This is a genomic window from Solirubrobacter ginsenosidimutans (genome assembly GCF_027587205.1).
Map to the genome: position 1 here is coordinate 451,936 of NZ_JAPDOD010000002.1, position 56,531 is coordinate 508,466.

General features: G+C 70.7%; 51 protein-coding genes, 1 tRNA gene, 1 other RNA gene, 2 pseudogenes and 1 riboswitch. Of the genes and pseudogenes, 30 read left to right on the forward strand and 25 right to left on the reverse strand.

Annotated elements, in window-relative coordinates; translation table 11 throughout:
- The first annotated feature begins 109 nt into the window (after positions 1-109).
- Both OM076_RS04645 and OM076_RS04650 read left to right on the forward strand, forming a co-directional pair.
- On the forward strand, positions 110-1,063 hold the full coding sequence (locus tag OM076_RS04645; RefSeq protein WP_270038288.1) for an ABC transporter permease: 954 nt from the start codon (positions 110-112) through the stop codon (positions 1,061-1,063).
- Between the two features lie 149 nt (positions 1,064-1,212).
- Positions 1,213-2,139 (forward strand): alpha/beta fold hydrolase, encoded by a 927-nt coding sequence (locus tag OM076_RS04650; protein ID WP_270038289.1) that lies wholly within the window; start codon positions 1,213-1,215, stop codon positions 2,137-2,139.
- Positions 2,140-2,434: 295 nt separating this feature from the next.
- Here OM076_RS04650 and OM076_RS04655 read toward each other — a convergent pair whose 3' ends face one another.
- The 3 genes from OM076_RS04655 to OM076_RS04665 are packed head-to-tail and all read right to left on the reverse strand — an operon-like array spanning position 2,435 to position 4,885.
- Entirely contained in the window at positions 2,435-3,043 is a 609-nt protein-coding gene (locus OM076_RS04655) for an Hcp family type VI secretion system effector (protein WP_270038290.1), read from the reverse strand.
- Positions 3,044-3,098: 55 nt separating this feature from the next.
- Positions 3,099-3,761: a response regulator gene (locus tag OM076_RS04660; protein WP_270038291.1), complete on the reverse strand. Its 663-nt coding sequence runs from the start codon at positions 3,759-3,761 to the stop codon at positions 3,099-3,101.
- Complete coding sequence (locus OM076_RS04665; RefSeq protein WP_270038292.1) at positions 3,758-4,885, reverse strand: sensor histidine kinase; 1,128 nt, start codon at positions 4,883-4,885, stop codon at positions 3,758-3,760. The genes OM076_RS04660 and OM076_RS04665 overlap by 4 nt, the downstream gene beginning before the upstream one ends.
- A gap of 129 nt (positions 4,886-5,014) precedes the next feature.
- Between OM076_RS04665 and OM076_RS04670 the strand changes: the two genes are divergently transcribed.
- Complete coding sequence (locus tag OM076_RS04670) at positions 5,015-7,168, forward strand: MMPL family transporter (protein ID WP_270038293.1); 2,154 nt, start codon at positions 5,015-5,017, stop codon at positions 7,166-7,168.
- On the opposite strand, the gene OM076_RS04675 is transcribed toward OM076_RS04670, so the two are convergent.
- A complete protein-coding gene (locus tag OM076_RS04675; protein ID WP_270038294.1) occupies positions 7,165-7,509 on the reverse strand; it encodes a hypothetical protein in 345 nt (114 codons plus the stop codon). The two genes, OM076_RS04670 and OM076_RS04675, sit on opposite strands and share 4 nt — an antisense overlap.
- Before the next feature lie 272 nt (positions 7,510-7,781).
- Here OM076_RS04675 and OM076_RS04680 point away from each other — a divergent pair, with 272 nt between their 5' ends.
- From OM076_RS04680 to OM076_RS04690, 3 genes are all read left to right on the forward strand, one after another.
- Complete coding sequence (locus OM076_RS04680) at positions 7,782-8,087, forward strand: tyrosine-type recombinase/integrase (protein ID WP_270038355.1); 306 nt, start codon at positions 7,782-7,784, stop codon at positions 8,085-8,087.
- A gap of 319 nt (positions 8,088-8,406) precedes the next feature.
- On the forward strand, positions 8,407-10,314 hold the full coding sequence (locus OM076_RS04685; RefSeq protein ID WP_270038295.1) for an FG-GAP-like repeat-containing protein: 1,908 nt from the start codon (positions 8,407-8,409) through the stop codon (positions 10,312-10,314).
- A 66-nt stretch (positions 10,315-10,380) separates the two neighbouring features.
- Positions 10,381-12,279 (forward strand): Ig-like domain-containing protein, encoded by a 1,899-nt coding sequence (locus tag OM076_RS04690; RefSeq protein ID WP_270038296.1) that lies wholly within the window; start codon positions 10,381-10,383, stop codon positions 12,277-12,279.
- 423 nt (positions 12,280-12,702) lie between these two features.
- Here OM076_RS04690 and OM076_RS45850 read toward each other — a convergent pair whose 3' ends face one another.
- Positions 12,703-13,578: a S1C family serine protease gene (locus OM076_RS45850; RefSeq protein ID WP_270038297.1), complete on the reverse strand. Its 876-nt coding sequence runs from the start codon at positions 13,576-13,578 to the stop codon at positions 12,703-12,705.
- Positions 13,579-13,639: 61 nt separating this feature from the next.
- Between OM076_RS45850 and OM076_RS04700 the strand changes: the two genes are divergently transcribed.
- From OM076_RS04700 to OM076_RS04705, 3 genes and pseudogenes are all read left to right on the forward strand, one after another.
- Positions 13,640-14,092 carry a winged helix-turn-helix transcriptional regulator gene (locus OM076_RS04700; protein WP_270038298.1) on the forward strand — a complete coding sequence of 151 codons (453 nt, stop codon included), beginning with the start codon at positions 13,640-13,642 and terminating at the stop codon, positions 14,090-14,092.
- Between the two features lie 57 nt (positions 14,093-14,149).
- Positions 14,150-14,323: pseudogene (locus OM076_RS46745) on the forward strand (mycofactocin-coupled SDR family oxidoreductase); the annotation flags it as partial.
- A 34-nt stretch (positions 14,324-14,357) separates the two neighbouring features.
- Positions 14,358-14,573, forward strand: coding sequence for a hypothetical protein (locus OM076_RS04705; RefSeq protein ID WP_270038299.1), 216 nt, complete (start codon positions 14,358-14,360; stop codon positions 14,571-14,573).
- Between the two features lie 24 nt (positions 14,574-14,597).
- Here OM076_RS04705 and OM076_RS04710 read toward each other — a convergent pair.
- The 3 genes and pseudogenes from OM076_RS04710 to OM076_RS04720 all read right to left on the reverse strand — a co-directional run.
- A pseudogene (locus OM076_RS04710) lies at positions 14,598-14,771 on the reverse strand (LysR family transcriptional regulator); the annotation flags it as partial.
- A 412-nt stretch (positions 14,772-15,183) separates the two neighbouring features.
- Positions 15,184-15,534, reverse strand: coding sequence for a hypothetical protein (locus OM076_RS04715; protein ID WP_270038301.1), 351 nt, complete (start codon positions 15,532-15,534; stop codon positions 15,184-15,186).
- Positions 15,535-15,791: 257 nt separating this feature from the next.
- Positions 15,792-16,733: a LysR family transcriptional regulator gene (locus tag OM076_RS04720; RefSeq protein WP_270038302.1), complete on the reverse strand. Its 942-nt coding sequence runs from the start codon at positions 16,731-16,733 to the stop codon at positions 15,792-15,794.
- Positions 16,734-16,803: 70 nt separating this feature from the next.
- On the opposite strand from OM076_RS04720, the gene OM076_RS04725 reads away from it, so the two are divergent.
- Complete coding sequence (locus tag OM076_RS04725; RefSeq protein WP_270038303.1) at positions 16,804-17,658, forward strand: aldo/keto reductase; 855 nt, start codon at positions 16,804-16,806, stop codon at positions 17,656-17,658.
- Positions 17,659-18,448: 790 nt separating this feature from the next.
- On the opposite strand, the gene OM076_RS04730 is transcribed toward OM076_RS04725, so the two are convergent.
- Positions 18,449-18,709 (reverse strand): hypothetical protein, encoded by a 261-nt coding sequence (locus OM076_RS04730; RefSeq protein ID WP_270038304.1) that lies wholly within the window; start codon positions 18,707-18,709, stop codon positions 18,449-18,451.
- 271 nt (positions 18,710-18,980) lie between these two features.
- Here OM076_RS04730 and ade point away from each other — a divergent pair, with 271 nt between their 5' ends.
- Positions 18,981-20,684 (forward strand): adenine deaminase, encoded by a 1,704-nt coding sequence (gene ade / locus OM076_RS04735; protein ID WP_270038305.1) that lies wholly within the window; start codon positions 18,981-18,983, stop codon positions 20,682-20,684.
- A gap of 20 nt (positions 20,685-20,704) precedes the next feature.
- On the opposite strand, the gene OM076_RS04740 is transcribed toward ade, so the two are convergent.
- The 3 genes from OM076_RS04740 to OM076_RS04750 form a co-directional block, all read right to left on the reverse strand.
- A complete protein-coding gene (locus tag OM076_RS04740; RefSeq protein ID WP_270038306.1) occupies positions 20,705-21,214 on the reverse strand; it encodes a sensor histidine kinase in 510 nt (169 codons plus the stop codon).
- The gene (locus OM076_RS04745; protein WP_270038307.1) at positions 21,169-21,708 is read right to left on the reverse strand and encodes a histidine kinase; all 540 of its coding nucleotides are present in this window, start codon (positions 21,706-21,708) and stop codon (positions 21,169-21,171) included. The genes OM076_RS04740 and OM076_RS04745 overlap by 46 nt, the downstream gene beginning before the upstream one ends.
- Before the next feature lie 257 nt (positions 21,709-21,965).
- Positions 21,966-22,202: an LLM class flavin-dependent oxidoreductase gene (locus OM076_RS04750; protein ID WP_270038308.1), complete on the reverse strand. Its 237-nt coding sequence runs from the start codon at positions 22,200-22,202 to the stop codon at positions 21,966-21,968.
- Between the two features lie 142 nt (positions 22,203-22,344).
- On the opposite strand from OM076_RS04750, the gene OM076_RS04755 reads away from it, so the two are divergent.
- Entirely contained in the window at positions 22,345-23,820 is a 1,476-nt protein-coding gene (locus tag OM076_RS04755; protein WP_270038309.1) for a response regulator, read from the forward strand.
- A gap of 126 nt (positions 23,821-23,946) precedes the next feature.
- On the opposite strand, the gene OM076_RS04760 is transcribed toward OM076_RS04755, so the two are convergent.
- A complete protein-coding gene (locus OM076_RS04760; protein ID WP_270038310.1) occupies positions 23,947-24,915 on the reverse strand; it encodes an alpha/beta hydrolase in 969 nt (322 codons plus the stop codon).
- Between the two features lie 924 nt (positions 24,916-25,839).
- On the opposite strand from OM076_RS04760, the gene OM076_RS04765 reads away from it, so the two are divergent.
- The 3 genes from OM076_RS04765 (at position 25,840) to OM076_RS04775 (ending at position 27,868) form a co-directional block, all read left to right on the forward strand.
- Positions 25,840-26,694 (forward strand): TIGR04255 family protein, encoded by an 855-nt coding sequence (locus OM076_RS04765; protein ID WP_270038311.1) that lies wholly within the window; start codon positions 25,840-25,842, stop codon positions 26,692-26,694.
- 83 nt (positions 26,695-26,777) lie between these two features.
- Positions 26,778-27,404, forward strand: a complete 627-nt coding sequence (locus OM076_RS04770; RefSeq protein WP_270038312.1) for a hypothetical protein — start codon at positions 26,778-26,780, stop codon at positions 27,402-27,404.
- Positions 27,401-27,868: a hypothetical protein gene (locus OM076_RS04775; protein WP_270038313.1), complete on the forward strand. Its 468-nt coding sequence runs from the start codon at positions 27,401-27,403 to the stop codon at positions 27,866-27,868. Before OM076_RS04770 ends, OM076_RS04775 begins: the two co-directional genes overlap by 4 nt.
- Before the next feature lie 51 nt (positions 27,869-27,919).
- On the opposite strand, the gene OM076_RS04780 is transcribed toward OM076_RS04775, so the two are convergent.
- Positions 27,920-28,363, reverse strand: coding sequence for an NUDIX hydrolase (locus tag OM076_RS04780; RefSeq protein WP_270038314.1), 444 nt, complete (start codon positions 28,361-28,363; stop codon positions 27,920-27,922).
- Between the two features lie 38 nt (positions 28,364-28,401).
- On the opposite strand from OM076_RS04780, the gene OM076_RS04785 reads away from it, so the two are divergent.
- The 7 genes from OM076_RS04785 to OM076_RS04815 all read left to right on the forward strand — a co-directional run bounded on the left by OM076_RS04785 (position 28,402) and on the right by OM076_RS04815 (position 34,295).
- Positions 28,402-29,175, forward strand: coding sequence for a GntR family transcriptional regulator (locus OM076_RS04785; RefSeq protein WP_270038356.1), 774 nt, complete (start codon positions 28,402-28,404; stop codon positions 29,173-29,175).
- 101 nt (positions 29,176-29,276) lie between these two features.
- Positions 29,277-29,618 (forward strand): hypothetical protein, encoded by a 342-nt coding sequence (locus OM076_RS04790; protein WP_270038316.1) that lies wholly within the window; start codon positions 29,277-29,279, stop codon positions 29,616-29,618.
- Positions 29,618-30,970 carry an FtsK/SpoIIIE domain-containing protein gene (locus OM076_RS04795; protein WP_270038317.1) on the forward strand — a complete coding sequence of 451 codons (1,353 nt, stop codon included), beginning with the start codon at positions 29,618-29,620 and terminating at the stop codon, positions 30,968-30,970. Before OM076_RS04790 ends, OM076_RS04795 begins: the two co-directional genes overlap by 1 nt.
- The gene (locus tag OM076_RS04800) at positions 30,967-31,311 is read left to right on the forward strand and encodes a hypothetical protein (protein ID WP_270038318.1); all 345 of its coding nucleotides are present in this window, start codon (positions 30,967-30,969) and stop codon (positions 31,309-31,311) included. Before OM076_RS04795 ends, OM076_RS04800 begins: the two co-directional genes overlap by 4 nt.
- Before the next feature lie 217 nt (positions 31,312-31,528).
- A complete protein-coding gene (locus tag OM076_RS04805) occupies positions 31,529-32,989 on the forward strand; it encodes a replication initiator (protein WP_270038320.1) in 1,461 nt (486 codons plus the stop codon).
- The gene (locus OM076_RS04810; RefSeq protein WP_270038321.1) at positions 32,986-33,192 is read left to right on the forward strand and encodes a helix-turn-helix transcriptional regulator; all 207 of its coding nucleotides are present in this window, start codon (positions 32,986-32,988) and stop codon (positions 33,190-33,192) included. Before OM076_RS04805 ends, OM076_RS04810 begins: the two co-directional genes overlap by 4 nt.
- Positions 33,189-34,295 carry a site-specific integrase gene (locus tag OM076_RS04815; protein WP_270038322.1) on the forward strand — a complete coding sequence of 369 codons (1,107 nt, stop codon included), beginning with the start codon at positions 33,189-33,191 and terminating at the stop codon, positions 34,293-34,295. The genes OM076_RS04810 and OM076_RS04815 overlap by 4 nt, the downstream gene beginning before the upstream one ends.
- A 16-nt stretch (positions 34,296-34,311) precedes the next feature.
- Here OM076_RS04815 and OM076_RS04820 read toward each other — a convergent pair.
- The 4 genes from OM076_RS04820 to OM076_RS04835 form a co-directional block, all read right to left on the reverse strand.
- Positions 34,312-34,383 (reverse strand) — tRNA-Val (locus OM076_RS04820).
- A gap of 17 nt (positions 34,384-34,400) precedes the next feature.
- On the reverse strand, positions 34,401-35,156 hold the full coding sequence (locus tag OM076_RS04825) for a tyrosine-protein phosphatase (RefSeq protein ID WP_270038323.1): 756 nt from the start codon (positions 35,154-35,156) through the stop codon (positions 34,401-34,403).
- Positions 35,153-36,697, reverse strand: a complete 1,545-nt coding sequence (locus tag OM076_RS04830) for an oligosaccharide flippase family protein (protein ID WP_270038324.1) — start codon at positions 36,695-36,697, stop codon at positions 35,153-35,155. Before OM076_RS04830 ends, OM076_RS04825 begins: the two co-directional genes overlap by 4 nt.
- Complete coding sequence (locus tag OM076_RS04835) at positions 36,675-37,835, reverse strand: glycosyltransferase (RefSeq protein WP_270038325.1); 1,161 nt, start codon at positions 37,833-37,835, stop codon at positions 36,675-36,677. Before OM076_RS04835 ends, OM076_RS04830 begins: the two co-directional genes overlap by 23 nt.
- 18 nt (positions 37,836-37,853) lie before the next feature.
- Here OM076_RS04835 and OM076_RS04840 point away from each other — a divergent pair, with 18 nt between their 5' ends.
- Positions 37,854-39,017, forward strand: a complete 1,164-nt coding sequence (locus OM076_RS04840) for a glycosyltransferase family 4 protein (RefSeq protein ID WP_270038326.1) — start codon at positions 37,854-37,856, stop codon at positions 39,015-39,017.
- A 51-nt stretch (positions 39,018-39,068) separates the two neighbouring features.
- A riboswitch (cyclic di-GMP riboswitch) is annotated at positions 39,069-39,149 on the forward strand.
- A gap of 13 nt (positions 39,150-39,162) precedes the next feature.
- On the forward strand, positions 39,163-40,920 hold the full coding sequence (locus tag OM076_RS04845) for a putative glycoside hydrolase (RefSeq protein ID WP_270038327.1): 1,758 nt from the start codon (positions 39,163-39,165) through the stop codon (positions 40,918-40,920).
- Here OM076_RS04845 and OM076_RS04850 read toward each other — a convergent pair.
- Genes OM076_RS04850 through OM076_RS04865 form a run of 4 tightly spaced genes read right to left on the reverse strand, consistent with a single transcriptional unit; the run spans position 40,898 to position 45,587 of the window.
- Positions 40,898-41,950 (reverse strand): glycosyltransferase family 4 protein, encoded by a 1,053-nt coding sequence (locus tag OM076_RS04850; protein ID WP_270038328.1) that lies wholly within the window; start codon positions 41,948-41,950, stop codon positions 40,898-40,900. The two genes, OM076_RS04845 and OM076_RS04850, sit on opposite strands and share 23 nt — an antisense overlap.
- Entirely contained in the window at positions 41,947-43,272 is a 1,326-nt protein-coding gene (locus tag OM076_RS04855; RefSeq protein WP_270038329.1) for an O-antigen ligase family protein, read from the reverse strand. Before OM076_RS04855 ends, OM076_RS04850 begins: the two co-directional genes overlap by 4 nt.
- Positions 43,272-44,582, reverse strand: a complete 1,311-nt coding sequence (locus tag OM076_RS45855) for a tyrosine-protein kinase domain-containing protein (protein WP_270038330.1) — start codon at positions 44,580-44,582, stop codon at positions 43,272-43,274. The genes OM076_RS04855 and OM076_RS45855 overlap by 1 nt, the downstream gene beginning before the upstream one ends.
- A gap of 3 nt (positions 44,583-44,585) precedes the next feature.
- The gene (locus OM076_RS04865; RefSeq protein ID WP_270038331.1) at positions 44,586-45,587 is read right to left on the reverse strand and encodes a glycosyltransferase family 4 protein; all 1,002 of its coding nucleotides are present in this window, start codon (positions 45,585-45,587) and stop codon (positions 44,586-44,588) included.
- A gap of 51 nt (positions 45,588-45,638) precedes the next feature.
- Between OM076_RS04865 and OM076_RS04870 the strand changes: the two genes are divergently transcribed.
- Positions 45,639-47,093 carry a putative glycoside hydrolase gene (locus OM076_RS04870; RefSeq protein ID WP_270038332.1) on the forward strand — a complete coding sequence of 485 codons (1,455 nt, stop codon included), beginning with the start codon at positions 45,639-45,641 and terminating at the stop codon, positions 47,091-47,093.
- 12 nt (positions 47,094-47,105) lie between these two features.
- Complete coding sequence (locus OM076_RS04875; protein ID WP_270038333.1) at positions 47,106-48,182, forward strand: glycosyltransferase; 1,077 nt, start codon at positions 47,106-47,108, stop codon at positions 48,180-48,182.
- Here the strand turns inward: OM076_RS04875 and OM076_RS04880 are convergent.
- Positions 48,157-49,482, reverse strand: a complete 1,326-nt coding sequence (locus OM076_RS04880; protein ID WP_270038334.1) for a sugar transferase — start codon at positions 49,480-49,482, stop codon at positions 48,157-48,159. The genes OM076_RS04875 and OM076_RS04880 overlap by 26 nt on opposite strands.
- Positions 49,483-50,128: 646 nt before the next feature.
- Between OM076_RS04880 and OM076_RS04885 the strand changes: the two genes are divergently transcribed.
- The gene (locus OM076_RS04885; RefSeq protein WP_270038335.1) at positions 50,129-51,727 is read left to right on the forward strand and encodes an O-antigen ligase family protein; all 1,599 of its coding nucleotides are present in this window, start codon (positions 50,129-50,131) and stop codon (positions 51,725-51,727) included.
- A gap of 470 nt (positions 51,728-52,197) precedes the next feature.
- Here OM076_RS04885 and OM076_RS04890 read toward each other — a convergent pair whose 3' ends face one another.
- Complete coding sequence (locus OM076_RS04890) at positions 52,198-52,752, reverse strand: hypothetical protein (protein ID WP_270038336.1); 555 nt, start codon at positions 52,750-52,752, stop codon at positions 52,198-52,200.
- Between the two features lie 178 nt (positions 52,753-52,930).
- Here OM076_RS04890 and OM076_RS04895 point away from each other — a divergent pair, with 178 nt between their 5' ends.
- On the forward strand, positions 52,931-53,404 hold the full coding sequence (locus OM076_RS04895) for an RNA polymerase sigma factor (RefSeq protein WP_270038338.1): 474 nt from the start codon (positions 52,931-52,933) through the stop codon (positions 53,402-53,404).
- Positions 53,405-53,412: 8 nt separating this feature from the next.
- Positions 53,413-53,676: signal recognition particle sRNA large type (ffs, locus tag OM076_RS04900), an RNA gene on the forward strand.
- A gap of 105 nt (positions 53,677-53,781) precedes the next feature.
- On the opposite strand, the gene OM076_RS04905 is transcribed toward ffs, so the two are convergent.
- Positions 53,782-55,119, reverse strand: a complete 1,338-nt coding sequence (locus tag OM076_RS04905) for a hypothetical protein (protein ID WP_270038340.1) — start codon at positions 55,117-55,119, stop codon at positions 53,782-53,784.
- Between the two features lie 54 nt (positions 55,120-55,173).
- On the opposite strand from OM076_RS04905, the gene dnaX reads away from it, so the two are divergent.
- Positions 55,174-56,531, forward strand: a 1,358-nt coding sequence (gene dnaX / locus OM076_RS04910; RefSeq protein WP_270038342.1) for a DNA polymerase III subunit gamma/tau, incomplete at its 3' end; no start/stop codon positions are given.

Consider the following 56,531-nt stretch of genomic DNA (forward strand, 5'->3'; position numbering starts at 1 on the left):
CAGTTCTGGCTGCGAACGCGAGCAGGGCGGAATTTGGTTCGATTAGAAGACAACGCCGCGCCGAAGTGGTTCGGAGACAGTACCACTCAGCTGGTCGACATGTCTAAGCATGTGGGCGCTGCGCCGGGTGGGGGTGCTGATCGCGACGGTCGTCGTCGCCGTGTCGCTCGGGCACGTCCTGATCGCGTCCTCCGGTGACGACGACACGCTCTCCACCGCGGTCACGACGACCCCTCGCCACCTGATCGACACGTTCCTGCACTTCGACCTCGGCGCGACCCCCGGCCGCCGCTGCGGCAAGCAGGACGACCTCCACCCGCACTTCCCGGGGTGCGCGTCCTACAGCCCGGGATCGATCGCGCAGATGCTGGTCGAACGCGTGCCGGTGGACCTCATGCTGCTGACGATCGGCGTGCTCCTGGGTCTGCTCATCGGCGTCGCAGGCGGACGCTTCTGCGCCACCCACCCGGGCTCCCACCGCTCCCGCGCCCTGCACGTCGCGACCGCGCTCCAGCTCTCCATGCCCGTCTTGTTTCAGGGGCTGCTGGTCATCGCCTTCTTCTCCTCGAACGTCAGCGACTTCGTCCGCCTGCCGTTCCTGTCGGGCGAGGGCGACTACGTGCCGCCGCTCCAGGACCCGATCCAGTTCTTGAAGGCGATGTGGATCCCGTGGCTGCTGGTCGCCTTCCCGCTGTCGGCGTTCGTCCTGCGTATCACCGAGGCCTCGCTGCGCGAGGACCTGCAGGAGGATTTCGTGCGCACCGCGCGCGCCAAGGGGGTGTCCGAGCGGCGCGTCGTCAACCACCACGCGCTCCCGGTCGCCGCGCCCGGGATCGCCGCCATCACCGGCGTGAACGTCTCCACGACGCTGATCAACGTGGCGTTGATCGAGTACGTCTACGGCATCCCCGGCATGTTCCGCGTGACCAGCAACGCGGTCCACGCGCCCGCCGACGTCGCCGTCCTGGAGGGCCTCGTGCTCGTGGGCGTCGTGCTGGTCGTTGTCGCCAACGCGCTCGCCGACGCGGTCCAACACCGGCTCGACCCGCGGGTGCGCGTGTGATCCGGCAGCTCCGAACTCATCCAGTCGCTGCACGCCGGCGTCCGAGGAGCCGCATCGCGTTGAGCGTGACGAGCAGCGACATGCCCATGTCCGCGGCGACGGCCATGGCGTAGTTGCGCGCGGAGCGACTGACCCGTCAGACTCGGCGGGTGGCGGCTCGCCTGCTTGTGCTGATCGTTGTCGCCGCGCACTTGATGGGCTGTGGCGGCGGCCGGAAGACGGACGAATCTCGCCCGCGGCCTGCGGTCACGCTCGTCGGCGTCGGTTCTGGCGAGCTGATCGATGTCGGCGGGCGCGACATCTATATGGAGTGCGTCGGGTCCGGCAGTCCGACGGTGCTGCTGGAGGCCGGTTTCGGCGGCTCGTCCCGCAACTGGAACTCGGTGCTCCCGCTGCTTGGCCGGACGACTCGAAGTTGCGCGTACGACCGGGCCGGCCTGGGCGAGAGCGACGCGATGCCCGGGGTCCACGATGCGGGCGACGAGATCAAGGATCTCGAGCGGCTGCTCGAGCGTGCACGTATCGAGCCGCCATTCGTGCTGGTCGGTCATTCATACGGCGGGCTGCTGGCTCGCCTCTTCGCGTTCACCCACCTGGACCAGACCGGCGCCGTGGTTCTGGTGGACGCCGAAGGCCGCGACGCGTGGAGGCGCGGACTTGCTGCGTGGCCGAGATCGCTCGAGCCCAAGCTGCGGCGCTCGATCGCCGAGCGGACCGTGCTCAACGGCGTCGACATGAAGGCGAGCGCTGCGCTCGCCGCCAGCATCCGGTCACTCGACGACAAACCCTTGGTGGTTATTACGCCTGCTCGGGAGCGCCTGTTGTTCAAAGGGCTCCCGGCCACGGTCTACCGTCGATGGGATCGCTTATGGCGTGTGACGCAGAACGAGTTGACGACGCTCTCGCCCGATCACGCCCATGTCCTCGCCCTGGGCAGCGACCACTTCATCCAGGACGATCAACCGATCGTCGTACTTCAAGCGATCCGCGCCGTCGTACGCGCGGTCCGAGACCACGCACCCCTCCCCCCGTGCGAGCGCGTGTTCACCGGCCCGGACGTGCGCTGCCTCGCCTAACCGCACCACCGCAGGAGTGGGCGTCTGCATAAGTCCCGTTCGAGGGCCCCTCCACCGCAATCGCCGCAACGTCACCTGGCTCAAGACTGGGGTGCCACGCACGACATTCTCAGAGCCAGCGCGCTTCGAGGTTGGGTCGGCGATCACGATCTTTCGCGTGAGGAGACATCTGCAGGCCACGCTCGCCCCGCCGGCCCACCGGGTCTCAAGCTGACCTGAGTCGACTTATGCGCGATATCAGGGTTCGCGCCGGATTGCGATCAGGTGCGCACGGCTCGAGATGGCGCGTACCGCCCTAGAGCGGCGCGTTCAGCCGCACGTCCCAGCCCGCGGTGACGAGCGGCGGACCCGCGACCGGCAGGTAGGAGACCTGGACCTTGGCGAAGTCCAGGACGACGTGCTCGAGCAGCGGTGAGACGCCGGTGTCGCCGCCCTGCTGGTACTCGCCGACGCCGAGGTCCTGGAACTTGTAGACGAGGAAGCCGTCGCCGTTGCGGCCGGAACGGCGGAAGCTGAACGTCGCCTGCGGGATGCGCTGGCCGGTGGCCACGTGCTGCAGCAGCAGCGGCGAGGACTTGTCGTAGGCCTTGGTGAAGCTGATCGAGGAGAAGGTCACCTTGCCGGGGCCGCCCTCGGTCGAGGAGTTCTTCGCGCCGAATGCGAAGGACTTCACGTCGATTTCGCCCGGGTGCGACGGGTCGGCGCTCTCGCCCGGGATGCCGTCGAGCTTGAGGAAGACGGGCGTCGTGCCGGCCTGGCCGGGGATCGTGGTCGTGTTCGAGTCGGCCTGGAGCGGCGGACCGGGGTCGGCGATCGCGTTCGTCGCGCCGATGGCGAGCATCAGGGGGACGGCGACGAGGGCCACGCGGCGCGCGAGGCGGCGCCGGGTCGAGAGCTGGGGCATGCGGCCGATGATGGGAGCACCAGCCGCCGCCGACAATCGGGAGGCGACCCCGGAGTTAGCGCGTCGGTCGGCCCGGGGCGATCAGGCCGGTCTCGTACGCGTAGATCACGGCCTGCACGCGGCTCGACAGCTCGAGCTTGGACAGCATGCGCCCGACGTGGCTCTTGACCGTGCTCTCCTCGAGTTGGAGATGGGCGGCGATCTCGGCGTTGGTGCGCCCAGCGGCGATGCCGAGCAGGACGTCGCGCTCGCGAGGGCTCAATGAGGCGAGCGCAGGGTCTCCGGAACGCGCGGGGACGGCGGAGACGAACTGGTCCAGCAGCCGGCGGGTGACCTCGGGCGCGATCAGCGCGTCGCCGCGCGCGACGGCACGGACGGCGTCGATGATCAGCTCGGGCGCGGAGTCCTTGACGAGAAAGCCGGCGGCGCCGGAGCGCAGCGCCTCGAACACGTACTCGTCGAGGTCGAAGGTCGTGATCACGATCACCTCGACGCCGGCGACGTCGCGCAGCCGGCGCGTCGCCTCCAGGCCGTCCATGCGCGGCATGCGAATGTCGATCAGCACCACGTCGGGCTGCCGACGCTCCACCTGGCCGAGTGCGTCCAGCCCGTCCACGGCCTCGCCCACGACCTCGATGTCGGGCTCGCTCTCGAGGATCATGCGCAGCCCCTGGCGGGCGATCGCCTGGTCGTCGGCGACGACGACGCGGATGCTCACGCCGCCGCCCCCAGGGGGAGCCGCGCCCGGACGGACCAGCCCCGCGGCTGGGCTGGGCCGGCGTCGAAGTTGCCGCCGACGATCGCCACCCGCTCGCGCATCCCCTCGATCCCGCCGCCGGCTCCGCGTCCCTGGGCGCCGACGCCGTCGTCGACCACGGCGATGCGCAGCTCCTCGTCGCCGTATTCGAGCTGGACGCGGACGACCGCCGCGGCGGCGTGGCGGACGACGTTGGTGAGCGACTCCTGGACGACGCGGTACGCGCAGACCTCGATCTCGTCCGAGAGCGGGCGCTCTTCGCCCTCGCGTCGCAGCTCGACCGCCAGCCCGGCGTCGCGCGCGGGCGTCAGCAGCTGCTCGACGTGCTCGAGACGCGGCGTAGGCGCGCGCGTCGCCGGCTCGGACTCCCGCAGCACGCCGAGGGCGCGCCGCGTCTGGCCCAGCGCCTCGACGGTCAGCGCGTGGATGCGCTCGAAGTGCACGCGCGCCGCGGGGTCGGTCGTCGTGCGCCCGGCTCCCGCGGCCTGCAGCGAGATCGCGCTCAGGTGGTGGCCCGTGATGTCGTGCATGTCGCGAGCGATCCGGAGGCGCTCCTCGGCGACGGCGCGTTCGACGTCGCGGTCGCGCAGCTCCTCGATCCGCAGCAGGTGCTCCCGCGCTTCGCGCGTCCGCGCCCGCTCGGTGCGGATCGCGTCCCCGATCACGGCGGGCAGCGCCCCGAAGGCGAAACCGCCGATCGCGCGCAGCGTCACGCCCGTGCCTTCGAGGTTCGCCGCCGCGGCGCCGATCATGTTGCCGCCGAGGACCGCGAGCACCACCGTCCTGCCGCGGCCGCTATGGATCGCGCCGTAGGAGCTCATCAGCAGCGCCGCGATCAGCGGGATCAGCATCGCGTACCCCATCCCGAGGCCGATGCCCGACGGCACCAGCGCGACCAGCGCGGCCGGGAACGGATACCGCCGGCGGAACGGGATCGCGGCGCAGGTCAGCACGACGAGGACGCCGCCGAGCAGGTCGGCGCCGTGCGGCTCCACGTCTGAGCCGTTGGGCAGCTCGGCGATCAGGAGGATCACCGAGAGGGCGGCGGCGAGGGCCGCCACCAGCACGTCCGAGCGCCGGAGCACGCCCTCAGCGTATTCCCCGGCACCTCCTCCTAAAGGAGGAATCCGATCGCCTCCTTCGGCGGTCGACGGCGCGCGGCCGCGGGGCGACAGTAGAGGAGAACCTCCCCGGCTTCGACTCCAAGGATCTCCATGGCTACCGTGCTCTACCGCATCGGCCGAACGGCCTTCCGCCGACGGCGGCTCTTCCTCTCCGTCTGGCTCGTCCTGCTCGTCGGGATGGGCATCGGCGCCGCCGCCCTGCGCGGCCCGACGTCCGACAAGTTCTCGATCCCGGGCACGGAGTCCCAGAAGGCGATCGACCTGCTGAAGGAGCGACTGCCGCAGGCCAATGGCGCGTCCGGCCGGATCGTCTTCGCCGCCAAGCCCGGCGAGAAGCTCGCCGAGAGTGACGTGAAGGCCGCGCTCGCCAAGGTCGGCAAGGCGCCCGACGTGATCGCGGTCAGCGACCCCTTCGCCGCCAAGCTCGTCTCGGGCGACGGCCGGATCGCGCTCGCCCAGGTGACCTGGAACAAGAACACGCAGGAGCTCCCCGACAGCGCCCGCGACGCGGTGCAGCGGGCGGCCGGGACCGCCGGCGTCCAGGTGGAGTTCGGCGGTGACGCCGTGGCGCAGGGCGGCGGTGCCGGCGGCATCGGCGAGGGGCTCGGCTTCGCCGTCGCGGCGCTCGTGCTCGCGATCACCTTCGGCAGCCTCGTCTCGGCCGGCCTGCCGCTGCTCACCGCGATCGTCGGCGTCATCTTCGGCCTGCTCGGCATCCAGATCGCCACCGGCTTCTTCGATCTCAACGCGACCGCACCCACGCTCGCCCTGATGCTGGGCCTCGCCGTCGGCATCGACTACGCGCTGTTCATCATCTCGCGTCACCGCACGCAGGTCTTCGGCGGGATGGACCCGGAGGAGTCCGCGGGGCGCGCGGTCGGCACCGCCGGCAGCGCCGTGGTGTTCGCCGGCGCGACCGTCGTGATCGCGCTCGCGGCTCTCTCCGTCGTCGGGATCCCGTTCCTCACCGCGATGGGCCTGGCCGCCGCCGCGACCGTCGCCGTCGCCGTGCTGGTCTCGATCACTCTTGTGCCCGCGATGCTCGGCTTCGCCGGGATGCGGATCGCGAAGGGCAAGAACTTCGAGACCGGTCCGCGCGCCGCCAAGCCGACGTTCGGCGCCCGCTGGGTCGGCTTCGTGATGCGTCACCGCGTGCCCGCCCTGCTGGTGACGATCCTCGCGCTCGGCGCGCTGGCGATCCCGGTCACGCACCTGCGTCTCGGCCTGCCCGACGACTCGACGGCGGCGCCCGACCAGACCAACCGCCAGGCCTACGACCTCGCCACGGAGGCGTTCGGACCCGGGTTCAATGGCCCGCTCACCGTCGTCGTGGACGCCGGTGCCGGCAAGAGCGTGCAGGCGGCCGCCACGACCGTCGCCGGCGAGCTGCGCGGGCTCAAGGACGTCACCAACGTGGGCGCGCCGACGCTCAATCCCGCCGGCGACACGGCGATCATCTCGGTTATCCCCAAGAGCGGCCCGTCGACCCAGGCGACGGAAGCCCTCGTGCACTCGATCCGCGACCGTGCCGACGGCTTCCGCGCCGACGCGCACGCGGACGTGCTGGTGACCGGCCAGACCGCGACCAACATCGACGTCTCCCAGACGCTCTCGAACGCGCTGCTCCCGTACCTCGCGGTCATCGTGCTGCTCGCCTTCCTGCTGCTGACGATCGCCTTCCGCTCGGTGCTGGTGCCGCTGACCGCGGTCGGCGGCTTCCTGTTGACGGTCGGCGCCGCGTTCGGCGCGATGGTCGGCGTCTTCCAGGACGGCTTCGGCGCGGGGCTGTTCGGCGTGGCCGAGGCGGGGCCGATCGTCTCGTTCCTGCCCGTGCTGATCATCGGCATCCTGTTCGGCCTCGCGATGGACTACCAGGTGTTCCTGGTCTCCCGCATGCGCGAGGAGCACGTCCACGGCGCCGCGCCGACGCGCGCGGTCACCGAGGGTTTCCGCCACGGCGCACGCGTCGTCACCGGCGCCGCCCTGATCATGGGCGCGGTCTTCTCCGGCTTCATCCTCGGCGACGACGCGATCATCAAGTCGATCGGCTTCGCGCTCGCGTTCGGTGTCCTCGTCGACGCCTTCGTCGTGCGGATGACGTTGATCCCGGCGCTGATGGGCCTGCTCGGCGAGCGCGCCTGGTGGCTGCCGCGCTGGCTGGACCGTGGTCTACCGCGGGTGGACATCGAGGGTGAGGGCCTCAAGCGCCACCTCAACCAGGAGCCGCAGCCGGTTCCCGCCTAGCTCACCTCCTCGCCGGTGCCCTCCACGCGTTGCGCGGCGGTGCCGGCGAGGGCCTTCGCCAGCTGCGGCGTGAGGTGCTCGAGGACGTAGGGCAGGCTGAGCGGACTCGTGAAGTAGATCGCCCCGGCGGAGCGTGCCGCGGTGTAGACCGAGCGGTGCTCGGCGACGACCGGCAGCTTGGCGACGTCGGGACCTTGAGCAGCTCCTAGACGGCTGCTTGGGCTCAGCGGACAGTCGATGGCCTTGTCTCGGAAGGGCGTGCGCTTGCCGAGGCGATCGAGCGGGCCGTGTGCCCGCTCTACGCAGTTCCGGCCGCACTCGTCGACGAGGTCGTTCAGCACGCCGTCAACCGAGCCCGAACGCGCTCCATCCGCGACGAACACGAGACTTGACCCGGCGATTAAGGCGGGACGAGAGGTCGAGCAGAGGAACGTATGGCGCCCTTAGCGGAACCTGGGCGACGCTGAGCGGCTGACAACGGGTTCGTGAGCGCGCCGAGTCGAGCGTCCGATGGTCCGACAAGATCCGCGGATGCTCTCTGCCGCCGACGTGCTCGACGCGTACGAGGCCTGGCTCGGCCGCCAGGCGTTGGCGCCGCGCACCCGTTCGGCCTATCGGCGCTGGCCACCACAGTCGTCCGAGCACCACGAATGGCGCGGTGTGGATTTCGCGAACCGGCGAGCAGCTATCGGTGCGATCGATCAGCAAGATCGTCACGGCGGTGATGGCGCGGGCGGGAGTCCAGGAGTCTGTGCACGCGCTGCGTCATACCGTCGCGACCCGGCTCGTGCGCGATCACGGCCATGACCTCGTCCTGGTCGCCGACATCCTCGGACACGCCGACATCAAGACCACGCGCCGCTACGCACGCTCTGACCCCGAGCGGCGCCGCGCCGCCCTCGAAGACCTCGCCGACTAACGGCGCTCCCGACGAGGCAGAGTCTTCGGATTCCACCACATAGGAGCACTTTTGAGCATGCGCGAGCGCGCGCCGCGCGCTAACGAGTTTCGTACTCGGAATGCTCGGATGGGGCGCAGCTGGGATCTGCGACACGAGTTGCCCGTCAGTCCACGCGCTAGGGCGACTCGAGCAGGCGCGAATCGGCGGTGACACGGCGCCGCGATCGGCGTATGGTCGCGATGAACCGTCCGTGTGAATCGGGTCGGAGGCTCGTACCATGGCCGTTGCGCGTACGTCGAGGTGGAAGCGTCAGCGGGTCCTGACGATTCTCGTCGGGATGGTATGCCTCGGGGCACCCGCGGCTGCGAGTGCGCAGGAGTCGCCCTTCCTCGCGCGGCCGGAGCGCGTGCCGGTCGACGGCGCGGCGATCTCGGACGTGGTCGTGCTGGACTACGACGGCGACGGGCTCTCGGACATCGCGACGGTCGGTTCGCAGCGCCTGGAGCTCGTGCGCGGGATGGCAAACGGATGGGAGGACGCGCAGAGCGTGACGATCCCGGCGATCACGGACTACGGCAACACCCGGATCGCCGCGGACGACGTGACCGGGGATGGGCGCGACGACATCGTGGTGGGGATCGCGGACGCGGGCAGCGTCGCGATCGTGCGTGGGCGCGCGGACGGGGTGCTCGCCGGTCCGGCCGCCGCCGACGTCTACGCGCTCCGCCCGGCTGAGGGTTCGTTCATCCCCAGGCCGTCGGTTTCGCTCACGACCGGCGACGTCGATCAGAACGGGTCGCCCGACGTCGTGGCGGGCTTTCAGTCCGTAATGCTCGGGCAGAGCTCGATCGAGGTGCTGGTCAATGACGGGCACGGCGGCTTCAGCAGCGGCGGCAGCCTGCCCCAGCCGACGGCTCCCCAGGAGGTGTTGTTGACCCGGTTGGGCGGTGACGCCGATCTTGATCTCGTCGTGGCCCACGGCGGCACGATGTCGCCGACGCCGACGGCGCTCCTCGAGGTGCGCGCGGGCGCCGCGGGGGCGACGTTCGGCTCCCCGACCGCCTATGACGCGGGGAGCGGCGCGGCCGTGCACCTCGCCGACGGGGACTTCGATCACAACGGCGCCGCGGACGTGGTCGTCGGGCGGCTCACGCCGAGCGGCGGGTACAACCCGCCGCCCGCGGTTCTTCCCGGCGGAGTCAGCGGACCGACGCTGGGCGCGCCGGTCTCGATCGGGGCAGCGCCGTTCGACGCGGGCGCGGCGGTGGAGACCGCCGACGTGAACCGCGACGGACGCGACGACGTGGTGGTCGACTCCGGGAATCTCAACGGCCTCGTGAGCCTGCTGGGCACTGACACGCTGGCGTTCACCGCCCGCGGCGGTGCCTACATCTTCCCGCGCCAGTTCGCGGCCTGGACGCTGGGTGACGCGGACGACGACGGCAAGCTGGACCTCGTCACCCTGCTCGGGTTCGGCGCCGAGTCGGAGATCGACATCTACTACGGGCGCGGCCCGGTGCTGCGGCCCAGCGCCACGGTCGTGGACTTCGGGGCCGTCGCCGTCGGGTCCACGAGCGCGGCACTCACCGGCGGCGTGACGAATCAGGGTCCAGGCACGGCCGAGCGCCTCGCACTTCTCGCCGACGGCGATGCCGCCGACTTCGAGCTCGCGGGCGGAGACTGCATCGCCGCCACGCTCCCCGTTGGCGCCGGCTGTACCGTCAGCGCGCGCTTCCGGCCTACCGCTCCCGGCGAGCGCGAGCTCGACGTGGCGCTGATCGCGCCGGACTCCGACGAGGCGATCTGGGTCGCCCTGGCCGGGGTGGGAACAAATCCCGCTCCTGCGCCGACGCCCACGCCCGCGACCCCGCCGAAGCCGTCTGCGCCTGGACCGGCAGCCCCGGGCCTCGTCAGCAAGGGCCGCCCACGGGTCACGGGCAACGGCCGCCTAGACACGGGGTGGACCGCGACCTGCCCACCGGGCACCTCGAGTTGCCAAATCAGCGCGCTCGTCGTCGAGCGCACACGGCCGGGCAAGCGCGCGGCGGTCCTCGTCCGGGCCGGCGTCACGGTGCCCGCGGGCGCCAGCCGGCGGCTGATCGCGAAGCTAACTCCAGCGGGACGGCGCGCGCTGCGGCGATCCAAGTCGCTGCGCGCGACCATCAAGCTGACGGCGACGCGGCCAGGCACTCGCACGCTGACGGTGCAGCGGACCGTCACGCTCAGGCGGGCGACCGGCTCCTGACTCGGCGACTTGGGATCCTGGAGCGCTTGACGCCCGGGAAGCGTTCGGCGTAGGTTCATGATCGCCATGCGCGCGCTCCGTGCCTCGGCTGCAGCGATCCTGGTCGCCATTGTGGTGTGGCCGGCGGCGAGTGTCGCCGGGGCGAGCGCGATCCCGACGGGCGTGCTCGACCAGAGCACCGGCGAGCATTGCTGCATCGCAGTCGGGGTCACCAATCACGACACCGGCGCTGGATTTGTTCGTTCCGCCGCGGCCGAGACCTTCACCGCCGGGCTGGCCGGGTTCCTCGACACGGCGGAGTTGTACATCTACCAAGGACAGGGCCTCGGCGGTCGCTACCGGGTCCAGCTCACGGGGGTCGCTGCCGACGGCACGCCCGACGAGCAGCCACTGGCCACCGCCGTCCTCGACGGCTGCCGGGAGGGGCGCCTCACGTCGGACCCGCCGTCGCGTGTGGTCTTCAGCCCGGCGCCGGCGATCCTCGCCGGCCATCAGTATGCGCTCGTCGTCGAATACGCGCCCGGCACGACAGGGGAACGCGCAGCGCTGTGGAGCGGCGGGGCCATGGACCTGCCGAACGGCTTCCCCTGGGCCAAGGACCGGACCGCCATGAGTCCGGTGTGGAGATCAGTGTGGGCGGGCAAGCCGCTGTCGCTGTTCACGTACGTGTCGGCCGTCCAACCGCCAGCGCTCGCCGGCGAACCCACGACGGTGACCGTGTCGCCCACGACCACACCGATCAGGCGCCTCGAAGACGTCGTGTTCGAGGCGCGCGTCGCCGCCCGTCCCGGACGCGTGCCGACGGGCAGCGTGACCTTCACCGTCGACGGCACGGTCCAGCCGTCGGTCGCCCTCGACGCTGCCGGCACCGCCCGCCAGGATGCGCGGTTCACGAACTCCGGGCCGCACACCGTGACGGCCGCTTACTGCCCGGCGGCGGACCTTGCCTTCGTCAGCAGCGAGGCGACGTCGAGCTTCTCCGTCAGTGACAGCCGCTGGCGGACGCGGACGGCGCTCGCGGCCGAGCCGAATCCGTCGGTCGCGTGGGAGCCCGTCACTTTCGAGGCGACCGTCGCCAACGCCGAGACGGGTGCTCCGGGCCTTGTCGGCCAGGTCCAGTTCACCGAGGACGATGGGACGCCGATCGGTCCCCCTATGGTCCTCGATGGCGACGGCAAGGCGAAGCTGGTCGCCGAGGCCGGCGCCGGGACCTACACCGTGCGGGCGCACTACTTCGGCGACACACTGCACGACGCGAGCACAGCGGCTCTGGTCCAGCGCATCGACCGCGCCGCCACGACGACCACGTTGACCGGCGCGTCCGGCGTCATCCAGGCCGGCCGCCCCGTCACGATCGGCGTCCTCGTAGAGTCTGAGGCCCGCAGCGACGGCATCCCATCGGGAACCGTGCAGCTGTCCGCCGACGGGGCGCAGATCGGGGTGCCGGAGCGGCTGGACGAGGACGGCGTCGCCTTACTGACGGTGACGCCCTCAGCGCCTGGCACGCCCACGATCGTGGTGCGCTACGGCGGCGACGAGGACTACCTGCCGAGCGAGGCCCAGCGGGTCCAGCCGGTGCTCGCACCCACGGTGCCCGCGGCGCCCGTGGCGACGCCCAGGCCTGTGCCACGGCCCGCGTCGTTGACGCGTGCCGACGTCCTCAAGGCGCTGCGGATCGCGCGCACGGTGCCGGTCCCGCGCCGTGGCGCCTTCGCGCTAGGCGCGCTGCAGTCGACGCGCGTACGATCGGTCATCGCGGACATCACCGCCCGTCGCGGAGCCCGCAAGGTGCTGGTGGCCCAGGCGCGGTCGACCGGCACGACCGTCAAGGCGCGCCTCACCGCGGCAGGACGGCGGCTACTCGCGCCCGGCAAGCGGGTCACCGTCCAAGTCGCGCTGACGGTCGTCGACGACACGGACCACACGCTGAGCGTGACGCTCACGAGAACCCTGCGCCGGCGCTGACCGCCCGCAGCCTCAGGCGCGGTCCAACGACGCGTCCAACTCGCTGCGGCCCGCGCGGGCGCGGAGCTCGGCACACGACGGAGTTCGAGCTGGAATACACGCTCGTCACGTGGACCTGGTGGTGGCACGACCCGGGGAAGATCGTCTCTCCCACTTCCTCCGACGCTGCGCCAACGCCTCCGGCCAGAAGTCCAGGGCGCGTGAGCCGCCAGATTCGGGACCTGGCAACACCGCCGCTAGTGCTGCTTGTCGACGCTTGCGCCACTCTGCAGCGCGGGACGGCGATTCGGCGAGCGGCCGCTGCAAGTCCGCAGACACGCGCAAAGTTTCACGGCCTCCGTCACGAGCGCCCGGCCGGTTGGCGTGCGCGATAACGGCGACTAGGTGAACGCCGTGTCCGCGGGTCGGCGGTGGACGTGGCGTTCATGACTCGTCTCCGAGACGGACGATGAGAACCAGCTCCTTGGTGCCGCGGACGATCTTGATGGCGATATCGCTGTCGGTCGCCGCGTCGAGCGCCGCGTAGAGCAGGTCGGGTTCGCTGACCGCCGCTTCGTCTATGGCGACGATCACGTCGCCGCGAGCGACGCCTGCGCGATCGGCGCGACTGCCGGACTCGACGGCTTGGATCAGCAGACCGTCGATCGGCTCGAGGCCGACCGCGGCGCGCAGACGGCGCGCTTGCCGGGCACCGACGAGCGCGACTCCGAGTCGCGGCGGCGCCGTGGCGCGCCCGGACGCCAACGTCGTGGCCCGGTCGCGGAGGACCGCGGCGGGCCAGGCGACGATCAGACCGCCGTCTCGGCGGATGGCGTTGAGCCCGACGATCCGGCCGTCCGCGTCGACGAGCGGTCCGCCGCCCGATCCTCGCGGAAGCGGGGCGGTGTGCTCGATCACGCCCTCGATCAAGCGTCCGGAAGGTCCGCGCAATCCGCTCGGCGCTCGCGAGACGGTGCCGGGGGTGACGCGGAGGCCGCGGCCGAAGGGATCGGCGAGGGCGTAGATCTCTGACCCGATCGTGACGTCTTCGCCGGTCGCCCACTCGATCGGTTCGGGAAGCTCAGGGCCCTCGAGCGTGAGGACTGCGAGGTCGACCGTCGGATCGACGCCGGTCACACGAGCCGCTCGATCGGACTCGCCGACACGGACGGTCAACTCGTCCTTGCGGATGTTGCGGGCGAGCGTGACCGCGACGCCTGGCGCAACGATCACGCCCGACCCGCCGCGCGAGCCGGAGCGAAGACCGATGACGGCCGGGCCGACCTGGCGTGCGATCGTCGCAGTGGTGGAAGGGGACACGGACTCTCCTAACTTGTGACTTGCAAGCGACTATACACAGGCGAATCCGTAAGCTGGTGACATGCCGTTCGTGCCCCTAGAGGCCCTCGATCGGGCCGCGCGTTTGGTCGGCGACCGCTGGTCGTTGCTCGTGCTCGGAGCGCTGCTCGACGGCGACCGGCGCTACGGCGATCTGCTCGAGCAGATCGAGGGGATCTCGACCAACGTCCTGGCCCAGCGCCTCGCCGGGCTCGAGGCCGCGCATCTCGTCATCGCTGAGCCCTACAGCCGACGGCCGCCACGGATGCGCTACTCGCTGACGGCCGACGGCCGCGGGCTCACGGCCGCGCTCGCGGCGCTGTCTGCGTGGGGCGCAGAGCGCGCAGGAGACGAGGAGGAGGTCAGACTTCGCCACGTCTTCTGTGGGACACCGCTTGAGGCACGTTGGCGATGCCCAACCTGCGACATCGACGTCGATCTCCAGGCGGCCACACCCGAGGCGACCATCGACGACACGGTCACCTTCAACGCCTGACCATGCTCGCCGGAGCAGGTTGCCTTCGCCGAACCCAAGCATGGCGGGCTCGACGCGATGATCGCCGCGGCGTGGGTGATCGCCGGGGGCGTGCCGCTATGGCAGATGCCACGTGAGCAGGAGGATGCGGTGCTCGAGGTCGACCTGCGCGCCGTGCTGACGGCGGCTCGCGTCGCGGTGCCGGCGCTGCTGCGCCGCCCGCTGCCGCGAGACGCGCGCTTCATCGCGGTCGCTTCGACCGCGGCGGCGCGCGCTCTCCCGATGCTTGCGGCCTACACCGCCGCCAAGGCGGAGCGCGCTGCCCGACGAGAGCGCCCGCCTCTACGGCCTCGACACCCCCGAGGCGTTCGCGGTCCAAGAGCCGCTCGAGCGGATGCTCGAACCCCGCGAGGTGGCGGCGATGATCGCCTGGCTGGCCGGACCGCCCGGCAGCGACGTGACGGGCGCTGCGCTGGCCGGTCGACGGGGATTGTCCGTGTGAGGGTTGGGCAGACGAGCAGGAGTATCAGTGCGGTTGGTTCGGCTGCGTGAGTTCGTCGAGGCGCGAGAGGAATAGCTTGAGGGTGGGCGAGGTGTTTGACTTGCTGTAGCCGACGGCCAGCTCGATGGTCGGTGGCTCGCCTTCGAGTGGCCGGTTCACGACGGACGTGGGCAGCAGGTTTTTGGCGTAACGGGCCAGGCCGGGCCGGACTCGACCGAGGCGGCGGGGTTGCTCGCCGCGGCGATCATCGCCGGCATCTACAACGCCCGGGTCCACGAGGCGCACCAGAAGGTGCTAGAGGGCGAGAGCGAGGGTCGACGCGATCCAGGCCGACATTGCCCAGATCGGGATCGACAAGGCGTTCGCGTCGTGTGCGGCGGAGGCTACCAGCGGCAATTCACGGGCGATCGGACGACCTGGCAGGCGCGCCGGGAGAGCCTCAACTCGATGGCGGGCAGGCCCAACGTCTGGGCACGTGAGGAGCCGGCGATCGTCTCCGCCGTCGGCCTCGACGCTGGGTCATCGCCGCGGGTGGGGCAGTTTGAGACGCACGCCGTCGTGTGTCGCGTCAGGCGAGCGTGGGATCCGCCGAGCCCAGCATCGATTGTCGTCATCGCAGGTTCCCGTGTTCGCGCATCGCTGATGCGCGGTCACGCCTGCAATGACCACAGCGGTAGCCGACGACGTTGGCGAAACCGTCGTCTCGACAGTCCCAAACGTAGCCAAGCAGTCGCACCATCTCGTCGTAGTCGACGTCGCTGTGCTCTGGAAACCGCCGCCTGAAGCAGGTAAGCAGCTGCGCGTCGGTCAGCAGGGCGCAATGGAGGTTCCGCGTGACGTCGTCAAAGGCGGGATCGGGGCCGCCGGCAACAGTCCACGGCCCCCACCGACCGTCTTCAGCGACGAGCGTGGGACGACGCGCGTAGGGCACGCACATAGCTAAGGGATACTTGATCTCCAAAGACAACCGTAGCGGTAATCAATTCGTCGTAGTGTCATTGATTCGGGGCAACCCCCGCAATTCAGGTGCGATTCCTACACCCGCCGGCTCGGCTGCGCTGACTCTGGCTGCGACCGGCAGCGACCGGAGTTGCTGATCAGGACGGCTTTGCGATCGTGTTCCCGTACCCGGGGCGGCCCTCGGGGAACTCGCCGAGCAGGCACTCGACGAGGCTGGCGACGCTGACTTGCGTGGAGCGGCGTGCGGCTGGTCCGCGGTCAGTCGGAGACGCTTGGTGCGTCGTGGGCGGTTGCGGGCCATGGGGTGCTGGCCGGCTGCGTCGTGAGTTGTGCCGCGGTGGCGTCGAGGGCTTCGAGTGCTGGGAGCAGGAGGGGGTGTCTGCCGCCGGGTGGGAGCAGCGCGTAGACGTCGCGCGAGGGGGCGCTGCCGGCGATGGGGCGCAGTGCGAGGCCTGCGAAGGGCTCGGCGAGGAGTTGCGGGGCGAGCGTGACGGCTAGTCCTCGTGTGACGAGTGCTCGGATCGCGAGTTGGTCGTGTGTGATCGAGACCAGGTTGGGCTCAAAGCCGGCGGCGCGACAGGCGCGGACGATCAGCCCGTCGGTGGTGGCGGCGGTCCAGTCCTCGTCGCTGAGGTCCGCGAGCCGGACTTCCGCGCGTTGGGCGAGGCGGTGGTCTGGCGCGAGGGCGACCATGAGGTCCTCGCTCAGGAGCTCGCGGCGTTCGAGGTCGTCGGGCTGCTGGCGTGGCAGTGTGCTGTCCTGGAAGGCGAGCGCGATGTGCAGTTCGCCGGATCGCACGCGCGCTGGGAGGTCGTCGGTGCCTTCGTCGACGGTGACCTTGGTGTCCGGGTAGCGCTCGCGCAGCTCGGCGATGGCGGCGGGGACGAGACCGGCAAGGGCGGTCGGGAACGCGCCGATGCGCAGTCGCGCGCGGTGGCCGTGCGCGGAGGCTGCGAGTTGCGTGCGGGCGAGCTGGAAGCGCTCGGCGATGGCGTCGGCGTGTGCGAGCAGGATCTGCCCATCGCGGGTGAGTCTGATGCCGCCGGGCTCACGCTTGAGCAACCGCGTCCCGAGCTCACGCTCCAGCGCGGCCACCTGGTTGGAGACCGACGGCTGAGAGAGCGAGAGCTCGCGCGCGGCGTTGGAGAAGGAGCGCTGGTGCGCCACGGCGCGGAATGTCAGGACGCGACGCGGATCCATAGCAACAGACTATAAGAGTACCGAAACGATCATTTGAAGCTATGGCGATTCGGGCGCAGACTTCGTCGCCATGAGCACCGTTCGAAACATCGATCTCAATGACGGAAACGCGATCCCCCAACTCGGCTTCGGGGTCTTTCAGATCGACCCCGATCACACCGCCGAGGCGGTGAGCGCCGCCCTGGACGTGGGCTACCGCCACATCGACACGGCCGAGATGTACGGCAACGAACGCGGCGTCGGCGACGCGGTGCGCGCCTCGGGGCTCGACCGCCGCGAGGTCTTTGTCACCAGCAAGCTCAACAACGCTTTCCATCGGCCCGATGACGCCCGCCGAGCGTTCGAGGAGACCCTCTCCGCGCTCGGTTTCGACTACGTCGACCTCTTCCTGATCCATTGGCCGCTGCCGACGCTGTACGACGGCGACTACGTGTCGACGTGGAAGACGCTCGAGGAGTTCCACCACGACGGCCGGGCGCGCTCGATCGGCGTCTCGAACTTCGAGGTCGCCCACCTCCAGCGACTCGAGCGCGAGTGCGAGATCGTGCCGGCGGTCAACCAGATCGAGCTCCATCCCTACCTGCTCAACGACGACGTCCGCGCCTACGGCGAGACGCAGGGCATCGCCACCCAGGCGTGGTCGCCGATCGCGCAGGGCCAGGTGCTCGACGACCCTGTGATCACGCGGATCGCCAGCAGCCTCCAGCGATCGCCGGCGCAGGTTGTCCTGCGCTGGCACATCCAGCGCGGCAGCATCGTGTTCCCCAAGTCGACGACTCCGGCGCGGATCAAGGAGAACTTCGAGATCTTCGACTTCTGGCTCACGGCCGCCGACATCGAAGCGATCGACCGGCTGGACCGAGGCGAGTCCGGGCGGACCGGTCCCCATCCCGACCGGTTCGCCCACGTCCCCGTCCCCGCGTGACACGCGCCAGCAGGTCCACGCCGAATGTGTGAGCAGCACGTCACGACCCTCGCCGACGCGCGCGCCGACTTCCGCCGCGCGCGCCGAGGACACCTTCTCGCCCGCGCGCGCCGGCGACTCAGGCGCCGCCGGAGCCCGAGCCGGCCGCGACACCTCGCCGACGTCCGCGTGGTCTATTGGAACCCGGGGCGGCGGCAGGAAATCCCACTCGCGGCGATCGTCGGCACCGTCGAGGCCACGGCGGACTTCGACGCCGCCTTCAGGCCCGCCACTGATCGCGTGTCATCGCGTTGGCAGAGCGTCGCGCGCGCCTACCGCGCCGGTCGATCTCTCCCGCCGGTCGCCGTGATCGAGCGCTCAGACGGCTACTACGTCCTCGACGGGCGCCACCGCGTGTCGGTCGCCCGCGCGCTCGGTCACCGACATATCGACGCCTGGACCAGCCCGGCCCCGCCCGGCTCACACGCACCCCCACCAGGATCCCCGACCACCCAGCAACGGGCCATGCCGGGTCTGTCTCATCGCCTCCGATCCGCGGTGACTCGCGCACTGCCTGCGAACCCGGGGAACCGCCATCGCGTGCACTTCTACGCCCGCGCCCACGGCCGTCCGTGTGTCTGCGAGGACCTGTGCTGTTGCTCGCCAAGCGCCTGAAACCAACTGCGGCGAGCGCAGGGTCGCGCCGGAGCCTGGCGTCGAGGTTGCGGTGCACGCGGACCAGGGGTTCGGAGCGGCTCCTGCCAACGCCCGCGTGAGAGAGCGTCAGCGCTCCGGCTCAGCGCTGCCTTGCTCAGGTCGCTCGCTGGACGTCGACGCGCGCCGGGCCGCTGCCGAGGGCGCGGTCCGATGTCATCTTCGCCATACGGACGGCCCGTTCCTCGGATTCCGCCTCGAACGTCATCTCGACCTGCATCCGGCCGATTCCGACATCCACCGCAGCGCCCGTGCCCGGAGCTGCGTCGTCCAGCCTTTGGCGCACACGATCTGTGGTCGCTTGCGTCGGAGGATCACCCACGAGCGGGAACTCCTGCGTGACGCGGAACAGGGCCATTCCCCGATTGTGCGCCCCATCTCGCCTTGGATGCAAGGACTCGGTCGCCGCTTTCCCCTGACAGGCGGGCGGCCTCCGCCGAGTGGCCCGCTACCAGGTCGTCGCCCTGATGCTTCAAGCCTCAAGCGACGCCGAACGGGCCTACGCACCCTTGCGGAGCCGAAGCGCCACAGCACCTGCGGCCGGATGCGCGCGAGGCGTCTTCGCCGGGCGTGCGCGGCAGGGATGACCCTTTTCAGCGCGCCCCAGCGGTGGTTTACTCGCGCGTGCGGTGCAGGACCTCCGCGAGTTCATCGAAGCTGCCCGCGGCGAACGAGACGCCGACCTGTTGCTGCGTGGCGGCCGTGTGGTGAACGTGTTCACGCACGAGATCGTCGAGACCGCGGTCGCGCTGCGTGGCGACCGCATCGTCGGGTTCGGCGAGCGGCCCGCGGGGGAGGTGATCGACGTCGGCGGCCGGTACGTGTGCCCGGGGTTGATCGACGCGCACGTACACATCGAGATCTCGATGCTGCCGCCGCATCGTTTCGCCGACGCCGTCCTGCCGCACGGCGTCACATCGGTGGTGTGTGATCCGCACGAGATCGCGAACGTCCTGGGGCTCGACGGGGTTCGCTACATGCTGGACGTCAGCGAAGGCCTGGATCTATCGGTGCTCGTGATGGCGCCTTCCTGCGTCCCGACGTCGTCGATGGAGACATCCGGCGCAGCGCTCGGCGCTGAAGACCTCATCACCCTGGCTGAGCATCCGCGAGTCCTCGGCCTCGCCGAGGTGATGAACTTCCCCGGCGTCCTCGCCGGCAGTGACGACGTGTTGGACAAGCTGCACGAATTCGCCGGGCGGCCGGTGGACGGGCACGTTCCCGGTTTGACCGGTCCGGACCTCCAAGCGTACGTCGGCGCCGGAATCTCCAGCGATCATGAGTCAGTCGCGGCGGAGGAGGCGCGCGAGAAGCTGCGGTTGGGCATGACGGTGTTCCTGCGCGAGGCCTCCAACGCGCGCAACCTGCTCGCGCTGCTGCCGGTCATCGACGTGCACACCGCGCGCAGGTGCGCGTTCGCGACCGACGATCGCGTGCCGGGCGAGCTGTTGCGTGACGGATCGGTGGACGCGCTCGTGCGACTCGCCGTCCGCGGCGGCCTCGACCCAGTCACCGCGATCACGATGGCGACGCTCAATCCGGCGGAGCACTACGGGCTGCGTGACCGCGGAGCGGTGGCGCCCGGGCGGCGCGCCGACCTGTTCGTCACCTCTGATCTGCATACGTTGCCGGTCGAGCTCGTGATCGCCGGCGGCCGTGTCGTCGCACGCGACGGGCGCCGGCTGCGCGACAGCGTCGCATCCCCCGCGACGCTTCCCGACACCTTCCACGTCGCATGGCCGCCCGACCTGCGACTCGTCGCGCGAGCACGCCGGGCGCGCGTGATCGGCATCGTCGAGGACCAACTCTTGACCACGGCTCACGTGGAGGACGTCCGCGTCCAGGACGGCATCGCCGTAGCCGATCCGGACCGGGACATGCTGCGCCTGAGCGTCATCGAGCGCCACCGTGCGACCGGTAACGTCGGCATGGGGTTCGTGCGCGGCTTCGGCCTTCAACGGGGCGCGATGGCATCGAGCGTCGCGAACGACTGCCACAACATCATCGTCGTAGCCGCCGACGATGACGACGGCCTCGCCGCCGCGCGCGCGGTCGCCGACATGGCCGGCGGGATCGCGGTGGTCGAAGGCGGCGAACTGCGGGCGGTCCTTGCATTGCCGCTCGCCGGCCTGATGGCCGACGAGGCGCCCGAGCTGGTAGCCGATCAGCTCGACGCGGTCACGACCGCGGTGCGGGAGCTCGGCTGCGCGGTGCCGGCGCCATTCATGGCCATGAGCTTCCTGGCGTTGCCCGTGATCCCGCAGCTCAAGCTCACCGACCGCGGGCTGGTAGACGTCGACACGTTCGCCTTCACCGACGTCTTCGTCGACTAGCCGCCGCCCGACGATCCGGGTCAGGGCGGGGTCGTGGTGAGGCGAGCGTCAGACGGTCGCCTGGCCGGCAGCTGGGCCCTGATCGCTGTTCCAGCGTCCGGCGCGCTCTCGATCTGCAGCGTGCCGCCTACGGCCTCCACTCGCTCGGCGAGCCCGGCGAGACCCGAGCCGTGCGAGGCGTTCGCACCGCCCCTTCCGTCGTCGCTGACCGTGAGTTCGAGCCAGCCATCGCGGTGCTTGACGCTGACCTCGGCCCGCGACGCATATGCATGCTTGGCGGCATTGGTCAGCGCCTCCGAGGCCACGTAGTAGACGGCCACTTCGACAGGCTCCTCGAACCGTTCGGTGTCAAGTTCGATCTTCAGGTCGACGGGAACCGCCGAACGACGCGCCAGCGAGCGAAGTGCTGGACTGAGTCCATCCTGCGCGAGGACCGCGGGAGGCAGGCCCCGCGACAACGCGCGCAGATCGTTGAGCGCATCGGTCAGCTCGGTCGCGAGGCGCGAAAGCAGGGCCCGGAGATCATCCATGTCGGGGGCCAGGTCTTCTCCGCGAGCCGCAACTCGAGCACCACGTTCACCAGTCGCTGCTGAGCGCCGTCGTGAAGGTCGCGTTCGAAGCGTCGGCGCGCCTCTTCTCCGGCGCGCACCATCCGTGCTCGCGATTCCGCGAGATCGCGGTCGAAGTCTCGTTGGGCCCGCGCTCGCCGCGCCGCGATGACACTGAGCGCACCGGCCAGCGTGGCGAGCACAAGGCCGCCGGCGAGAATGATCCATGGCAGGAAGGCGCCCGCCCCGCGCGCCGATTGCATCGGCATGGCCACCGCAAATTCCCGTCCGGCGACCATGAACTCCTCGCGAACGGTGTGCCCGTCGTCTTGCAACGAACCTCCGGTGGGAGGGAACCGCAGGCCCGCAGGGTTCCTCGCAGCCGCGCGCAGCGTCGCCTCAGACACGAAGACGGCCACGGCTCCGGGGCGCAGCACCCGGTCGATCACATTGGGTGCCGGCGCGATCAGGAACAAGCCGCGCGTCCCGTCTTTGCGCGCTGCGAGCGGCGTGGCACCGACGCCACCGGGCCGAATCGCGTGGCCCAACGCCGCGACGACTCCGAGCTCACGGCTCAGATCGACGCGGCGAGTCCATCGGTGGGAGACCGGACACGAGCGTTGCCGGCAGGTAGGACGGGCCTGACGGCGCGGGCGTGCGCCGTTGTTCGGGTGCCACGATTGGGCGGCCAATACGCCGCTCGTACTCCGCGCGGTCGGCGGCTCGGACTTCCTCAGGCCACGCGGCGGCCGGGAGGTCGACGGCCGATTACCACGGTGGTCATCAGCTCGACCCGCTCGGTCACCGCCGCCGCCGCCAGCGCGAGCAGCGGATCGAACGAGTCGTAGACGATCCGGTCGATCGCCGCGAGGCTCGCGAAGCCGGCCCTCTCCGCGCGCGTCGCCCACTCGGTGATGAGCGCTCCCGTGCATCCCGGAACCGCGTTCGGGAGACCGATCCCGATCCTCATCCGTCCACGCTATGACCAGCCACCGCCTCCGGCCTCATTCCCAGGGACACCGGAGGCAGCCCCGCAGGACAGTCAAGCGTCGCTGATGCGGTCGGAGATACGCCTTCCGAAACACTGGCCACGGTGGTTTACTCGCGAGGCGATGACTAACGGGGGCACCCGGTCGGGCCAGCTGCGGCGGCGGTCATGGAGCGCCGCCGACGTGCAGGAGGCGCTCGTCATCAGCGGGCAGATTCCGCTGTGGCTGGTGGACGGCGACGACCGCATCGCGTTCGTCAACGAGGCGGCCGTCCGGTTGCTCGGCTATCACTCCGACGACGAGCTGATCGGCCGTCCGAGCCACGACACGGTGCACTGGAAGCACCCGGACGGGTCGCCGTTTCCGGCTGAGGACTGCCCGATCACGCACGCCACGCGGCGCGGCGAGCCTGTGGTGATCGAGCGCGACTGGTGGGTTCGCAAGGACGGCAGCATGCTGCCGATCTCCATCCACTGCGTCCAGATGGAGATCGACGGCCGGATGGGGACGGCGATGACGTTCCACGACCAGACCGCGAGCGTGCAGGCGGAGAATGAGCGTCGAGCGCTCGAGGTCCAGCGCGCGCGACTCGCCGAGGTCCGGGCTTCGCGGACCAGGATTGTCGAGGCCGGCGACGCGCAGCGCCGTCGCGTGGTCCGGGACCTGCACGACGGCGCACAGGCGAGTCTCGTGCGCGTTGTGCTGGCACTGCGGATCGCACTCGACGGCGGTGGCGTTTCCGGCGAGGTGCGACCAATGGTCGACGAGGCACTCGAGAACGCGGGCTCGGCGATCGACGAGCTGCGCGAGCTGGCGCACGGGATTCATCCCGCGGCGCTGACGCAGCACGGCCTCGCGAGCGCGATCGAAGGCCTGGCGGAACGTGCGCCCGTGCCGGTGGTGGTCGAGATCCCGCGGGAGCGGTACGCGGACTCCGTGGAATCGGCCGCCTATTTCGTGGCTTCCGAGGCACTCACGAACGTGGCGAAGTACGCGCGGGCGTCAACCGCGCGCGTGACGCTGACCGACACGGACAGCCAGCTCGTCCTGACCGTCGACGACGACGGCGTGGGCGGCGCGCGACCCTCCGCCGGCGGCGGCCTTGCCGGGCTCGCCGATCGCGTCGCAGCGGTCGAAGGAACGATTCACCTGACCAGCGACCCCGGCGAGGGGACGCACATCCGCGTCGAGATCCCGTTGACGCCGGCGCCGGAGTCAGCCGCGACGGCGGGCGACGATTCGCGTAGCGAGGCATCGGTGCTGATCGTCGACGACGACGCCAAATTCCGGGCGCTTGCCGGGATCATGCTTCGCTCGCGAGGCTTCGAGATCCTCGGTGAGAGCAGTGACGCGGCCTCGGCCGTCGCGATGGCCGTGGAGCACCGTCCCACGGCGATCGTGCTCGATCTCAACCTACCCGACCACGACGGATTCTGGGTCGCCCAGCGGCTCAACGAGGCGGGTGTCGGCGCGCGAATACTGCTCACCTCGTCAATGGCGACGGATGTCTTGCCGAGCGCACTTGACCGGCACGGGATCGTCGCCTTCATCTCCAAAGCCGAGCTTCCCACCACCGACCTCTCCGCCCTCCTGCGCTAGGAGCGCGAGCCAGATCCAAACAGCAAGCCTCAAGGGAGCAGCGTTGGCTTTGGCGCCGTGCCGAAACCGGAAGTCAGGTCAGGGGTACGTCGTGCAGTGCGCGTTGTGTTCCGCCGAAGCGGCATCTCACCCAACGTTCAGCTTCGCCTTGATGAGATCCGCGAGCTGCTCGGTCGCCGCATGACACGCTCGCGAGTAGCGAGTGAACTGTGGAAACCCATGGGTCAGATCGGGGTTGTGCACGTAGCTGATGTCGTTGCCGGCCGCCGCCAGTCGCCGGGCGTACTCGTGCCCGACGTCGCGCAGCGGGTCATATCCGTTGGTCACCAGGATCGTCGGCGGCAGATCGGCGTGTGACTCGGCATTCAGCGGCGTGACGTACGGGTGTCGACCGTCGTCGGAGTTCTTGAGCAGGTTGCGCACCATCTCGTAGATGCCATTGGTCTCCAGGTAGAGCCCGGTCCGGTTCTCGCTCCCGGAGAGCGTGTCGCCGGGGAACGCGGCCTCGGGGAACAGCGGAACCTGGAGCGCCAGCCGCGGGCCATGCTCGTCGCGCAGCTTGAGCGCGATCACACAGGTCATGTTGCCACCGGCCGAGTCGCCACCGAGCGCGATCCTGGCCGGGTCGACGTGCTCGTCTTCGGCGTGTTCGAACAGCCACCGGACGAAGAACTCGATCTCGTCGATCTGCGTCGGGTACTTCGCCTCGGGTGCCAGCTGGTAGTCGACCGCGTAGGTGAGAATGCCGGCGCGCTCGGCGATCAGCCGCATCGGCACCTCGAACTCGTCGAGCGTGCCGTACGTGAAGCCGCCGCCATGGATGTAGACCAGCGCCGCGCTCGGATCGCGGCTCGGCCGGGTGGGGGTGTGGCGACGCACCGTCAGCGATCCGTGCGGCCCCGGGAGGATCAGTGTGTCGACCGCGCCGATCTCCGGCCACGGTCCCTCGCCCAGGACGGCGTGGTCCCGCCGCCCTTGCGCGATCGAGACGTCCGCGCCGAGGGTGGGACCGTGCGGCAGCCACGCCTCCAGTTCGGGATCGAGCGTCCCGCGTCCTACCGATTCCGGGATCGAGTGGCGGTCATAGACGGTCATGGCAAGGCCTCGTGGGATGGCGTGCGCCGCGCGGGGGGTAGTGGCTGACCGTACGACCGTCTGTACGGAAGGCGCCCTTGCCGTCCGGCGTGTCCACCCGGTCGGGCGAACTCGACAGCTTGGTGGCGACGCCCTTTCGCTCACCGGCTGCTCCTTCCATCTGACGGGAGCACTCGGGCCGGCTGAAGCGCTGACTGCTCCTATCCGTGCCGTGCAGCACCGACGCGCTCGGAGGGGCGTCGCCCGATCCGCTCGCGCTTTCGCACAAAGATTCGATGAACGAGAGAAAGCCCAACCAGAACGAAGAAAGGCCCGCAGTCCGCAGGCCTTCCGTTCCATGGGCGCGGCGGGTTTCGAACCTGCGACCTCTCGCGTGTGAAGGGAAGAAGAGGGTTCGCGCCGCGCGCAATCGGCGCAGCACCGCGGTTCATCGGGTCCTAGCGGCTCGATCACCGCGGTGCTTCCCGCCTGCTCGGGCACGTTGTGGGCACGGCCGACCCCTCGGCTCTCGGGGGCATCGCCCCCATACCCGGCCATCAGCGGAGCGACGCGGTGGCCGTCAAGATGGAGTCCGTCAGGACCGGGCGAAGCCCGTCGCGAAGCGATCCTCTTGACGGACGCCGTGGCGCGGAGCTACACGAGCTCGCCCTCGTCGACCGCCGCGATCGCGCACTGATCTCCTCGAGCTCCTGGTCGCCGGTGGTGTTGGCCGGCGAGCACGGCGAGCGAAGCGAGCCGCGCGCAGCCGGCCGCGGCCGAAGGCCGCCTTGACGTGGTAGAGGATCTCGTTACGGACGCCGGAGACGGTTCGCGCGCGGCGAGTTGTCGCGCGCGTGGGCCTGTCTTGCGTGGGCCCGTCATGGAGTGCGGGCAAACGTACATGATGGGCACTGCGTCGCTAGGCTCACCGATAGGAATCGAGCCTTGGAAGCAATCGGACAGATCCGCGATCTTGTGACCTTTGAGCGTCCGCCGCTCAACGAGGTCTACCTGTCCGTTCAGTTTGCGACCGACGTGTCGGACGAGGCTGTGGCCCTTGCCGAGTTCTGGCCTCTCATTCGTGCGGACTTCCCAACGCTTGAACGGCATCCAGCGCTGCCGCCCGTGGAGGAGACGTTCGATGTTCCGCCGAAGGTCGGTCCGCCCAACCTTCCGTTTCGGATCGGTACCGGTGCGATGCCCCAGAGATATTGGTTTGTCTCTGCTGATTCGACGAGGTTGGTTCAAGTCCAACCGGATCGGTTTCTCTTTAACTGGCGTCGAGTGCGTCCCGACGACGAGTATCCGCGCTTTCGAGCCTTGGTCCCGGAGTTCGAGCGCCTATTCGAAGCGTTCGTCCAAGTGCTGTCCGCAGACCAGAGGAAGGCGGCGACGGCCGCCTGGGCTGAGGTTGGCTACATAAACCACGTGGATGCCCCCGACGAACTTCGTCCCGGCGGACATATCTCGCTAGATCGGATCTTCACCTTCGTCTCGAAGATCGACGCGACCGCCTTTGATCCCGTCGAGGACATGCAGCTACAAGTTCGGTCCACCATCAGAGATGATGGCGACGCTCCTCTCGGACGGATCTATCTCAGTGCGACACCGGCGTATCGCAATGCAGACCAGATGCCGATCTACGTTGTCGAACTGATTGCGCGTGGTCGTCCCGGAGGCTCAGAACCCAAGGATCTGGCCAACTTCTTTGCGCGAGGGCGAGAAATGGTGGTGGACGCCTTCTGCAGCGTGACCACGACCGAAATGCACGACGCGTGGGGCCTGCGGACTAAGAGTTAGTCATGGCGGTCGCCCCCGGCAAGACCATTCAGCCAGCGCGAGCGCAGCCTTCGGCAAGTGCCCCCCGCGCCGACGAGTTTCACATGGTCCGACTGTGGCGCCCGGGTGTGCGGCCGTACGAGGATCTCCGCACGTTCCGATACGAGACTGGTGTCGGGGCCGTCGGAAGCGCGGGCATCGTGGGCGCGATGCCTCGGGCTATCGACGCGTGGGGTTACCCGGGTTCCTGTTGGGTCGAGCGCGGTCCGATGTCCTCTGAGTACTCGGTGATGCTCTTCGATCCAGCCTCGATTCGCCCAGCAAACGCGATGTCGGTGATCGAGACGTACGGAACGCCCGTCGCTGGACCGGCTTGGCGGCGGACAACGTCGGAACGGCTTTCGAATCTCCTTGGGTTGCCCGACGACTGGGACAGCAACGGTTCGGGCGCGCCGTCGCTAATGGCAGCTATCGAGGCATTGTCGCTACTCGAGCGAGTTCTCGGCAGCGATGCCGTTGCGCCCTCAGTCGTCCCGTTGAGCGACGGCGGTGTGCAACTCGAGTGGCACCGACGGGGGACCGATGTTGAGGTGATTCTCGGGCCCGTCGACGATCGCGGGATCTTTGTCGAGGACACAAATGGCGTGTGGGAGGGGTCCGTCGATGATTCGTCGGATGTCGTTGAACTTGCTCGACGGTTGACCGATGTCGCTGCTGCTGCGGCCGGATGACGCTGCCGGTAGGCCCTGTTGCGGGCGGAACCAAGCTATACAGGCGAATCCCTCCGAGTTGGCTGACCCCGGACGAGGACCGGGGGTGCCGAAGGATCTCGAGCGCCGCGTTCAGGGACAAAGAGGCATCGATCTTCCTGGCCGACGTTCTTGATCAACTAAAGAAGGACCCATCGGACATCCTCGTCGGCAGCCATGCCGGTGACTACCTCGTTTCGGTCACGGCCGACGATGCCTTCGAGTTCGAGCAAGAGGTGAAGCGCTCGCCGGTCGAAGGAGTCGCGGAGGGCGATGTTCAACAGGCGCACGGCGAGGTCTCCGGGTCAAAGGAGAAGAAATTCGACGGTGTCCGGGTGAAGCATCACCTGTGTCGACGGGCACTCTGGGTCGTCGCCCCCGATGACGCCTGTCCAGATGCTCAGGGAGGAACTGGTGGACCTTCCGGGTCTGCCGACCGGCGTTGACGTGAGCGGGTGGCGAACCGAGGTCTGCACGGCTGGCCATCCTGCGCCGTCCTATGGACTGATGCGGATGCCGTCGTGTGCTCGCACGGCGGGGCGCAGGTCGAGAGTAAGCGCATCGAGGAGGCGTGCGCTGTATGCGTCCGACATTCTCCGCATCAGCTCCTCCGGTCTGAGCCAATCGACCTCTGCGGCTTCGTCGCTGGCGCGTGCCGTCCCGGCGATGACATCGCACCGAAACACGAGGGCGACAATGCCACGGATCATGTTCTTGTAGACGCCGGTGAGCGCGAGTGGTCTGATGTCAAGACCCGTCTCCTCGTGGACCTCCCGAACGAGTCCGTCGGTGATCGATTCGTCGAGTTCGAGGACTCCGCCGGGTGGTTCCCAGTTGCCGTTGTCGGCGCGGCGGATGACGAGGAAGCGGCCTTGGTCGTCGAGGATGGCGGCGGCGACGCTGACGGAGTGTCTGGGGGGCTCGTTGGGGTCGGTGGCCATGGGTACGATCCTCGTCTAGACGAGTGTAGGTCTTGCGTGTGCTGACGGCTATCGACCCAACGAGTGATCGCCCGGTCTTCAAGCAGATCGCTGATGGTCTGCGGTCGGAGATTCTCGGCGGGGAGCTTGAGGCGGGCGCGCGGATGCCCAGCGAGCAGGAGCTGATGAATCGGCTCCACGTGGCGCGGGGCACGGTGCGCGACGCGATGGATCTCTTGCGGGCCGAAGGTCTGGTGCGGACTGAGCACGGGCGGGGGAGTTTCGTGCGCGATCGGCCGCCGGTTCGCCGGGTCGCGCACGACCGGTTTGCCCGCCGGCATCGTGACCGTGGCCAGGCGGCCTATCTTGCCGAGCTAGAAGCGGAGGGCCGGCGGCCGGAGGTCCAGGTGTTGGAGATCGCGCGGGTGAAGGTGCCCGACGAAGTCGCGGTGTGGCTGCAGTTGGCGATCGGCGCCGAGGTCGTGATTCGCCGGCGGCGATATCTCGCGGATAGCGAGCCGATGGAATTGGCGACGTCGTACATCCCGCTCGACCTTGCCGAAGGCACCGCGATCGAGGACCCGAACACGGGACCCGGCGGCATCTACGCTCGCCTCGAGGAGCGAGGGCACGAGCTGAAGCGCTTCTCGGAGGAGGTCTCCTCGCGGATGCCGACGAGCGACGAGGTCCGGGCGCTAGTGCTGCAACCCGGGGTGCCCGTGTTTCGCGTGGTGCGGGTCGCGTACGACACGAACGAGCGGCCGGTTGAGGCGTGCGACACGGTGATGGCGGCCGATCGCTACGTGCTCAGCTACGAGCTGCCTGCGCGCTGAGCGGCGCGCGATCGTCTCTGCGCTGACCTGAGGCGTTGACACGTCCGCGAGCGTGCGTACTCTCCTACTCGTCTATACGAGTAGTCGACTAAGGGAGTCGCATGCGTCTACCGATCGACACGAGCCGGTTGCAGTTCCTGGTGGTCGCTGCAGCTGAGCCGCTGAAGCAGTACGAGGAGGGCAAGCCGCGTGAGGCGTGGGCGCCGCGGGTGGACACCAACGGCGAGGTGCTGTGGCGGGTGCAGTTGGTTGCGCTCGGTGATGGTGAGGCGGAGATCATCCGCGTCTCGCTGCCGGGTGACCCGGCGGTGACGCAGGGCGAGATGGTGCGCGTCGAGGGGATGACGGCGCAGGCTTGGGAGATGGAGGGCCGCAACGGCATGGCGTTCCGCGCCGCCGCGATTCGCCCGCTGCGGACCGGCGGTGAGAAGGCGGCGGCGTGATGACCGGGGAACTGAGCCGGTCGCGGCCGCGCCGGGATCGTCGAAACGAGGAGCTGTTCGCGCGGGTGGCCGGGGTGCTCGGTGCGCTGTGGCGGTTGCGGCTCGAGCTCGGCCTGGTGGCGTCGCTCGTATGCGGCCAGCTGGTGCTCGCGGGCCTGGTCGGCGACGTCGCCGCGGTGGTCCTCGTGATCGCGCTCGCGGCGGGGTTGCTGGCGATCCCGGTCGTTCGTCGCTGGCTGCTGTGGGCGCTGCGTGCTGCGCGGGTGCGTCGGGCGTGGTGGCGAGCGTGGACGGACTGCGAGCTGCCGCGCGTGCGCGCTGGTCGGGTGAGCGCCATTCCCGCGGGCGAGCTCGTGCGCGTGCGTGCGTCGCGCGGGTCGTCTCTTGAAGCGGTGGAGAATCGTGCCGAAGAGCTGGCGGTGTGCCTGCAGGTGCGTGAGGTCCGGATCGCCCGCGACGCCGACAATGCGGCGACGGGGACGGTGACGCTGGTGCGGCGCGACCCGCTGGCCGGCATGAAGTCGGTCCCGTGGCGATGCCGCGACGCTGAGGAGCTGTCGTTGTGGGAGCCGATCCCTGTCGGTGTCGATGAGCTCGGCGAGACCGTGACGGTGTGCCTGCCTGAGCGCAACGTGCTGCTGGGCGGCGAGCCGGGCGCGGGCAAGAGCGCGGCGCTCTCGATCCTCGTCGCGACCGCGGCGCTGGACCCGGGCGTGCGGTTGTGGCTGTTGGACGGCAAGCTGGTCGAGCTGTCGGTCTGGGCGCCGTGCGCGCAGCGGCTCGCCGGACCCGACATCGACGAGGCGATCGCGCTGCTTCGCGAGTTGCGGGAGGAGATGGAGGCGCGCTACAGGGAGCTGCTCGCCCGTGGTCAGCGCAAGATCGCGCGCGAGGACGGCCTGGCGCTGCACCTGGTGGCGTGCGATGAGCTGGCGTTCTATCTCGGCTGCGAGGATCGAAAGAAGCAGCGCGAGTTCGCCGAGCTGCTGCGCGATCTCGTCGCCCGCGGCCGCGCGGCCGGCGTGATCGTCTGTGCTGCCACCCAGAAGCCCGCGTCCGACGTGGTGCCCTCGGCGCTGCGTGATCTGTTCGGGTTCCGGCTGGCGCTGCGCTGCAACACGCCGCAGGCCTCGGACACAATCCTCGGACAAGGCTGGGCGACGCTCGGGCACAACGCGGCGACGATCTCCCCCGGCCAACGCGGCGTCGGGTTGCTGCTGGCCGAGGACGGCACGCCGGTCCGCCTGCGCGGCTTCCATCTCACCGACGGCGACGTCGACGAGCTGGCCGGTCGTGCCGCGGCGCTGCGAGCCGACGACTGGTTGACCGCGGCTGAGGAGACGACGCGATGAGTGGGCCGCGTGAGGTCATCGAGGCGCTCGGTCGCGCGGACGCGGCCACGATCAGCCACCTCGCCCAGCACGGCCCGACCAACGCGCTGACGATCAGCCAGGCGTGCGAGATCAGCCGGCCCGGCGCGCGGGCGCGGCTGGTGAAGCTCCATCTCGGCGGCGTGGTCGCGCTTGAGGATCGCTACACCCGTCGCTTCCGGGGCGGCGTCGACGATCGCTTCTTCCTGGACCCCGACGCACTGCGTTACGCGGCGCGCTGGCTGGACGCGCTCGCCGCTCGCGCCGAACGGGCGAATCGGCTCGGGGCGATCGTGCCGCTCGCTGGAGGGCGGTCGCGATGAATCGCGATCGCCGTTCCCCCGATCGCGGTCCATACCGCCTTCGCCTGCCGCCCGGTTTGGAGAGCCGCCGCGCTTCGCGTTGGATCGATCTCGACGAGGTCGCTCCGTGGGTCGTGGCCGATGTCCGCGCTTGGCCGCGGAGCGTCGAGGACCGCCTGATCGCGGTCCGCATGGGCATCAGCCTCGCCCAGGTACGAGCCGTCCGCAGGACTCGTTCGTGACCCCTGGGCTCGCAGCTGGCGAGGGGTTCACGCCCGAGTTGCTCGTCGAGCTGGCCGAGCGCGCCGGGCAGCCCGACTTCCCGAGGTTGGAGAAGCAACTCAGGTCGACCGGCTACTGCGCGCGACCGGTGCGGCTGAAGGGCCACACCGAGGTCTGCGGCGAAGACGGCCGCTGGCGCTCGACCTGGTCGACGGCGACCGAGCCTGACGGCGTGCTCAGGAAGGCGTGCGGGAACCGGCGCGAGGCGATCTGCCCGGCGTGCGCGGAGCGCTACCGGCAGGACGCGTATCACCTGATCGCGGCCGGGCTACGCGGCGGCAAGGGGGTGCCCGACTCCGTCAGCGCGCATCCGATGATCTTCGCGACGCTGACGGCGCCCAGCTTCGGCCCCGTCCACACCCGCGTGCTCGGCGCAGACGGCCGGCCGAAGCGTTGCCGACCGCGACGCGACGCGCCCGTCTGCCCACACGGTGAGTCGTTGAGCTGCACCGCCGTCCACGACGAGGGCGACGAGTGCCTCGGCGCGGCCCTGTGCCGCGAGTGCTTCGAATACGACCGCGCGCTGCTGTGGAACAGCCTGCTCGGCGAGCTCTGGCGCCGCACGACGATCTACCTGCCGCGCAAGCTCGCCCAACGCCTCGGGATCACGCAGAAGCGGCTCAAGCAGCTCGTGCGCGCCGCCTACGTCAAGGTCGCTGAGTACCAGCAGCGCGGCCTGGTGCATGTGCACGTCGTGATCCGCCTCGACGAGGCGCTGCCCACTTACCGGCGCGACGTCATCCGCGCGCCCGATCACCGCTTCACGGTCGAGCTGCTCGAGCACGCGCTCCGCGCTGCGGCGGCCGCGGTCACCGTGCCCGTCCCGGCCGAGGCCGGCGGCGGCTTCGTCCGCTGGGGCGCGCAGCTCGACGTCCAGCACATCGGCGCAAACGAAGCGGGCCGCTGCGCCGGATACCTCGCCAAGTACGCCACCAAGGCGACCGAGCAGGCCGGCGGCGTCCTGCATCGCGTGAGCGAGCACGAGGTCGACGAGCTCGCCGTGTCACCGCACGTGCGCGAGTACCTGCGGCATGCGTTCGCGCTCGACGTCCAGGTCGCCGACCGCAAGCTCGCGCGCAATGCGCACGCCTTCGGCTACCGCGGCCACTGCCTGACCAAGTCGCGGCGCTATTCGACGACGTTCAAGCAGTTGCGCGCCGACCGCGAGGCGTTCGTGCACGCGCAGATCCTCGCCCGCTCGCGCGACGCGGCGCAGCTCGCGATCGCCGCGGCCGCGCCCGATCGGCGCCGCGGCGTCTACGCGTTCGACGGCCAGGGGCACTTCACAACCCTTCAAGGTCTGCTGGCCGAGAAAGGGCGTGCGCGAGAGCGAGAGATGCGCCGGATCGCCCGCGAAGAGCTGTGCGACCAACCACCCACCCGAAGGGAGCACCCATGCCAGACCCCGCAGCGATGACCGCTGCCGCAACGGCCGAGTTCGAGCCGTTCCTGACCGCCCGCGAGGTCGCCGAGCGACTCCGCATCGCCCCATGCACGGTCCTTCGCTACTTCGACGAGGGCGTCCTGCCGGGCCGGCGGTTGCGTGTCGGCCCGCGGCGGCCGGTGCGGTTCCGCTGGAGCGAGATCGAGGCGGTGCTGCTCTCCGAAGGTCCGCAATGAGCGGCCGCATCCGGACGGGCGAGATCAAGCGCACTACCGGCGGCTGGGCGATCCGCTATCGCGACGCGCGGGGACACCGCAAACAGCGCGGCGGCTTCAGGACCAAGGGCGAGGCGAAGCTCGCGCTCGACGACGAGCTGCGGAAGGCGCGCCTCGGCCCGCTCTACCGCCCGGACGTGACGCTGCAGCAGCTCGTCGACGCGTTCCTGGACCAGTACCAGGGCGCGCCTGCGAGTAAGAGCTGGCTCAGCCACTACCTCGTCAAGGCGACCGACGCGTTCGGCGATCAGGCGATCGGCGACCTGAACGCGCTCGACGTCTCGCGCTGGCGGGCGAAGATGCCCGAGACGATGCGCCACGGTGCGCATAGAGCGCTTCGGCAGGTTCTTGCGTCGGCGGTCCGCTGGCAGTGGATCGAGCGCAACGTCGCGCTCGACGTGAAGAACCCGCAGCACCCGAAGGCTGAGTTCGTCCCGTTCGAGACTTGGGATGAGGTCGACGGCGTCGCGGCAGAGCTCGGCCCGTTCGGGCCGATCGCGGTCTTCTGCGTGGGCACCGGCGTGCGGCCTGAGGAAGCCTTCGGCGCCGACTGGAGCGACGTCGACTTGAAGGCCGGCGTGTTCACGATCCGGCGCGCGTACGCCAAGGGCACGCTCAAGACCTACGCGAAGACGGTGCGCTCGCGGCGGCGGGTCCCGATCCGCGCGAAGGTGATCGCGAGTCTGGAGACGGTGCAGCACCGCGAGGGGATCCTGTTCCCTGCGGCGGAGGGTGGGCGGATCGACATCAACAACTGGCGCAGCCGCGAGTGGACGCCTGCGCTGAAGGCGGCCGGCGTCGAGCATCGCCGCATCTACGACATGCGCCACACCTTCGCGACGTGGAGCCTCGCGGCGGGCATGAGCATCTTCACCCTCGCCCGCCGGATGGGCACGAGCGTGCCGGTGATCGACGCGACGTACGGCCACCTGGCGATCGACGCAGACGGCAACGACCGCGAGCTGCTCGACGCCTACGACGAATCCAAAGGGCACGTAGTGGGCACGGAAGACGGCGACGAGCCGGACTCGAACCGCCCCGAGAACGACGAAACCGCGCCGTAGCGCGGTTCGAAGACGATGGGCGCGGCGGGTTTCGAACCTGCGACCTCTCGCGTGTGAAGCGAGCGCTCTCCCACTGAGCTACGCGCCCTCAGGGGACACAGGAGTCTAGCGGCGGAACCAGCCGCGTTTGCGCGGTTGCGCGTCCGCGAATGGCGGCGGAGGAAGCGGGCGGCCTTCGAGGATCGCGGCCGGGACGGCGGTCGTCATCCATTCGCCGCGCACGGGATCGACGGCGGCGACCGCTTCGCGCAGGGAGGCGCGGCCGCCGCCGGCGCGGTGCAGGTCGCCCGCGATGACGTGGGCGTTGCCGTCGGCGATCAGGCGCTGGGCGAGCTTGCCCGCGCGCCCGCCGCCCACGACGGAGGCGGCGGTCACCTGGACCAGTACGTCGCCGTCGACCAGTCGCAGCAGTCGCGCCGCGTCCTGCTGGAAGGAGCGGTTGCGTTCCGGGTGGGCGAGCAGGACGCGGAAGCCGCGGACGCGGATCTTGAACAGGAGGTCCTCGAAGATCGGCGGGAGTTCGCCGTAGGGCGTCTCGACCAGCAGATCTGTGCCCCGCCCTCCATAGGACGCCGACCGCAAGTCCTCGTCGGTCGCGCTCTGCGCCCACAACACGTCGACCTCGCCGCCGGAGACCACCCGCAGCCCCACGCCCGCCGCGTCCAACGCAGCCTGCAACACGCCCACGTGCGAGGCCAGGTCAGCGACCTGGATCGCGGGGTAGTCGGCGCGCAGGTGGGGGGTCGCGGCCATGACCGTCACCCCGTTCGACACCGCCTCGCGCGCCAACGCGATCGCCGCCTCGAGGTCGGGCGAACCGTCGTCGAGCCCTGGCAGCAGGTGCGAGTGGAGGTCGATCACGTGCGCGACCCTAGCCGCGCGACGAACCTGCCGGCAACGCCCCGCCCGCCTTGGTCACCCAGCGCACCGGCCAGCCACTCTGCGTCCTCGGCGGCGAGCGGCCGCAACACCAGCGCGGCGCCGACGCCGACGAGTGTCCCCACGACGACAGCGGCGATCGACCCGAGCAGCGTCAATGCGATCCATGCTCCCAACGCGACGAGCAGCGACAGCAGGACCGCTCGCACCAGCGGCGCGATCGGAAGCGAGACCGGACGATGCAGCGAGACGGCCAACCACAGGCACGGCACGCCCGCGACCATGATCGCCGCGCCGTTGGCGATCGCCGCGCCCACGGCATCCAGCGACGGGATCAAGAGGAACGCCAGGCCGACGTCCACGACCGTCGCGGCCAGCCCGGCGATGACGATGAACAGCGGGCGTCCGAGCCCGTACAGGACGCCCTCGCTGACGCGCAGCATCGGCTGGAACACCAGCGGCACGAGCATCACCAGAAGCACCGGCCCGGCGTCGGCGTAGTCGGAGCCGTAGGCCAGCTCCAACAACGCCGGACCCGCCACCGCGACCCCCGCGACCAACGGCAAGGTCGCGAGCACGAGCAGCCGCATCGCGCGCCAGAAGCCGCGGCGGATGCGCTCGTCCTGGCCGGTGCCGACGAGGTTGGCGACCGCCGGCATCGCCACCGTCTCGACCGTCTCGGGCAGCTTCGAGAGCCCTGAGATGGCAGCGAAGGCGATCGAGTAGAAGGCGATCTGGGCGTCCGTGGAGTAGTGCTGCAGGATGAAGAGCTCCGACCGTCGCCAGACGACGAAGCTGATGATCACGATCACCGAGGTCTGCCCCGCGAACGACCAGAAGCGCCTCTTGAGCTCCTCCGACGCGGGCTCGATCTCCGGCAACCGCACGACCAGCCGGCGCGCGAGCGCGGACGTCCAGACCAGGTTCGCGAAGACCGCGACCGCCTCGACCGCGAACAGCCCGCTGATGCCGCCCCCGAGCTCCAGCGCGACGATCACGGCCGGGACCGTGAGCACGCCGGTCACGAGCCCGGGCAGCCACGCTTCGCGCCACCGCTGCGTGCCGGACAGCAAGGCCGCCGGGACCGCCTGGAGAACCGAAAGCGATGCACTCAGACCCGCCAGGATCCAGGCCGTCCGCGGCTCGCTTCCCATCGCCACGGCGACGAGCAGCACGAGCAGCACGAGCACCGCGCCGACCGCCTCCACCCGCCGCGTCGTCCGGTACAGCGACAGCGCCTGCCCGCCCTTGCGCGCCCCCAGCAGCTCGGAGATGAAGCGGCTCAACGCTCCCGGAAGGCCCGCGGTCGCCATCTGCACCAGGGCCAGCGCGACGAACGCGATGTAGCTCTGGCGCCCCATCTCATCCGGGCCGAGGTAGCGCGCCACGACGATCGAGAGGACGAGCAGCTGCGCCTGCGGGATCACGCGGCTGAGCAACGTCCAGAGCCCGCCGCTGACGATCGCGGGCGCGTTGGTGGCGCCCAGGTCCAGCTCAGGTTCAGGCAGCGACGGCGTGCTCATACACCGCGAAGTAGGCGGCCGCGACCGCGTCCCAGTCGTGCCGCGCGGTCACGTACGCGCGCGCGGCGTCCGCCAACCCGGCCGGGTCGCGCAGGACGGACACGAGCGCCGCGGCGAAGTCGCCGTCGGAGTCGGCGATCCGCAGCTCCGCGCCGTCGTGGACCGCGAGGCCCTGGCACGCCAGCGGCGTCGCCACGGCCGGGGCGCCCGCGGCCATCGCCTCGAGCAGCTTGTTCTTGATCCCGGTCCCGCTCACCATCGGGCACGCGTACACGCCGGCGCCCCACAGGTACGGCCGCAGGTCGGGGACGTCCGCGATCACCGAAACCCCCGAAAGCGCCCGCAGCCGCGGGCCGGGGGAGCGGCCGACCAGGGTCAGCGCGGCGTCGGGAAGCGACTGCCGGACGAGCGGCATGATCCGCTCGGCCAGCCGCAGCGCGGCCTGCTCGTTCGACGGCGCGTCCAGCGCGCCCGTGAACACCACCCCCGCGCGTGGCCGTCCATCCGGAGCGAAGTGCGCCGCGTCGACCCCGTTCGGGATCGTCGCGGTCCTCAGCGACGGGTCGAGCCGCGAGACCTCGTGCGCATCCTCGTCGGTCACCAGCACGACCCGCCGGTACGGGCGATACGCACGCGCCTCGAAGCGCCGCACCGCGCGCTCCTGCGATTGCCGCCAGACGCGCTCGAGCCCGGTCGCCGATGCCACCTCGGCGTGCACGTTGCGATGCCACGCGTCGAGCGGCGCGATCACGGCGGGGAGGTCACCCAAAGCGGGTGCGATCGGCGCGAGCGTTCCCAGCATCACGTGCGCGACGTCGAACGATCGAGTCGCGAGAAACTCCGGCAGGAAGCGCAGGAACGGTGCGGACAGCCGCCGCGCCTCGACCGGCTCCTGCAACGTCAGGGCCGCGCCCCGCAACGCCCACGCGCGGCCTCGGCCAGGCGGCGAAAGCGCCAACTCGTGCAGCTCGATCCCCGCCGGCGGCTCCCCGTCCTGGTCGGGATGGCGGAGCGCGAGCACGGTCACTTCTGCCCGCTCCGCCAGGCGCGCGCACAGTTGGGAGAGGACCAGACGCGACCCGTTCAACGGTGCGCGCGGCGCCTCGGAGGCGCAGAGGAGGATGCGCACCGCGGCCATGTTGGCAGCATGTGCCCCTTGCGCGACCCGATCCCGGCAGTCGTCATCTCTCCGCTGCTTCCCGAGCCGCCGGTGACCGGTGGCCAGAAGCGAACGCTCCGGTTGTTGGAGGCGATGGCCCGCGCCGGGCTGCAGCCGCGCATCCTCACCACCGACACGGGCGAGCCCGGCGCGGCCGAGCAGCTGCGGATGCGCGGATGGGCGGTCGAGATCGTCCCGGAGCACGAGCGGACGCGGCTGGATCGGCTCCGGCAGCACGCGCAACGGCTCCCGAGCCCGTTCCTGCCCGAGCTCTCCACCCGCCTCAAGACGCTCGCCGCCGACGCTGCTCTCGTCCAGTACGAACACACCCAGAGTGCGTACTACGCCGCCCCGCCGGGGGTTCCGACCGTGCTGAGCCTGCACAACGTCGACTCCGCCGCGGCGCGCACCTCCGCCTCGGGGCGGCGCGGCGTGAGCTGGCTGCGGGAGCGCAACCGGGCCGCCGCGCTGCGGACGGTCGAGCGTCGCGTCCTCCCGCACGCCGACCGCGTGCTGTGCGTGTCCGAGGACGACGCGACCGCGGTCACCCGCGCCGGCGGCCACGCGCTGCTCGCCCCCAACGGCGTCGACGACGAGTTCTTCTCCGTCAACTGTCCCGGCGACGACGATCGCGTGCTGTTCTTCGGGCACTTCGGCTACGAGGCGAACCGGCGTGGGATCGAGCGCTTCCTCGCCGAGGGCTGGCCGGAGGTCCTGCGGGCGCGACCCCAGGCGCGGCTCGCGCTCGCGGGGGGAGGGATGGACGGCTCGCTGCCTCGTGTCGACGGCGTCGACATCCTCGGCCGCGTCGCCGATCTCCCCGCCGTCGTGGGTGCGGCGCGCGCGGTGGTCGTCCCGATCTGGGAGGGCGGGGGAACGCGGTTGAAGGTGCTCGAGGGCCTGGCGGCCGCGCGCGCGGTCGTGTCGACGCCGCTGGGTGCGTCGGGCGTCGGGTTCGAGCACGGGCGGCACGGGCTCCTGGCCGAGTCGCCGCTCGCGCTCGCGCACGCACTCGCGAGTGTGTTGGCCGATTCGGGCCAAGCCTCGACCTTGGGTCGAGAGGGTCGGATTCTGGCGGAACGATTCCGGTGGAAAGAGGCGCTTTCCGCCGCTTCGGCGTTCTACTCGGAAGTGATGGGTCGCGCCCGGTTCGCTGTCTGACTGCGGTTTCATCGGACGACGGTCGATGACCTAGATAGGGCACCATTCCCATACGACAAACGGCAAACCCGCCGCAAGGCGGGGACGCAAAGCCACGGGACCCTCAGGTCAAGGGTCAGCCGGGCTACCGAAAGGGGCACCTCTGGTGAACATCACGACGAAGGTCATCGCTGCCGTTCTGGCCGCACTGGTCGCCGTGCCTTCAACGGCGCAGGCCGCCGGCGTGGTCGGGCACCTGCGGGTGGCGATCGACTCCAACGCGGCGAACGCGGCCTACACGCCGGCGCGCGACGACGTGGTGATCCTCCAGCAGTACCAGGCCTCGCGGGTGCCGCAGCTCAAGGCGGCCAACCCGAACCTCAAGGTCCTGATGTACAAGAACCTCTCGGGGATGACGGAGCGCACGTCGTCCGGGTTCGTCTCCGGCGGCGTCGCCACGCAGGACGCCGCCGCGCACCCCGAGTGGTTCCTGCTCAACACCAGCGGCCAGCGCTTCACGTCGCAGTACTTCAACTGGGTGTGGATCGCGGACGTCGGCAGCGCCTCCTACCAGCAGCAGTGGGCCGACAACGTGCTCGGCGAGATCGCCGCCGGCGGGTGGGACGGCGTCTTCATGGACGACACCAACCCGACGATGTCGTGGCACTACGACGTCAGCAAGATCGCCAAGTACCCGACCGACGCGGCGTGGCAGGCGGCCACGCGCTCGGCGCTGGTCTCGATCGGCGCGCGCTTCCGCGCCGCGGGCAAGCTGGTGATTCCGAACTTCTCCAACCAGAAGTCCTTCCCGACCGTCATCAAGGACTGGATGGGGCTCGTCGACGGCGGCATGAACGAGCAGTTCCTCAAGTGGGGGACGACGACCACCGGCCCCGAGTCCTATGACCCGCCGGACTACTGGGAGCTGCAGCTCAAGCAGATGAAGGAGGCCGAGGCCGCGGGCAAGTACTACCTCGGCATCACGCCCTCTACGGCGACCGACCGCGCGGCCGCCCGCTACGGCTTCGCGACGATGCTGCTCGCCGGTGGCGGGAAGCTGCAGTTCACGCTGCACGACGACTACACCAACGAGCGCTGGTTCGAGGAGTACGACTACACGATCGGCACGCCCACCGCGGCCGAGATCAAGGACGCGAGCGGCGTCCACCACCGTGCCTTCTCCAACGGGCTCGTCTACGTCAATCCGACGGCGAGCGCGGTCCGCGTCGACTTCGGTGGCGCCTACACGGGCTCCGGCCTCTCGAACGCGACGTCCGCGACGCTGCAACCACGAAGCGGCCTGGTGCTCGCCAAGGCAGGTGATGGCGCGCCCTTTCAGACCCTCGCGCCGGGTACGGACGACCCGACGCAAGGTGGTAGCGGTGACGGCCCGCAAGAAGGCACGCCCACACCGACTCCAACGGCATCACCCAGCCCGACACCGACGGTGACGCCGGCGCCGACGGCTACCCCGAGCCCGACCGCGGCCCCGACGCCGAGCCCGACCGCGACGCCCACGCCGACCGCGATTCCGACGCCGACGCCGACGCCGACTCCGACGCCGACCGCAGTACCGACGCCGTCGCCGACTGCGACGCCGAGCCCGACCCCGACGTCGACCCCGACGCCGGGTCCGACGCGCATCGCGGTTCCGACCCCCGCCCCGAAGGCGCGGCCGACGCCGCCCCCGGCGCCCACCGTCGTGCGCGTCAAGTGCCCCAAGACCCGGCCGTGCCGCGGCATCGTCGAGCTGCGCAGCGGCACGACCGTCGTCGCCAGCAAGATGGTCACGGTGCCTGCCGGGCGCACGGTGAAGGTGCGATTGACGGCGCCCGTGCTGGCCACGACCTCGCGGCGGAGCACGCCAGCGCGGCGCGTGCGGGTGCGGACGACCGGCTCGCTCAGCGCGACGCTCGGCGACTGAGCGCGCCGGCGTAGAGCTCGAGCATCCGCTCCGCGGTCCTGACCGCGGAGCGTTCGTGGGCGGCTTCCCGCCCGGCTCGCGCGCGCTGACCCGCCAGCACCGGGTCGGCGAGGAGCTCAGCGATGGCTGCGGCCAGCGCGACCGGGTCGCGCGGCGCGACGAGCGTCGCCGTTCCCGGCGCCGCGTACTCGGGAATCCCGCCCACGCGGCTGGCGACGACCGGAATGCCGGCCGCCAGCGCCTCGAGCATCGCCAGCGGGCTGTTCTCCATGAGCGACGGCAGGACGAAGATCGAAAGCTGCCTGAGCGCCTGCGCGCCGGGGACGTAGCCCGCGAACTCGATCGGCAGGCCCGCCGCGCGCGCCCGCAACTCCGCCTCCTGCGAGCCGGTCCCGAAGATCACGAAGCGCGTGTCCGGCAGCCGCCGCGCCGCCTCGATCAGGTACTCGAGACCCTTCACGGGCTCGAGCAGAGCGATCGTGCCGACGCGGTCGCCGCGGGGGAGCGCCGCGTCCGGCACGTCGACGCCGTTCGGAACGACGACGAGCTCGCCGACGTCGTAGCCGACCCGCTCGGCCAGCAACTGCGCCATCGCGTGCGAGGGCGTGACGAGGACGTCCGTGAACCGCCGCAGCCCGCGGTCGAGGCCGCGGTAGGCGACGCGCGCCTTGAGGGACGGCGCCGCGTCGGTGAGGAACGGCTCGGGAAGGCCATGGAGCGTGTGGACGCGCAGCGGGCCGCCCACGCGCGGCACCACCCGCACCCACAGGCCACTTCGCCGGTCGTGGGTGTGGATCACGTCCACACCCGCCAGGAACCGGTGGACGCGCACCGCGCCGACCGGGTCGAACGGGCGCTCCAGCGGCAGCACCGCCACCCGCGCACCCACCGCCGCGAACCGCGACGCCGCACGCTCGTCCACCGCCACCGCGCGCACGTCCACGCCCAAGCCGACCAGATCGCGCGCGAGCAGCACGGCGTGCTCGAGCGGTCCCCCGCGGGGGATCGACGTGACGAGCCCGACCCTCACGCGTCGCCGGAGGCGGCGGGCGGCGGTATCGCGAGTACCGCCGCGAGGCCGCCGAGCAGCCACAGCGGCACCGACGTCTGCACCGACAGGAAGTTCGCCGACACGATCGCCACGACGAGCGACGCCTGGACCGCGGCCGTGAGTCGCAGGCCGTCGGCGTCTTCGGCCACCTCGAATTGTCTTCGCGCCCGTACCGTCAGTGCCCACGACCCGCCGACGAACGCCAGGAAGGCCAGCAGCGTCGGGATCCCGCCCTCCGCCAGCACCTCGAGATAGGCGTTGTGCACGACCGGGTCGTCGAGGTTGAGGGGATCGTTGCGGACGTAGTTGCGCGCCTCGACGCCGAAGCGGCCGGGCCCGACGCCGAGCAGCGGATGGTCCGCCGCCATCGACGCCGCCGCCCGCCAGTACTGCTTGCGCGACTCGACGTTCGCCGTCGCGACCTTGCTCTTGGCCGCCAGGCGCTCGTCGATCAACGGCCGCCAGAGCGTGAAGGCCAGCAGCACGACGCCGGCGACGACGAACAGGCCGGCAAGGACGCCGCCGACCCGCGTGCGCCGCGTCGCCACCGCCCACAGCACGACCGCGGCCAGGCCGACCAGCGCGCCGCGCGAGAGCGTCCCCAGCAGGGCGAGGATCAGGACGCCGGAGGAGATCACCCACCAGGTCCGCCAGCGCCGGTCGCGCAACGTCAAGTAGACCGCGAACGGCAGCACGGAGGCGAGCAGATAGGCGAAGTCGTTGGCCTCGCCGATCGGCCCGCTCACACGGTCGACGTCGCCCTTGATCAGCAGCACGACGCCGTAGAGCGCCGCGGCCGTCGAGGAGATCACGAGGACGCGCAGCAGCGTGACCATCTGCGCCCGCGACCGGATCAGCTGCACGACGAGGAACGAGAACGCCGCGAACAGGAGGTAGCGCAGGGTCTTGTTCAGCCCTGACGCGACGTCGCCCGAGGCCATCAGCGACAGCAGCACGAGCATCGTGAAGATCACCAGCGACGGCAGCGTCGGCGGCAGTCGGACGTCCTCGTCGCGCGTCAGCGAGCGCAGGAAGTAACCGACCAGCAGCAGCGCGCCGATCAGCTTGATCATCGAGACCGTCTCGGTGGGGATGCCGAGCATGTCGTCCCAGGGGAACGCGGCCACCATCAACAGCAGCAACGCGCCCGCGTTGAAGACGACGAACCCGAGGACGATCAGGACCGCCGCCGCGGCGATGGCGAACAGCGGCGCGAACGCGGTCGGAACGGCGACCGCCACCGCGATCAGGACAATCAGCGGCCACTCACCGACGCGGATGCCGACCCGCGCCCCGCCCATCACACAGCTGCGCCCTCAGGGCTGGTGTAGTAGTAGCCGCCGGTCGCCTCGAGGTCCTGACCGGACTGGTTGAGGATCATGCCGAGCAGGTTCGCGTGCACGAACGAGAGGCGCTCGATCGCCGTCTGCAGCGCGACGGGCTTGGCCGAGCCGGCGCTCACGACGACCAGCACGCCGTCGCAGTGCGGGGCGATCAGCCGGGCGTCGGAGACGGGCAGCACCGGCGGCGTGTCGATCAGGATCAGCGCGTCGAGGTCCCGCAGGCGCTCGACCAGCGGCGCGAAGCGCACGTGCAGCATCTCCGTCGGGTCCGGCGGCAGCGGCCCGCTCGGGATCACCCACAGGTTCGGGAAGCCGGACGGCTTCAGGTTGATCTGCGGGTTGCGGACCGAGAGCAGGTTCGAAAGGCCGGTCGAGTTGTCGACGCCGAAGATCTTGTGCTGCATCGGGCGGCGCAGGTCGGCGTCGACGATCACGCAGTCGATCCCGATCTGCGCGAGCGCGGCGCCGAGGTTGGCGGTGACGGTCGACTTGCCCTGGGCGGGATCGGGGCTCGTGATCTCGATCACCCGCTTCTCCTCGGCGAGGAACTGCACGTTGGTGCGCAGCGCGCGGTAGGCCTCCTGCAGGCCCGTCATGCGCTCCTGGTTCCAGACCAGCGAGGCGGGCACGCGCTGCAGCGCGCGCTGGCGCGGGAGCCGGCCGACGACGGGCCGGTCGGTGAGATCGTTGAGGTCCTGCGGCGTCTCGATCCGGCGCCGTACCCGCTCCATCACGAGCGCGTAGGAGATGCCGGCGAGCAGGCCGAGGAGGATGCCGATCGCCACGATCAGCGGCGGGCGCGGCTGGATGGGCGTCGTGGGGGCGGTCGCCGGGTCGATCGTCGACACGCTGATCAGCGGGTTGTCGCGGATCGAGTCCGAGAAGGCCTGGGCAGCCGCACGGGCGGTGTCCGCGGCGTCGTTGGGCAACTCGGCCGAGCCGGAGATCCGCAGGATGCCGGTGCCCCCGACGGTCGAGGTGCTGATGTCACCGGGGAGCGGACGCCCGAGGATCTGCTGCGCGCGCGAGCGGTTGACGCTCGACTTCGCGGTCTCGGCGTACGTGCTCAGCAGCGCGGTGAGGTCGGTGGCGCTGATCAGCCCCGTCTTGGTGTCGATCTTCGGCGTCAGCGCGAGCGTCGTCGTCGCCTCGTACTTGGGCGGCGTGACGAGGGCCAGGGCGGCGCTGAAGGCGACCGTGAGCATGACGACGGCGATGACGCCGAATCGCCGCTTGCTCAGGATCGCGAGGAGCTCGGTGAGCTGCACGTTTCAGTGATGGTAGGTGGAGAGCGCTTGGTAGGTGGAGAGGTACGCGTCCACCATTGCATCGGCAGAAAAGCGCTCGCGCACGAGCCTCGCGCCGGCGGCCCCCATCTCGGCCCGCTGTCCGGGGTCGTCGAGCAGCTCGCGGACCGTCGCCGCGAGGTCCTCAGGATCGAAGCTCGCGATCCGCACGCCGTCGAGCTCGCGCATCCCGCTGACGGGCGTCGAGACCACCGGCGTGCCCGCCGCCAGCGCCTCCAGGACCGCGATCGACTGGCCTTCGGAGTCGGAGGTGACGAGCAGGAGCTGTGCGCGGGCGAGCAGCGCGCGGGCGTCGTCGCGGGCGCCGAGGAAGGTCACGCCGGGCGCGTCGAGCGCCTCGCGCAGGGAGCCGTCGCCGACCACGACGAACTTCGCCTCCGGGACACGCTTCGCGACCTCGAGGAAGCGCCCGGGGTTCTTGACCGGCTCCAGCCGGCCGACGAACAGCACGCCCTCGCGCGCGGCGTCGTCGCCCCCCGGCGGCGGCGGATCGATCCCGTTGTGGATGACCCGCGGGACCGCCGGGGCGAACATCGGCAGCACGCCTTCGGAGACGACGACCACCTCGTCGGCGGCGCGCAGCAGCAGCTTCGCGGCGCCCGCGCGGTCATCGGCGGCGGCACCGTGATGCGTGGCGAGCAGCGGCGGGCGGCGCGGTCCGCGGGCAAGCCGGATCGCGGCGCCGGCGATCACCGTCGCCTTCGCGTTGTGGGCGTGCACGACGTGGGGGCGGAACGACCGGACGAAGGCTGCCTGCCGCGTCGTCCATTCGATGACGCCGAGCGGCGAGCGTCCGCGCTCGGGCAGGACGAGGCGCTCGACGTCGCCCAGCTGCGCGTCGAGCGGGCCGGCTGCGCCCGAGACCGCGACGTCGTGACCACGCGCGCGAAGCCCTGACGCGAGGCTGACGACCACCCGCTCGGCTCCCCCGAGGCCCAGGCCCGGGCTCGCCAGCAGGATCCGCACGGGCCGGGAGGCTACAGAGTCGCTCCCGGGATGCCGACCACACGGTGCAAGATGACCCGGCGCCTCGCGCTCATCTTCGCTCTCTTCGCCACCGCCGCGGTGCCCGCGGTCGCGGCTGCCGCGCCCGGCCGGGTCACGCTCGTGCGCGCTGCGGGAGCGTCGGGCGACCTCGCCTGGTCGCGCGCCCACATCTGGCGCATGCACGGGACGACCGCGTGGGACCCCGCGACGACGTGGGTGCGCCGCAGCGCCTACGCGCTCGATTCCGCCACCGCCGCCGCGCACCCGGACTGGGTGCTCAAGGACGCGTTCTCCACGCAGCTCTATGTCGGGTCGTCGCTCGCCGGCGACTTCGGCAACCCGGCCTACCGCGCCTGGTGGATCGCCCAGGTGACGGCGCAGGCCGCCGGGGCCGCGGGCGTCTACGTCGACGACGTCGCGATGGAGCGCCGCGCGTACTACGAGGACGGCTACAGCGCGAGCATCCGCGACCCGCGCACCGGCGCGACGATGTCCGAGGCCAACTGGCAGCACTACATGGCGGACTTCATGACCGAGCTGCGCGCCGCGCTTCCCGCCGCCGAGATCGTGCACGACGTGGTCTGGTACAAGGGCGACGCCCGCGCCGACATCCAGCGCGAGCTCTCCGCCGCGACGGCGGTGGCGCTCGAGACGCCGTCGACCGCGGGGTCGACCGGGACCTACGGCTGGGAGACCTTCGCCGGGTACGTCGAACGCCGGGAGGCGGCCGGGCTCGGCGTCGTCCTGGACGCCTACGCCGACGCGCCCATCGCCCGGCAGTACTGGCTCGCGAACGCGCTCCTGCTCGACACCGGTGCATTGGCGCTCGGCAACGACGCGTGGACCGCGCCGAACCGCTTCTGGACCGGCTACGCGCTGAACCTCGGCACGCCGGCGGGTCCGCGCTCGAGCTGGTCGGGTGTCTGGCGGCGAGATTTCGCCCAGGGGCTCGTGCTCGTCAACCCGCCGGGCAACGGCCCGCGCCCGGTCGTGGTCGGCAGCGGCTACGTCGACCTCGACGGTGTCGTCCAGACCCAGCTGACGCTGGCGCCGGGTACCGCGATCGTGCTCCGCAAGGCGCCGACCGCCACCGCCCCACCGCCGCCCGTCGCTCCGGTCGCGACGCCCACCCCGGAGCCCGCTCCGGCCCCGGGCAAGCCGGGTAAGCGCCCGGGCAAGGCGAAGGCGCACAGCGCGGGCGCCGCGACTCCGCTCGAGACGCGCACCACGGTGTCGCTGGCGCGTGCGAGGGTCACGGGCCACGTCACGGGCGCCGTCAGTGGCTTCGCGCGGGTGACCGTGCAGCGCAAACGCGGGAGCGGGTGGGTCACGGTGCGCCGCGCCAAGGACTCCGTCTCCAAGCGCGGGAACTTCGCGGGCGACATCACGCCGCTCGCGCGCGGCACGTACCGCGTGATGGCGACCTTCGAGGGCACGGGCACCGCTCGCCCCTCGAAGTCCGGCTACAAGGTCCGTTCGCTCTAGCATCCGCGCCCTATGGCGCGGATCGCCCTCGTCTGCGAACCGCCCGACGGCGGTGCGGCGGAGCACGTGGCGCAGCTCGCGCGTGGACTCGGCGCGCACGGGCACGAGGCCGTGGTCTTCGGGCCCGAGGCGTTCGCGCCGGCGCTCGAGGGCGTCGTGCGGCTGCCGTTCCGGCGTGATTACGCGCACCCGCGCGAGGATGCGCGGGCGTTCGCGACGCTGCTGCGGAAGCTGCGGGCCTTCGAGCTCGTCCACGCGCATTCGGCGAAGGCCGGAGTGCTCGGCCGGCTCGCGGGGTGGAGCGTGCGGCGACCGGTCGTCTACACCCCGCACGGGTTCCCGTTCGTGGGGGAGATGCGCGAGGCGCGGCGGGTGTTCTCCCACGTCGTCGAGCGGCTGCTGGCGCCCCCGACCGCCGCGATCATCGGCGTCTGCGCGTTCGAGCGCGACCTGGCGCGAGCGAACCAGCTCCACCCACGGATGCTCGCCGTCGTGCACAACGGGTCGCCGCCGTGCGGCGAGGTCGCCGCCCACGCCCGCTCGTCGCGGCTCGTCGTCGGCACCGTCTCGGCGCTGCGGCGCGGGAAGGGCGTCGACGTGCTGCTCGACGCCGTCCCTGCGATCCTCGCCGCCGTGCCGGAGGCGGAGATCGTGATCGCCGGCGACGGGCCGCAAGGTGACGAGCTGCGCGCCCATCCTTCCGCCGGCCGCGTGCGCTGGGAACCGTATCGGCCGCCGGCGGCCAACCATCTGCGCGAGCTCGACGTCTACGTCCTCGCGTCGAGCTGGGAGGCGTTCCCGATCGGCCCGCTGGAAGCGCTGGCGTGCGGCGTGCCGCAGGTCGTCACCGCCGTCGGCGGCACCCGCGAGGCGGTGGTGCCGGAGACCGGCCTGCTGATCCCCCCGCGCGACCCGCAGGCGCTGGCGCACGCGGCGGTCGAGCTCCTGCGCGACCCGCAGCGCCGCGAGGCGATGCGCTCCGCCTCACGCGAACGGCACGCGGCGCAGTTCACGGTCGACCGGATGGTCGCCGGCACCGCGGCGGTCTACGACGCGGTGCTGTCTAATACGCGCCGCGGCCGGAGATGACGGCCGGCAGCGTCGCCAGGAGGATCTCGATGTCACGCGCGAGCGACCAGCCGGCGACGTACTGGTAGTCGAACTTGATCATGTCCTGGAACGGGATGTGCGAGCGGCCCGAGACCTGCCAGGGGCCGGTCAGCCCGGGGCGCAGGTCGGCGCGGCGCGACTGCCAGGCCTCGCTCAGCGCGGCGTGCTCGGCCAGCACCAGCGGGCGCGGGCCGACGAGGCTCATGTCCCCGAAGAGCACGTTGAGCAACTGTGGCGCCTCGTCGAGCGAGAAGCGGCGGATGATGCGACCGACGCGGGTCACGCGGTCGTCGTCGCGGGCCTTGACGATCGCTCCGTCCTCGCGCACGAGCACGGTCGAGTCGACCTTCATCGAACGGAACTTGTAGAGCTTGAAGAAGCGCCCGCCGCGGCCGGAGCGCTGCTGGGTGAACAGCACCGGGCCCTTGGAGTCCAGTTTGATCGCGACGGCGATCAGCGCGAGCAGCGGGGAGAGGATGAGGATGGCGATCGTGGCGCCCACGACGTCCAGCGTGCGCTTGGAGAAGCGCGACAGCGGCGAGAACGTCGGCTGGCTGATCGAGAGCAGCGGCATGCCGCCGACCTGCTCGATCGTGCGCGCGCCCTCGAGGAACTCGAACAGGCGGGGGACAATGTCGACGGTCACGCCCGCGTCGCGGCATACGCGGATGGCGTGCAGCAGGTCCTCGTGGCTGGCGCGGGTGAACGCGATCATCACGCGGTCGACGCGGCCGAAGGTGATCAGGTCCTGCAGCGAGTCGAGCGTCCCGAGACGGGGGATGCCGAGGCGGCCGGGCTCGTGCACGTCGTCGTCGATGAAGCCGACCGGGTCCAGGCCAAGCTCGTAGTGGCGCTGGAGGCGCTGCACGAGCTGCAAGGCAACCGTGCCCGAGCCGAGGATCAGGGTGCGTTCTCGCAGCGCCGGCGAGCGATGCAGGCCGACGCGCGCGGCGGCGCGGCCGATCCCGGCACCCGCGCCCGTTATGACGGCGGCACTCAAGGCGCCGACGACGGGCGCGCTCGCGTCCAGCGCCGTCAGCAGACCGAAGATCGGCCACGAGACGAGCAGCGACGTGACCGCGAGGCGCGGGGCGTCGCCGATCCCGCTCGCCCACGAGCGCAGGTCGTCCAGCGCATACAGACCGCAGACGTACGCGAGCACGGGCCAGCCGAGGCCGATGGCCAACGCGACGACGGGGACCTGGCGGAAGCTCAGCCCTGCGGCGAGCGCCGCGATCGCACCCGTGAAGGAGCCCGCGATGATGTCGGCCGACAGCAACTGCCGGCGCAACTGTGAGTTACGACGCCCTGCCGGGGGCTGCGCCGGGACGAACGTCTCGGTCAGAACGTCCGTCGAGACGCTCAGACTTCCCGCTGGATCTGCCGATGTCGCATTCGTGCTCAAGACCGCGTCCTTGCTTGGCCGAGGCAATCATGCCCAGGAATTCTGAGTATCAATCCCCCGCCTCCGGTCGTATCACGCACCGTCTTCCAGACTGTCGTAGGACGGGGTCCTGGGTCATGAATCGGCCTCTACTGGTCTGCGCTTGAGCCCGCCCCGTCCGGTGGCCCACGCCCGCGCCCGGTTTGGCGCCTGGTTTCTAACCCTACCTGGGCTGGCGACGGTGTGGCTGGGCTTTCGGGCGGGTGGGTTCTTCCCCGGGCAGGTCGGTCTCGTGGCGTTGACACTCGCCATTGTTCTTGTCGGGCGCATGACAGTGGCCCAAAAACCGTTCGAAGGCTGGAGTTCCGCTCTTGCACTCGCATCCGGTGCAATGGCTGGATTGGCCGTCTGGACGCTCGCATCGGTGATTTGGTCGGACGCGCCGGCGCGCGCATTGTCCGAGTTCGATCGCACCCTGCTCTACGGCTTGGTTCTGGTGCTGACCGGCACCTCAGCGGGTCGCATCGGAGATTTGTCCATATTGCTCCGCTGGACCGCTTCAGCCTTCGCCGCGATCGCCTTGGCGGGGCTGGTCACCCGACTTCTGCCGGAGACCTTCCCGATCTCGGCGGGCTTCCTCCCGGAACGTGTCTCGTTCCCGCTCACCTACTGGAACGCGATGGGGATCGCGTGCGCCGTCGGCGCGCTGCTGACGCTGCACCTGACGTCGAGCGGCCGCGAGCCAGTCGTCGTGCGGGTCGTCGCCGCGGCGCTGCTGCCCGTCTTCGCCGTCACGCTCTACCTGACGTTCTCGCGCGGCGCGATCTGGGTGCTGCCGATCGGACTCGTGCTCTACGTGCTCCTGGCGCAGCCGCGCGGCATCGTCACCGGCCTCGCCGCGGGTGGGATCCCGGCGGCCGTCGCGACGAAGATCGCCTACGGCAACGAACTCCTGGCGCGTGCGGACTACGACTCGTCCGCCGCCGCGGCTGCTCAAGGCCGGCACGTGGCCCTCGTCGTATTGGTGTGCGCGCTGGTCGCGGCGGGACTGCGCTTCGCCGCGCTACCGGTCGACAGGCGGATCGAGCGGATCGAGTTCCCGCGCGAGGCGCGCTGGCTGCTCGCCGGGGGCGTCGTCGTCGCCCTGCTCGTGGGCGCCGCACTCGCCAACGCTCCGCGTCGGATCTCTGACGCGCGCGCGACGTTCACCCAGGGCCAGTACATGGAGTACTCCAGCGACCTGCGCACGCGCTTGACCTCGGCGGTGGACAACGGCCGGATCGACAACTGGCGCATCGCGCTCGACGGCTTCAAGGCCAACCCGTTCCACGGAACCGGCGCCGGCACCTACCGGATCACGTGGGACCGCCACCGGCCGCCGCCGCCGGTCAAGGTCAACGACGGCCACTCGCTCTATCTGGAGACGATGTCCGAGATGGGCGTGGTCGGCCTGCTTCTGCTCCTGACCGCGCTCGGCACGATCCTGATCGGCGGCGTGCTGCGGCTCGGCGGGCCCGAACGCCACGCCTACGGCGCGTTCGTCGCCGCCGGCACGATGCTCCTGATCCACGCGGGGATCGACTGGGACTGGGAGATGCCCGCCCTGTTCGTCTGGCTGTTCGGCGCCGGCGGTGTCGCACTCGCGTCGCGACAGCCTCGGCTCGGCGAGATGGGACGGATGCCGCGGGTGATCGCCGCGCTCGCGGTGCTGGTCCTGGGGATGACGCCCGCGCTCTTCGCCTACTCGCAGCCGCCGCTGGACCGCGCCGTCTCCGAGTTCGCCGTGCGCAACTGTGACGCGGCGATCAACGATGCTTTGACCGCCACCGAGCGCTTCGGCACGCGGCCGGAGCCCTGGCAGGTCCTCGGCTACTGCGACGCGCGGCTCGGCCAATACGCCCTGGCGCGCCGCGCGATGGACGCCGCCCGCTCACGTGACCCGAACAACTGGCAGTACGCCTACGGGCAGGCGATCGTCTACGGCGTCTCGGGCCTCGATCCGCGGCCGTTTGCGCGCGAGGCGCTGCGGTTGAACCCGCTCGACCCTGATGCGGTTGCGCTGGTCAAGAACTTGGCCGCCGCGAAGACGGCGGCGGCGCGGCGCGATGTCACCGTGACGGCGACGATCCCGCAGGGCTAGGTGGGTTGAACCTCAACTGCGCCGGGTGGGGGAGGGGGGAGTGGCAGTGCCACCCGTTCCGGGCTGCCGTGGGTCCGCTCGGCGCTCGGCTCTGTTGGGGTCGAAGTGCCGTGCTGGGATACCGGCAGTTACGGGCGTGGTGCTGACACCCCCGTCCGCGCCGGGCCTTGCGGTGATCGGTTTCGGCGAGCAACGAAGTCATGCGCGTGGGGGGTGAGGAACAAATGCGTCCTGTGAGGACGCAAATGTTCCTCACCCCCACCAGCGCGCCAACTCGACCAGTGCGAACCTGATCGAAACCCGCGATCCGTCCCTCGAGCGCGCATGGTCGACCACGGCGACCGGGACAGCGGACTTACGGCAGCCGGGGACGGGTGGCTCGCCACTCCCCCGCCCGGCGCAGTTGACTTTCGTCCCTTAAACACATGTGGCCGCCGAGCCCAAACTCGGCGACCACACACAAACGGGAGTTACTCGGAGCGCGTGCGGCGGCGAAGCACGAGGCCGCCGGAGAGCAGCGCGAGGCCGCCGAGCAGAACGGGGATCGCCGCGAAACCGGTGAACGGGAGCTGGCTCGTCTGGGCCGCGGCTGCGGCCTGGCGGGTCGGCTGGGTCTCGGTCTCCTCGGCGGGGAGGACGCCCGAGCCGGTGGTGGTCGCCGGCTTCGTCGCCGTCGTCGGGGCGTTGTTCGCCTCGGCGGGGAGGACGCCGCCCTCACCGCAGACGTCGGACGGGTTGACCGCGCCGCTCTTCTGGTCGGTCGGCGTGGCCGTGCAGACCGGGGTCGGCGTCGGCGTGGCGCAGCTGCCGGCCGGGCTGGTCTTGTTGTCCGTCGGCGTCGGGGTGCACTCTGCGGCCGGCGTGACCGTGGGCGTCGGCGTCGGGGTGGGCGTCTCGTACTGGGCGACAGCGGCGTTCGTGCCTGACTGCGCCGAGCCGCCGCCCTGGATCGCAAGGCCCGCACCGGCGGTGCTGAAGAGCATCCCGGAGACGAGCAGACCGAGGATGGCGATTCGTGACTTCATGGACTGGCTACTCCTCCGTGAGGGATCCGCCGCGCGGCGGCGAACTCGCTGCTTAATCTCGTCCAGCTCCAATTCCGTGGCCTGAGGCCGCTCATCCTTCAGGAGCCGTATGACGTCGTCGAACTCGGTCATCGCACACTGATACGAAGCTCGACCCCGATTCCTTACTGGCGAATCTTTGAAAGACGACGAGTTCGAAGTTCTGTATAGCGAGCAAGCCCAGGGCTTGTTTGCGTTTCTGGTCTATCGGACGAATGATCGATCGCTGGCCGAGGACCTGCTGGCGGACGCGTTCGAGCGGGCGCTGCGCGGCAAGTTCAACCCGCGCAAGGGGTCGGCGAAGACGTGGCTCTACACGATCGCACTCAACGTGTTGCGCGATCACGTCCGCCGGACCACCGCCGAGGGGCGGGCCTACGCGAAGGTCGACGTCGGGGCGGAGGGCGCGGATCCGTTCGCGGGCGTCGAGGTCCGCGACGAGCTGTTGCGGGCGTTGAGCGTCTTGGCGGCGGAGGAGCGTGAAGCGATCGCCCTGCGCTTCGGCGCCGATCTGACGGTCCCCGAGATGGCGTCAGTGCTCGGCGTGCCGCTGACCACGGTCGAGGGCCGCGTCTACCGCGCGCTGCGCAAACTCCGCGAGGCGCTAGCCTAGGGCCCGGACCGTGCTAGGCGGGGCAGTAGCGGCGTCCTATATCCGCAATCCGCTCTAGCGGAGCTGAATTCCCTCTCGAGGGGCACGGCTCCGGGCCAACGTACGCTGCCACGGCGTCGATGGTCGGGTCCCGCACGACGTCGGCCCGTGAATCAGGTCAGGTCCGGAAGGAAGCAGCCTTAAGCGGTCACCGGTGGGCGTCGCGGGGTCGCCCGATCGGAGTCAGTGAGGCGGACAGTCCCTGGAGGCCGACTTCGACAGAGGGTGCACGGTCCACTTCTTTTGGCGGGTGGCGGCCGGCTTCGCCGGCGCCGACCCGCCGAAAAGAAGTGGACTGTCGAGTGATCGCTAGCGCTCACACTCGCGGGCACAGCGCCTCAGCAGTGGCTGTACACGACCCAGGACGGGTTCTCCGCCGCTCGCTGGAACCCCGGCGGCACGCTCGCCGTCAGCGTCTTCGGGTCGTGCGGGTCGAGCGTGAAGTTGCGTCGCACCCGCTCGTTCGCCGGGTCGAGGTAGACGCCCTTGGTCGGCTGCTCGAGCTGGGCCGACACGATCTCGCCCGGCGGGATGCCGGTCCACAGCGCGACGTGCGGGACCGGGCGGTGGTTCGGGACCGCGACCGGGCGGCACGGAATCTCGTCGGTGATCGCGTGCAGGTCGGAGAGGATCTCCTGCTGGGTGCCCATCGAGCCGCGCAGGTCGTCGATCCGATTGACCTGGCCGGGGGCGAAGACGACGAAGGCGAGCAGCACGACGGCGCCGATCGCCATCCAGCGGTTTCGCCACGGGTCCTCGCGGTCGAGCTGCAGCCAGCCGAACATCCCGGCGCCGCAGAAGATGGCCAGGATCGCGGCCGGCAGCAGCAGATAGCGACCGAGGATCGGCAGGCCGGCCGCCGCCAGGACGCAGAAGGCGGCGATCGAGACGAAGCCGGCTGCGATCGGCAGCGCGGCCTTTCGGCGCATCAGCGCCAGGACGAGGATTCCTCCCGCGGCGGCGCCGAGGAGGCCGGGCTCGCGCAGGATCTCCCCGAGCCGGCGCGGGACGGTGCTCGGGACGGCGAGCAGGCCGGTCGTGCGCTGCAGCACCTCCGCGTTGTCGCGGGTGCCGAGCAGCGAGTGCAGCGGGTCGCCGGCGAGGACGAGGTCGTGGGCCATCCAGATGACCGGCGCGGCGGCGGCCCAGGGCAGGAGCTTGAGGTCGCGTTTGTAGGCCGCGTAGGCGAAGGCGAACAGCCACGCCTCGGGCCTGAGCAGGCCGGCGAGGCCGAGCAGCACGAGGACGGTTCGCGGTCCACGGCCGCGGGCCTCGGCGAGGACGGCTCCGAGCGCGAGGGCGACGTACGGGATGTCGACGTAGGCGCGGACGCCGAAGCTCAGGACCGGGATGCGGGTGAGGATCACGATCCCCGCCACGGCGCCGGCCGCCGGCCCGAACCAGTGGGCGCCGAGCTCGTAGGTCACCCACGCCAGCGCGCCCAGCGACAGAAAGGCGATCACGACCCAGAGCGTCTGACCCGCGTCGCCGAACGGCGTCAGGACGACGCCGAGCGCCGTCGCGAGCGGATGCGGGGTGGGGGCGACGGGGACGCTGAAGTCCGGCTGGCGCAGATGCGCCACGTCGCCGCCCCACAACAGGCTGTACGCGGTGTCGTAGTTCAGGAAGCCCGCGCCGACCAGCGCCCACGCGACGAGCGCTCCGAGCGGGATCATGATCGCCGCGCGCACCCCGAGGCGGCCGAGGGCGCCACTAGACTCAGACAGCCCGTGGCCGCTTCTTTGTACCGCCGTCATCGCCCCCGCACGTTCGCAGACGTGGTCGGCCAAGAGCATGTCGTCCGCACGCTCTCCAACGCGATCGAGCAAGGTCGCGTCCACCACGCGTACCTGTTCGTCGGCTCCAGGGGCACCGGCAAGACGTCCATGGCCAAGATCCTGGCGGCTTCGCTGAACTGCCAGGGTGAGGCCGGCGGCGGCACCGGCCCTTCCGGCCCGACGATCACGCCGTGCGGCACCTGCGAGTCCTGCCGCTCGATCGCGACGGCGACCTCCTTGGACGTCGTCGAGATGGACGCCGCGTCCAACAACTCCGTCGACGACATCCGCGACCTGCGCGAGCGGGTGGGCTACGCGCCGGTGGGCGGCGGCTACAAGGTCTACATCCTCGACGAGGCGCACATGCTGACCTCGGCGGCGTGGAACGCGTTCCTCAAGACGCTCGAGGAGCCGCCGCCGCACACGATCTTCGTGCTGGCCACGACCGAGGCGAACAAGGTGCTGCCGACGGTCGTGGACCGCTGCCACCGCTTCGACTTCGGGCGGCCTTCGGTCGTCCAGATCGCCTCGGTGCTCCGCCGCGCGGCGATTTCCGAGTCGATCGAGATCCCGGACGAGGCGATCGCGCTGGTCGCCCGGTCGGCGACGGGCTCGTTCCGCGACGCGCTCGGGACTTTGGAGCAGCTGCTGGCGTACTCGGGTTCGTCGATCGTTCTCGACGACGTGCTGGCGGTGTTGGGCGCCGCCGACGCGGACCTCCTGTTCGGCACGCTCGACGCGATCTCGGCCGGCGACGCCCGCTCCGCCCTGCTCGCGGCTGCGCGGTTGGCCGACTCGGGACGCGATCTCGGCCGCTTCTTCGGCGATCTGGAGGCGCACGCCCGCGGCCTGCTGATCACCCAGGTGCTCGGCGCCGTCCCGGCCGAGCTGTCGGTCACGCCTGAGCAGGACGAGCGCCTGGCCGAGCAGTCCAAGCGCGTCGGCGGTGCCGAGATCGTCCGCCTGCTCGAGCTGATCGCCAACGCCCTGCGCGCGATGAAGGACGGCGCAGATCCGCGCACCCAGCTCGAGCTCGCCCTGGTGAAGGCGGCGAAGCCCGATCTGGAGCCGACCGTCAAGGCGCTGCAGGCCCGCATCGCCCGGCTGGAGAGCGCTCCGCCGGCACCGGCGCCGCCGCGCACCCCGGACCGTCCGGAGACCCCGGCGGGCCGCGCCACCTCGGCGCCCTCGACCCCGAGCAGTGGCACGCCCGCGCCGGGCCCAGCGTCCGCGGACCGCGGCACACCGGCCCACGCGGCCGGCACACCGGCGCACGCGGCCGCCACGCCCGCGCCCGCCACCACGACGCC

Coding starts and splice junctions, on each gene's coding strand:
- OM076_RS04645 (WP_270038288.1), top strand. CDS start 110: ATGTGGGCGCTGCGCCGGGTGGGGGTGCTGATCGCGACGGTCGTCGTC.
- OM076_RS04655 (WP_270038290.1), bottom strand. CDS start 3,043: ATGCCCCAGCTCTCGACCCGGCGCCGCCTCGCGCGCCGCGTGGCCCTC.
- OM076_RS04670 (WP_270038293.1), top strand. CDS start 5,015: ATGGCTACCGTGCTCTACCGCATCGGCCGAACGGCCTTCCGCCGACGG.
- OM076_RS04685 (WP_270038295.1), top strand. CDS start 8,407: ATGGTATGCCTCGGGGCACCCGCGGCTGCGAGTGCGCAGGAGTCGCCC.
- OM076_RS04690 (WP_270038296.1), top strand. CDS start 10,381: ATGCGCGCGCTCCGTGCCTCGGCTGCAGCGATCCTGGTCGCCATTGTG.
- OM076_RS04700 (WP_270038298.1), top strand. CDS start 13,640: ATGCCGTTCGTGCCCCTAGAGGCCCTCGATCGGGCCGCGCGTTTGGTC.
- OM076_RS04720 (WP_270038302.1), bottom strand. CDS start 16,733: ATGGATCCGCGTCGCGTCCTGACATTCCGCGCCGTGGCGCACCAGCGC.
- OM076_RS04725 (WP_270038303.1), top strand. CDS start 16,804: ATGAGCACCGTTCGAAACATCGATCTCAATGACGGAAACGCGATCCCC.
- OM076_RS04730 (WP_270038304.1), bottom strand. CDS start 18,709: ATGGCCCTGTTCCGCGTCACGCAGGAGTTCCCGCTCGTGGGTGATCCT.
- OM076_RS04740 (WP_270038306.1), bottom strand. CDS start 21,214: ATGGATGATCTCCGGGCCCTGCTTTCGCGCCTCGCGACCGAGCTGACC.
- OM076_RS04750 (WP_270038308.1), bottom strand. CDS start 22,202: ATGAGGATCGGGATCGGTCTCCCGAACGCGGTTCCGGGATGCACGGGA.
- OM076_RS04755 (WP_270038309.1), top strand. CDS start 22,345: ATGACTAACGGGGGCACCCGGTCGGGCCAGCTGCGGCGGCGGTCATGG.
- OM076_RS04760 (WP_270038310.1), bottom strand. CDS start 24,915: ATGACCGTCTATGACCGCCACTCGATCCCGGAATCGGTAGGACGCGGG.
- OM076_RS04770 (WP_270038312.1), top strand. CDS start 26,778: ATGGTCCGACTGTGGCGCCCGGGTGTGCGGCCGTACGAGGATCTCCGC.
- OM076_RS04775 (WP_270038313.1), top strand. CDS start 27,401: ATGACGCTGCCGGTAGGCCCTGTTGCGGGCGGAACCAAGCTATACAGG.
- OM076_RS04780 (WP_270038314.1), bottom strand. CDS start 28,363: ATGGCCACCGACCCCAACGAGCCCCCCAGACACTCCGTCAGCGTCGCC.
- OM076_RS04790 (WP_270038316.1), top strand. CDS start 29,277: ATGCGTCTACCGATCGACACGAGCCGGTTGCAGTTCCTGGTGGTCGCT.
- OM076_RS04795 (WP_270038317.1), top strand. CDS start 29,618: ATGACCGGGGAACTGAGCCGGTCGCGGCCGCGCCGGGATCGTCGAAAC.
- OM076_RS04800 (WP_270038318.1), top strand. CDS start 30,967: ATGAGTGGGCCGCGTGAGGTCATCGAGGCGCTCGGTCGCGCGGACGCG.
- OM076_RS04810 (WP_270038321.1), top strand. CDS start 32,986: ATGACCGCTGCCGCAACGGCCGAGTTCGAGCCGTTCCTGACCGCCCGC.
- OM076_RS04815 (WP_270038322.1), top strand. CDS start 33,189: ATGAGCGGCCGCATCCGGACGGGCGAGATCAAGCGCACTACCGGCGGC.
- OM076_RS04830 (WP_270038324.1), bottom strand. CDS start 36,697: ATGAGCACGCCGTCGCTGCCTGAACCTGAGCTGGACCTGGGCGCCACC.
- OM076_RS04835 (WP_270038325.1), bottom strand. CDS start 37,835: ATGGCCGCGGTGCGCATCCTCCTCTGCGCCTCCGAGGCGCCGCGCGCA.
- OM076_RS04855 (WP_270038329.1), bottom strand. CDS start 43,272: ATGGGCGGGGCGCGGGTCGGCATCCGCGTCGGTGAGTGGCCGCTGATT.
- OM076_RS04870 (WP_270038332.1), top strand. CDS start 45,639: ATGACCCGGCGCCTCGCGCTCATCTTCGCTCTCTTCGCCACCGCCGCG.
- OM076_RS04875 (WP_270038333.1), top strand. CDS start 47,106: ATGGCGCGGATCGCCCTCGTCTGCGAACCGCCCGACGGCGGTGCGGCG.
- OM076_RS04890 (WP_270038336.1), bottom strand. CDS start 52,752: ATGAAGTCACGAATCGCCATCCTCGGTCTGCTCGTCTCCGGGATGCTC.
- OM076_RS04905 (WP_270038340.1), bottom strand. CDS start 55,119: ATGATCCCGCTCGGAGCGCTCGTCGCGTGGGCGCTGGTCGGCGCGGGC.